We start from the raw sequence: 55,936 nt of genomic DNA, 5'->3' as shown, positions 1-55,936 counted from the left end.
CGACACCGGCGCGATCGAAGCCGTGATCGACAAGGTGCTGGCTGACAACGCCGCCAAGGTCGAAGAATACAAGGGCGGCAAGGAAGCGCTGTTCGGGTTCTTCGTGGGCCAGACGATGAAGGCGATGCAGGGCAAATCGAACCCGCAGGTGGTGAACGAGTTGCTGCGCAAGAAATTGGGCTGAACGATTACAGCATGTCTTGCGGGTTACGGTGTTTCCTGCAAATCATGGCCCCGTACAGGGGAGAATGAATCATTATGTCGCGCAATTCGGTAACGGGGCTGGTCGCCTCGCTTGCTTTGGTGGCCTCTGCCGCCGGGGCGCAAACGGCGAAGCCCGCCGTCGATCCCATGACTGTCGTTCCCGATCCGGCGAGCGTGCCGATGCCGAAGCTGGACTTCGTATCGACCCCGCTGATCGAGGCGGATTTCGACAAGTATTATTTCTTCAACCGCGCGGGTACCTCGTTTGAGGAAGCGCTGGCTGACTTGCGCGATTGCGACGGGTTGGCGCGCGGGCTGTCGAGCGGCTATCAGTATCAGGCTGCACCGTATCCCTATACCTATACGATGGCCGGGGCCGCCGGGGGCGTGATTGCCAACGTGATGATCGCGGCGATCTTTGGCTCGGTCGAAAAGCGCCGCCTGCGCCGCGTCAACATGCGCCGCTGCATGGGTTATCGGGGTTATGACCGGTTCGGGCTGGAGAAAGACCTGTGGCAGGAATTCAATTTCGAGGAAGGCTTCTCCGGCGAGGGCGAGGACAAGCGGCAGGCGATGCTGGCCCAGCAGGCCAAGGTCGCCTCTGGTCCGCGCCCGGCGGGCAAGGAGCTGGGGCTGTGAGCGCGCGGATGTTCGCGCTCGCCAGCGCCGCCGCCATCCTGACCTTGCAGGCCGGGGCCGTTTCGGCGGCCGACAAGAAGGACAAGGAAAAGTGGGAAACCACGATTGTCCGCGACAAGCCCGGCCCGGTCGCGCTGAAGCCGGACAAGGCCTATATCCTGGTCTCTTCGCCGTTCTTTGTCATGCCGGTGCTGATGAAGCTGCCCAATGCCGAACAGGCGGCGGCGCACGCGGCAGAGCGGGCCGAGGAACTGGCCAAGGAACGCGCCAAGTGGGAAAAGAAGCACGCGGCGTGGGTCAAGGAAATGGGCTATCTGAAGAACGCCGCGTCGAGCGTGAAGCGCCCCAAGGAGCCGCAGGAGCCGACCGAGGAAAACTTCGGCTTCCCGCTTTATGAACAGACCCGCGCGGTCACGCTGGGGCCGCAGAACCGGTTCAACAAGGAAAACGGTTCGGCCTTCCTGCAGGAAGTGCCGCCGGGTGAATACCTTCTCTATGGCAACGGGATGGGCTGTGCGTGCCTTGGCACGGTGTCGTTCGACGCCCCGGCGGGCAAGGTGGTGAGCTTCGAATTCTCGATCCCCTTCGCCGAAGCGCACCGTGACCTGCCCAAGGAAGAGCGCCCCAAGTCCGCGTTCGATCTGCCGCCGGGGACCACCAACTATCGCCTGAAACCGCTGGTGTTCAGCGATCCGCGCCTGCCCGCCGGGTCGGTCATTCCCGCCGCGTTCAAGCCCGCCGGAACCCGCCCCAACTGGTACGGCCAGGAAGTGGACCGGGTGATGGAGATCGAAGGCGTGTTCATGTACGAGCGCGGCATGCAGGTGGACCTGCGCCCCAAGCCCGCGCCCGCCGCGCCGCCCGAAGCGGCCGTTGCGATGGAAGCCAAGCCTGCCAGTTGAGCCAAGGTCCCTGCGGCGCTGCGCGGAACCTCTGCTGTTGCGCTAGCGTGTTGAAAGTTACGCCTTGCTAGAGCAGCGTCGTTGGTTGACACACATGCCAATTGGGACAAGCGGAGATAGTGATGAAGATTGGTCGCGCAACAATTGCATTGGCTTTGGCGTTGTCCGCAGCGCCCGCACTTGGTGAGGTTCTGGATAATTCCAGGATTGTTTCGCTAGTGGAAGTTGGGTTGGATGAACAGGCGATTATCGCAAAGATCAAGGCATCCGGCGGCCAGTACGACACGTCAACCGATGCGATGATAGCGCTGAAGAAGGCCGGGGTGCCGGGATCGGTGATCGCGGCGATGATTGAGGCGTCTAACGGCCAAACGGTGTCGGCCAATGCGGCCGGGTCTGCGGATTCGCCAGATCCGCTCGCGCCGCACCCATCGGGCATCTATGTTCTGGCCAATTGGCAGGCCGAGCCGAAAATGGTCGTGATTGATCCAACCACCAGCAACCAGACCAAGACCGGGGGGTTTCTGGGCTATGCGTTAACGGGCGGCATCGCATCAATGAGTTTCAAGACCGTGGTGCCGAATGCCAAGGCCCGCGTCGTGACCGAGGCAGCGCGGCCGAAGTTCTATTTTTACTTTGATCAGGCTGGGCGTTCGCTGTCCGGCGGCGCGACTTCTGCGGTGTGGATGGCGGGGGCAGTAACCTCGCCCTCCGAGTTCAGCTTAGTTCGATTTGATGTAAAGGACGACCGCCGTGAGGCCAAGGTCGGCAAGTTCAATATCGGCGGCGCGAAGGCTGGGGTCATGGACAAGGCGCGCATTGCGTTTTCATACAATCAGATTGCTCCCGGCGTTTATGAAGTGTCGCCGGACACCGACCTTCCGTCGGGTGAATACGGCTTCATCTATTCGGCCACGACGGGCGGGGGCGGCATGGGGCTGGGCGGCATGGGAGCGATGACGTCGAAGATTTTCGACTTCTCGGTGCCAGCGCGGCCGGGGGACAAGCCCGCGAAGAAATGACGCAGGCTTCAACAAAAAGGGCGCCGGAGTATCCCTCCGGCGCCCTTTCGCTGTCTGCAAACCGCGCTGGCTCAGGCCTTGCGGGTGCCGGTCATCGGGAAGGTGCCGAACGCGCCGGCTTTCACGCCGCCGGTGATGGTGTCGCCATCAACCGTGGCTTCGCCTTCCAGCGTCATCGGCATCGGCACGGTCATCTTCATCGACCAGGTCAGCTGGTTGCCGTTAACCTTGCCGTTTTCAAGGTCCATCGAACCCATCGCGCCAACGTTCTTGCCGGTGAAGGTGTCGCCCGACACGTCAATCGTGAATTCGCTCTTCTGATCACCCATCGGGGTCTTGGTGACGCATTCGTAAGTGCCTGCAACAGTCATGATTCTCTCCTCACTGACATTGGGGTAAGTAGCATTATCACTCGCCCGCCGCCGCGCCGCTGTCAACCGGGGCTGCGATTTCCAGTTTCAGGGGCAGGGCTTTGAGCTGCGGTTCGACCAGCTTGCGATCTCCCACGACGATGAACACCAGGCCATCGCCCTGCAGGAACTGCTGCGCCGCGCGGTCGATGGCCGCGGCATCGACCGCGCGGTAGCGGGTCGGCAGGGTGGCGTAATAATCGTCCGGGCGGCCCAGCCGGTCGTTCCCGACAATCGCGCCCAGCACTTGGGCATTGGTCTGGAACCGGTTGGGCAGACCGCGAATGTTGCCATCGGTGACGCGGGTCAGCTCTTGCGGGTTGACCGGTTTGCTCGCCGGGAATGCGGCCATGTGTTCCAGCAGCAGGCGGATTGAATCGCCCGTCCGGTCAGCCTGAACCGGCGCGACCACGCTGAAGCTGCGCGGGCCGACCGGGCTGCTGACGGCGCTGCGCACGCCATAGGACCAGCCCTTGTCCTCGCGCAGGTCAAGGTTGAGGCGGCTGAGGAAGCCATCGCCCAGCACTTCACTGGCCAGATCCAGCGCCTCGCGGCCCTGGTCCCGCCCGGTCAGCGGCAGCACGCGCCCGCCGACGATCACCGATTGCGGCGAACCCGGCCGGTCAATCAGCACGATCCGGGGGGCAGGGGCTGGCACGGCGGCATCCAGTTGCTTGACGGCGCGCGCCTGCGCAGGGGCCTGCCAGTTGCCGAACGCGGCCTCCAGCAGGGGCTTGAGCTGTTCCAGCGTCACATCGCCAACCACGGTGATCCGCGCCGCATCGGGGCGCAGCCACTTGTCATGCGCGGTGCGCAAGGCGGCGGGGGTGAGCGCGGCGACCGACCGGGCATCGCCCAGCCCGTCACCCGGCAGGCCATAGGGATGCGCGGGGCCGAACAGCAGCGGCGGCAGGCTGCGCGCGGCCAGTGCGCGCGGGTTGGACTGCGCCTGCGCGATGTTGCTGAGCTGCTGGTCGCGCACGCGGGCGACGTCTGCGGCGCGGAACGCGGGGTTGCGGACAAGATCGGCCAGCAGGCTGAGCGACGGGGCAAGATTGGCGGTCAGCGCGTTCAGCGTCACCGTGCTGGCATCCAGCCCGGCCCCGGCGGACACGGTCGCGCCCAGCCGTTCCTGTTCCTCGGCAATGGCCACTGCATCGCGCGTGGCGGTGCCTTCATCGAGCAGGCCCAGCATCAGCGACTGGGTGCCGGGGGTGTCGAGCCGGTCGGCGGCGGTCCCGGCATCGAAGCTGATGCTGACGATCACCTTGGGCACGGCGGTGCGGCGGGCGAGCGCGATCGGCATCCCGTTGGACAGGGCCGCGCGCTCCACCGCCGGGAAGGCCAGATCGCCGACCGGCGCGACCGGCGGGAAGGCGCGGTTCGGCCCGGTTTTGAGCGTGGCTGCGGGCTGCACGGCATCGGCCATGGCCTTGGCCTTGGGGGCAGGGCTGGCGGGTTCATCGCCCCAGCCGCCCATCGCCTCGCCCTGTTCGGTGCGGGTGCCGGGGACAGTGTTGACCGCCAGCGCCGGATGCGCGAGCCACTTCGCCACGGCTGCGCGGACCTTGTCCGGGGTGAGCGCGGCGATCCGGGCGAGGCTTTCCTTGTAGTTCGCCGGATTGCCCAGATAGAGCTGCCCTTCGGCCAGCGTCATGCCCTTGCCGCCGAAATCGCCGACCCTTTCCAGCTGGCCGATTTCCTGTGAAACCAGCCGGGTGGCAGAGCGGCGCAGTTCATCCTCGGTCGGCCCTTCGGCGAGGAACTTGGCGATCACCGCGTCGAGCGCGGCTTCGGCATCGGTGCGGGCGACGCCGGCCTTCACGTCCATCGCGATCTGGATCATGGAAAGCTGTTCGTGCTGCTGTACACCGGCGGACACGCTGGTCGCCTGCTGGCTGCCGCGCACCAGCGCGTTATCCAGCCGCGAGCTGGCGAGGCCCCCCAGCACATCCAGCCCCACGGCCAGCGCCTCGGCGTCGCCGTCGGCCAGGCCCGGCCCGCTCCAGTTGCGGGTCAGGCGCAGGGTCGGCACCTGATCGGCGATGTCGCGCACGACCGGGGCGGGCAGGGTCACCGGGGCCGCTGCGACCGAGGGGACGGCAGGACCGGCGGGAATGTGGCCGAACCACTTTTCCACCATCGGGTGGGCAGTGGCGGCGTCGATATCGCCGGTCAGCACCAGCACGGCGTTGTTGGGGCCATAGTTGTCCGTGAACCACTTGCGCACATCGGCCAGACTGGCGGCGCTGAGGTCGGCCATCGAACCGATGGTGGAGTGGCGATAGGGGTGGCCGACCGGGAACAGCCCGTCGCCCAGCGCGTAATCCTCCAGCCCGTAAGGCTGGTTGTCGCGCTGGCGCTTTTCGTTCTGGACGACGCCGCGCTGCTTATCCAGCTTGTCCTGCGTGACCGCGCCCAGCAGGTGGCCCATCCGGTCGCTTTCCATGAACAGCGCCAGATCGAGCGCGCCGGTCGGCACGGTTTCGACATAGTTGGTGCGGTCATACCAGGTCGACCCGTTGGTCGAGGTGGACCCGGCGCTTTCCAGCGGCACGTCGAAATTGGGGACGTTTTCCGATCCGCCGAACATCAGGTGTTCGAACAGGTGGGCAAACCCGGTGCGGCCCCGGGGCTCATGCTTGGACCCGACGCGGTAATAGGTGGTGACGCCGACAATCGGGGCCTTGCGGTCGGTGTGGACGATCACCGTCAACCCGTTGGCCAGCTGGAACCGCTCAAACGGGATGTCCACCGCCTTGACCAGCTGCGCCAGCGGCGCAGGCGCGACCGCCGCGGCGGCAACGGGCGGCGGGGGGGCAGCCACTTCGGCGCGGGGACCGGCAGAGCAAGCCGCCAGGGACAGGGCAAGCAGCGAAACGGGCAGCAATCGGCGCATCAGGATTCCCAGCCAAACAAGACTTATCGCTGGTGTTCTAGCCGAAACGGCGCTTTGGGCCAGACCTGCTTTGCGTCTGCCAAGCGCGCTTTTCGACGAACGCGTGATGGCGCGCGTTGAGCGGCACAGCCGCCCGTTTGTGCGGGGCGGGCGCATCTGGCATCCGGCAGGGCAGACTGGTCCATTCTTGCCGAGGTATCCGATGCGCCGACTTCACGCTGCCACCCTGCTTGCCGCCTCCTTGCTGGCGCTGTCGCTGACCGCCGCGGCGCGGGCCGAGGCGCCGGTGTTCGATCCCGAAGCAGTGCGCGCGCACGTGACGTTCCTGGCCGATGACCTGATGGAAGGGCGCGAGGGCGGATCGCGCGGGTATGACATTGCGGCGAACTATGTCGCCTCGCAGTATCTCGGCATGGGCCTGCAACCGGTGAACGGCAGCTATTATCAGAACCTGATGCTGCGCATGGCCAAGCTGGACGGCACGCCCGCGCTGACGCTGCGGTTCGGCGGACAGGAACTGCGGATCGACGATTCCGCGCAAGTGCTGATCCGCCCCAGCCTGACCGAACAGCAGGTCATGCTCGATGCGCCGCTGGTGTTTGCCGGATATGGTCTGGATCACGCCGAACTGGGCCTGAAGGATTACGCGGGGCTGGACGTGAAGGGCAAGATCGTGGTCGTCCTGTCGGGCTATCCCAGGGGCATGAACAGCGAACAGGGCGCGCACCTCAACGCGGAAAAGGCGCTGATGGCGATGAAGCGCGGGGCGGTGGGGATCATCACCGTGCCGACCTTGCAGGAAACCAGGCGGCTGGCCTGGGACCGGCGCAAACAGCAGGCCGGTTCCTCGGCGAAAGGCTGGGTTGGCACCGACGGCAAGGCGTTCGTGCGCGCCAGCGGCATCCGTGCGGGCGCGACGCTGAACCCGGAAACGGCGGCCAAGCTGTTTGCCGCTGCCGGCAAGCCGCTCGATGCGATCCTGGCTGAGGCGGACGTTGCGGGCAAGCGGCCCAAGGGCTTTGCCCTGCGCGCCAGTGCCAAAATCGAAGTCGCCAGCGCCTGGACCGACAAGCCCAGTTCGAACGTGGTCGCGATGCTGCCGGGGTCCGATCCCGCGCTGGCCGACGAAGTGGTGGTCATGTCCGCGCACCTCGATCACATCGGCGATCACGGCACGGCGGAAGACAAGATTGCCAACGGCGCGCTCGACAACGCCAGCGGCGTTGCGACGATGCTGGAAGTGGCCAAGGCACTGGTCAAGGATAAGGCTAACGGCAAGGACGGCCCGCGCCGCCCGATCCTGTTCGCCGCCGTCACGGCCGAGGAAGGCGGGCTGATCGGCTCGGACTATCTCGCTCGCAATCCGGTGACGGGTACGGGCAACCCGATTGCCGTGGTCAATTTCGACATGCCGGTGCTGCTTTATCGCTTCACCGACGTGATCGCATTCGGAGCAGAGGCGTCGACGCTGGGGCCGATCGTGGCCGAAGGCGCGGCCAAGGCGGGGATCAGGCTGTCGCCCGATCCGATGCCCGAAGAAGGGCTGTTCACCCGGTCGGACCACTATCGCTTCGTCCAGCAGGGCATCCCTTCGGTGTTCCTGATGACCGGCTTTGAAGGGCCGGGCGAAAAGGCGTTCAAGGAATTTCTTGCAACCCATTACCACAAGCCCAGCGATGATCTGAAGCTGCCGATCGACTGGCAGGCCGGGGCGAAGTTCGCCGAGGTAAACTATCACATCATTCGCGGCATTGCCGACGCGACCGAACAGCCGCGCTGGTATGCCGGGAACCTGTTCGGCAAGGAATTCGCCCCCACCGCGCCGAAAGCGCCGCGTCTGCAAGCCTTGCCCAAGCCCTGATTTGCAAAAGCAGTCCGGCGCGGTAGTGTCCGCGCCTGCGCTGCCATGGGGGCGGGGGATCAAGGGGTCGTAAAACTGGTGCCCAAGGGCCTGTTCAACCGCATTGTGCTGGCTGCGGCGCTGGTGCTGGGCCTGTTTGGCCCGGCGTCGGCGCAAGCGCCGATTCCCTCGGTCATCGAAGACCTCAAGCTGGTGAGCGAGGATGCGGAGCAAGCTGCGTTCATGCTGCGCTTTTCGCCTGAAGTGCCCCGGATGGAGCCGCAGAACGCCATTCCCGGTGCGCCCGCGCTGGTGCTGCGCACCACGCTGAAAGTGCAGAAAATCCCCTCACGCGCGGCTTACAAGGGGCTGGTGCGCGCGACCTTGTTCGAAACGCGCGGGGCCGATCTGGTGATGCGGTTCGAAACCGCCGGTCCGGCGAAAGTCACGGTCGAACCGGCAGCGGGCGGCGTGATCCAGGTGCGGGTCCGCAAGGTCAGCGACGAGGAGGCAACCGGCAGCCGCCCGCTCGGCTCCAGCGGCGAAGCAGTGGTCCCGGCATCGGCCCTTGCGCCCGCCCCGGCAGCGCCCCGGTTTGGCGAGAAGTCGGAGATGATCCCGCTGAAATACGCCGACGTCAGCGAAGTGATCGGGTTGCTGGTCGAAGGCGCGGTGGTGGAGCCCAACAACACCTTTATCCGGCGCGAACCGGGGTTCGGATCGCTCGGCAGCAGCAACCAGCAAAACTATATGCAGTCCTCCAATCCCAACCAGCGCGCCGACAAGCCGCTGGGGCAATCGTTCGGCAATGGCCTGGCGATCGACCGCCGCCTCAACGCCATCTGGGTTACCGGCACGGCTGAACGGATCGAGCAGGTGCGCGAACAGATCGCGCTGATCGACGTCCCGGTGGACAGCGTGATCCTGGAAACGCAGTTCGTGGAACTGACCGAAAGCGGCGCAAAGAACCTGGGGATCGATCTGAACAACAGTTCCGGCCAGCTGGCCGTGGGCCGGATCCAGACGGGTGAATTCCTGCCGTTCAACGTCGATCCCAACGATGTCCTGCCTTCGGGGATGATGCAGGCGGCAATCTATGCCCAGATCGAAAAGGGCGAGGGCCGCATCCTGTCGCGCCCGCGCATCGCTGCGCAAAGCGGATCGACCGCCAAGATCATCACCGGCGATGCCCTGCCGATCCTGACCTCGATCACGCTGTCGGGGGTCAACGGGGTGTCGCAGCAGGTGCAGTATGTGAACGTCGGCGTGACGCTCCAGATCGCGCCGCGCGTCAGTTCGGACGGGTTCGTGACCTCGCAGATCTATGGGGTGGTATCCTCGGTTACCGGCTATTCGCAGGGCTATCCCACGATCAGCCAGCGCGAGGCGGAAACCTCGGCCTCGGTCCGCGATGGGGAAACCTTCGTGATCGGCGGGCTGACGCAGGAAAACATCCTGAAGCGCAAGTCCAAGGTGCCGCTGCTGGGCGACATCCCGCTGGCCGGGCAGCTGTTCCGGCTGGAACGGTCGACCAGCAGCAAGACCGAGCTTTATATCGTGATCACCCCGCACATCGTCCGTCACCGCCGGTTCGAGGACGGGACCGGCGCCCCGGCCCCAGCCAGCGGCAGCGGCGCGGCCCCAGCGCCCTGATCGGCCTGCAATAATATTGCGACAAACTGCGGAAATATATGGAAAAGTTTCGACATTCGCCGCTTCCTCAAGGTTAATATTCTCCTAACCGTAATAATCCACAGCGGATGAATCTTTCCTCTTCACGGCGGTGGTTTGCGCGTTAGTCTTCCCGTCATACCGGTCGCTGGGATGGCACTTGCCGGTGTGTTCTCTGGAGGGTGTTTCGCATGAAAATGATGTTTCGACTGGTCCTTGCCGCGCTTCCGATGGTTGCCCTTGCTGCACCCGCCGCTCAGGCGCAGGTCGCCGGTGACAAGATTGCAGGCAGCTATATCTGCGTGTTCAACAAGGCTGCCGTTTCGCGCGGCAATGCTCAGGCAGAAGCCAACCGTTCGGTTCAGGCGGCCGGCGGGCAACTGGGTCATGTCTACAGCGTCGCGATCCGCGGCTTCCAGACCAACGCATCGGCTCAGGGGATTGAGCGGATGAAGGCTGGCAACCCCAACATCGCCTTCTGTGAACAGGATCAGGTGGTCACCACCGGTCCGGTCCGCGCCGAAGCCAAGCCCGGCGGCGGTGGCACCACCCAGCCTGCGCAGCAGACCCCGTGGGGTATCACTCGCGTCAACGGCGGCGGCGCTGGCACTTTCGCGACCGCGTGGGTGATCGACAGCGGGATCGACCTGACGCACCCCGACCTCAACGTCGATGTCACGCGCAGCCGCTCGTTCCTGGGTGGCACGACCACGGCGGCGGACCAGAACGGCCACGGCACCCACGTCGCGGGGACCATTGCCGCGCGGGATAACACCATTGGCGTGATCGGCGTCGCCCCCGGTGCACCGGTCGTGGCGGTGCGCGTGCTGGATCGGCGCGGCAGCGGTTCGACCTCGGGCGTGATCGCCGGGATCGACTATGTCGCGGCCAACGGGCGTCCGGGCGATGTCGCCAACATGAGCCTGGGCGGCGGCGTCAGCACCGCGCTCGATACGGCCGTGATCAACGCAGCAGCAGGCGGCGTGCGGTTCGCGCTGGCGGCAGGCAATGAAAGCGACAACGCGGTCAACCATTCGCCCGCGCGCGCCAACGGCCCGAACGTCTTCACCATTTCGGCCTTCGCCGCAGGTGACACGTTCGCCAGCTTCTCCAACTATGGCAACCCGCCGATCGACTATGCCGAGCCGGGCGTCAGCATCAAGTCAACCTGGCTCAGCGGTGGCTACAACACCATCAGCGGCACTTCGATGGCGACCCCGCACTTCGCGGGCCTGCTGCTGCAAGGCGCGATCCGCAGCGGCGGGTTCGTCGCGGGCGATCCCGATGGCAATCCGGACGTGATCGGCGTCAAGTAAGTCAGCGCGCGACAAGCGCATGAACAAGGGGGCGGCCTGCCATGTGCGGGCCGCCCCTTTTGTTTGCATATTCCGGTTGCCGGTGGGGTGGCCGTGTGAAATCATGAACTTAGTTCTGATGGAGGGCCGCATGTCGCAGAACGGATTTCCGCTTGATCGTCGCAATGTGCTGGTGGGGCTGGCCCTGTTGCCACTCGCTGACGCCGCCGGGGCGCAGGGGCTTGGCTCCGGCCTGACCGGCGTGCTGGGCATGGCATCGGATTCTGCGCTGGACAAGCTGGCGGTGCCCGGCGCGTTCTATGCCGATCCGGCGGTGCGGATCATGCTGCCGCTGCTGGGCGGCGGCGGGGGGCTGTTGGGGCAGGTGCTGAGCAAGGGCAGCAAGCTGGGGCTGACCGATGGGCTGACCCGCAAGCTCAACGATGCTGCCGGACTCGCCGCGAAAGAGGCCAAGCCGGTATTCCGCACCGCGATTGACCGGCTGACGCTGTCCGATGTGCCGGGGATCGCGACGCAGAACGACGGCGCTTCGCAATACCTGCGCAGCAGCGCGGGCGATGAACTGACCGCCAGACTGCGCCCGCTGATCGACAGCGCACTTGGCAGGACCGGGGCGTTCACATCGCTGAACAAGCTGTCCGGCAGGTCCGGTATTTCCGCGCTGTCCGGCATGACCCGCGACAAGCTGGGCGCTTCGGTGACCGATCAGGCGCTGAACGGGATATTCCGCTACATCGGCGCAGAGGAGGGCAAGCTGCGCGCCAATCCGCTGAAACCGGCGGAATCACTGCTCAAGGGTATTCTGGGGAACTGAGCGCTTCCTGGTTGCACACCCAGCTCTCACACACACTCAGCCGTCACTCCCGATCAAGTCCGGGGTGACGAGGTGGGTGAGGGTGAGGGTGAGGGTTGGCGGTCAGCCGTAGCGCTGCTGCAACAGCCCCCACGCGGCGCGCAGGCCCAGCGCGTCGCCGCCTTTGGGCCGTCCGGGCTTGGCCACCGGACGCCAGGCGAACGTGTCGAAGTGCGCCCAGTCGGTTCCTTCGGGCACGAACCGGTCCAGGAACAGCCCTGCCACGACCGCCCCGGCAAAGCCGTTTCCGCCCGCGTTGTTGAGGTCGGCGATGTCGGATTTGAGGTATTCGCGGTAACCTTCGTGCAGCGGCAGCGGCCAGCAGGGATCGTCGGCGGCCTTGCCCGCAGCTTGCAGCGCGGCGGCGGTTTCGGGGCGGCGGGCCATCAGTGCGGGCAGGTCAGGCCCCAGCGCGACGCGCGCCGCGCCGGTCAGCGTGGCGAAGTCGATCATCAGTTCGGGCGTTTCCTCGCCCGCGCGGGCCAGCGCGTCACCCAGCACCAACCGCCCTTCGGCATCGGTATTGCCGATCTCGACGCTGAGGCCAGCACGGCTGCGCAGCACATCGCCGGGGCGGAAGGCATTGCCGGAAATCGCGTTTTCGGCCGCCGGGATCAGCAGGTGCAGCCGCACTTTCAGCCCGGCCTGCATCACCAGCTGCGCCAGCGCCAGCGCATGGGCCGCGCCGCCCATGTCCTTTTTCATCAGCAGCATTCCGGCCGACGGCTTGATATCCAGCCCGCCGGAATCAAAGCACACGCCCTTGCCGATCAGCGCGATTTTCGGGTGCGCCGGATCGCCCCAGTGCAGTTCGATCATGCGCGGGGCATGGCTGCGCGCGGCGGCGCGGCCCACGCCGTGGACCATCGGAAAACCGCGTTCCAGCGCGTCCCCGGAGGTAACCTTGAATTCGGCCTTGTGCGCTTTGGCGATCAGCTGGGCTTCGTGTTCCAGCTGGGCCGGCCCCATGTCCTCTGCCGGGGTGTTGACCAGATCGCGGACGAGCGCGACGGCGGCGGCTTCGGCCAGCGCGGGGGCAATGCCTTTCACGTCTGTGGTCAGCAGGATGCGCGGGCCATCCGGAACGGGATCGCTGCGGTAACGGTCAAACCGGTATTGCCCGCTGACCCAGCCGAACAGCGCCGGGCCGGTTTCTCCGCCCGCACGGCGATAGGTGCCGGGCGGCAGGACTTCGGCCAGCTTGGCCAGACACCAGCTCGACAGGCTGTTCACATTGGCCACGCCCGATACCACGAACCACCCGTCACCATCGGGCAGGATCGCATAGGAATAGCCATCGGCCACGAATTTCTGCGCCGCGAGGGCTGCGCGCTGCGGCGCGGAGAGGCCCTTTACGAAGTCATCCAGCCCCGCCTTGTCGATCAGGTGGATGGGGGTGGCGGCTTGGCCGCGGTCGGGCTGGATCAGGGCGTGTTTGTTGGTCATGTCTGGCAGGCAATAGCCAAACGGCGCCCTTGCCGCTATAGGCTGATACCATGAATCAATATCAGGTTGTTGCCGATAACGAGACCGTCCTGCGCGACGGCACCATCAAGCTGCACGGGCCGGGCGCGTTCGAAGGGATGCGCAAGGCCGGTCGGCTGGCCGCCGAAATCCTCGATGCGCTGGTCGATCATGTCCGCCCCGGCGTGACCACGGGTGAACTGGATGACATCGTCCGCGACATGACGCTGGCGGGCGGGGCGATCCCGGCAACGCTGGGCTATCGCGGCTATGCCCACAGCTGCTGCACCTCGATCAACGCCGTGATTTGCCACGGCATTCCGGGCGACAAGGTGCTGCGCGATGGCGACATCGTGAACATCGACGTGACGCCGCTGCTGGACGGCTGGCATGGCGATTCCAGCAGGATGTATCTGGTCGGCGATGTGCCGCTGAAGGCGCGGCGGCTGGTCGATGTGACGTATGAATGCCTGATGCTGGGCATCGAGCACGCCCGCCCCGGCGCGCGGCTGGGCGATATCGGCGCGGCAATCCAGGCCCATGCCGAAAAGAACCGCTACGGCGTGGTGCGCGAATTTTGCGGCCACGGGCTGGGCCGCCTGTTCCACGATTCGCCCGAAGTGGTCCACGCCGCGCGGGCCGGGACCGGGCCGGAACTGAAGCCGGGGATGTTCTTCACGATCGAGCCGATGATCAACCTGGGCAAGCCGGGGGTGAAGATGCTGGACGATGGCTGGACCGCGGTTACCCGCGACCGGTCACTGTCGGCGCAGTTCGAACACTCGCTGGGGATTACCGAGGACGGGTGCGAGATTTTCACGCTCAGCCCCAAGGGCCTGCATAAACCGCCGTATTGAGTTAGCTGCGCGCGCTGCGGATCGCCGCGCCCGCCGCGAACGGCGTAATCGCCAGCAGGACCAGACTGAACGCGGCGGTGAGGGCAAGCCCGCTTTCCCCGCCGATGGCCAGACTGCCCGCACCGAATACCAGCAGCGGGATCGCCAGCGGGATCACCAGCAGGCCCCCCAGCGCCGCGCCGCCGCGCAGGCCAGCGGTCAGCGCGGCGACCATCACGCTCAGCGCGGCAAGGCCGGGGGTTCCGGCCAGCAGGCCCAGCTCCACGATCCGCAGCGTCGCCCCGTCAATCCCGACCAGCGCGGACGCGGGCACGGCGGCCAGCATCAGCGGCGGGCCGAAGCTGAGCCAGTGGGCCAGCATCCGCACCGCCACGATCAGTTCCTCAGCTATGCCGCGCAGGGCCCATTGATCGAACATTCCCTGTTCCAGATCAGGCTCGATCAGCCGGTCGAGCGGCAGGATCGCCGCCAGCAGCGCCGCGACCCAGATCACCCCGCCGCCGGTCCGCGCCAGCAGCGGCGCATCGGGACCGACCGCAAACGGATAGAGCATCGCCACGGCCAGAAAGAACAGCACCGGCAGGGTCGCTCCGCCGCGCCGTCCGCCCAGCAAGAGCAGCCCCAGATCGCGCCGGAGCAGGGTGAACAGCGGCCCGCTCATGCGATGTGCCCCGCCAGATCGAGCCGGTTGAGGCCGGTCAGATTGAACGGCTGGTGTGATGCGATCACGCAGATGCCCCCAACGCGGCAATGCTCCGCCGCCAGTTGCTCGACCAGCGCCACGCCTTTGGTATCCAGCCCGTTGAGCGGCTCGTCGAGCAGCCACACCGCCGCCTTCTGGCCGAGCAGCCGGGCGAGCGCGGCGCGCTTTTTCTGACCGGTGGAAAGATAGCGCACCGGCACATCGAGCAGCGCCGACAGGCCCAGCTGTGCCAGCTCATTGTCCGCCGGGCCATCGATCCGCTGCCAGAACCGCAGTGCTTCGCCCAGCGGCTGGTGCGGATCGAGCGCGGGGCGTTCATCGACCAGCCCCACGGTTCCGGCGCGTTCGACCGTCCCGGCATAGGCCGGAGCCAGTCCCGCCAGGATGCGGATCAGGCTGGATTTGCCGATCCCGTTCGCGCCGACCAGTTGCAGTGCCTGCCCGCTGGACAGCGCAAACGACAGCCCCCGAAACAGCAGGCGATCGCCGCGGCGGCAGGTCAGATTGTTCGCGGCGATGCGGCAGTCTTGCATGGCGGCACGCGATAGGGGAAAGCCATGTCCCTGCCAAGGAGAGCCTGATGTCGATTCCCCGCCTGACCGATGCCGAAGTGTCCGCGCTGCTGGCCGCGCACCCGCAGTGGACGCTGCGCGCCGATGGCAAGGCGCTGGAGCGGGAGCTGCGCTTTGGCGATTTCAACGAGGCGTTCGGGTTCATGACCCGCGTCGCGCTCTATGCCGACAAGGCCGATCACCATCCCGAATGGTTCAACGTCTATAACCGCGTCCAGATCACGCTGACCACCCACGACGCCGATGGCCTGTCGGCCCGCGACGCCGCGATGGTGGAGGCGATTGCCGGAATGGTCTAGTCGGCGTGACCTAACCGCCCAGCGGCTTCAGCGCTGTGCGGGTCTGCTTGCGCAGCTGCCCCGGCATCCAGCGCGCGGCGAAGGCGAGGCGGTGGGCGGTCTTGCCGACGCGGGTGTGCAGCGCCTTGCCGTGGACGGCGCTCCATGCGGCATCGGCGACCTCGCTGACGGGCGTGATTTCCAGCCCGGCGTCCTGCACGCGTCCGCGAATGTCGGCATTGTCGCCCTGGTTGGAAGCGTGATCGAGCAAGGGCGTGTCGATGAAGGCGGGCATCAGGCTGGCCACCTTGATCCCGTCCCCGGCCCATTCGGCATCGAGGCACTCGGTGATCGCGCGCACTCCGAACTTGGTCGCGGAATAGACCGAAGCGCCCGGCGTGCCATAGATGCCCGCCGCGCTGGCGGTGTTGAGCAGGCACGAACCGGGTGCGCTGGCCTTCAGCCACTTGTGCGCGGCCTGCGCACCGAACAACACGCCTTTCAGGTTGATGTCGAGGCAGCGTTCGATTTCGGCCACGTTGTTGTCGATCAGCTGGCCGCCCAGCGGCACTCCGGCGTTGTTGAACACCGCGTCGATCCGCCCCCCGGCCGCCGCGGCGAACGCTTCCAGCGCCTCGTCCCAGGCGGCGCGGTCACGCACGTCCAGTTTGTGAACCGAACTGGCCCCGGCTGGAATGCCTGCAGCGGTTTCGCGCATCCCGGCTTCGTTCACATCGGCCAGCCCCACGAACCAGCCGCGCGCACCGAACAATTGCGCCACCGCCCGGCCGATGCCCGATGCAGCGCCGGTGATGAAAATGGTTTTCCTGTCAGTCATCCTGGTTTTCCCCCTCATCCCAACCATGCTTTTAATTCGCTCCCCACCCTGCCGTTCGTGTCTCGACTTCGCTCGACACGAACGGCAGGGTGGTTGTTTCAATCCTGATTTAAAGCGCCGGGTTGTTATAGCAATGCCAGGTGAAAATCGCCGTCGCCCCCCGGTGCGGGCGCCAGGCCTCCGCCAGCTCGCGGGTGCGTTTTTCGCTGGGGCGTTCGGGCAGGTCCAGCAGCTTGTGCAGCCCGGCTTGCACTGCCAGATCGCCGGCCGGCCAGATGTCGCCGCGCCCTTCGGCGAACAGCAGGTAGATTTCGGCCGACCAGCGCCCCACGCCCTTGATCCGGACCAGCTGGGCAATTGCGGCCTCGTCATCTTCGGGCAGATGTTCAAAATCGACCGCGCCGGTTACGACCAGTTCGCACAAGGAGCGGATATAGCCCTGTTTTTGCCGGGAAAGTCCGCAGCCGCGCAAGGTGTCGAAATCGGATTCGAGCACGCGTTCAAGGCTGAGCTCCGGCCCGATATGCGCTTCCAGCTTGCGCCACATCGATGCCGCCGCCGCGACGCTGACCTGCTGGCCGACAATCGTGCGCAGCATGGTGCCATAGCCGCGTTCCCGGATCCGCGGATCGGGATAACCCGCTACGGTCAGCGCGCGGGCAAACCCGGGTTCGATCCGGGCGACCGCGTCCAGCCCCTGCTGAATCGCTGCTGCACTAAGCCCCATGTCACTACCCTGCTTGCCAAACTCCGGCGGACTTAGTAGCAGCCGCGACAAAGCGCGAATAGGGCGCGCGGGTAAGGGATTTCGAACATGCCGAAGCTGGTAGTTGTCAATCGCGCGGGTGAAGAAAAGACGGTCGAGGCCAGCGCGGGCCTTTCGATCATGGAAGTGATCCGTGACAACGGGTTTGATGAACTGCTGGCGCTGTGCGGCGGCTGCTGCAGCTGCGCCACTTGCCACGTCTATGTCGATCCGGCGTTTGCCGGTGCGGTCGAACCGATGAGCGAGGACGAGAACGACCTGCTCGACAGCTCTGACCACCGCAACGAAACCTCGCGCCTGTCGTGCCAGATCCACCTGACCGACGCACTGGACGGCCTGAAGGTCACCATCGCGCAGGAAGATTGATCGAACGGAAAGGCAGGGTCATGCGCCCCTGCCTTTTTCCTGCTCGGCCAAAGCGCCTTTCTTTACCCGGCTAAAGCGCAAATCCGTTGCGCCGGGGCAGTGCCGCCCTTACCTTTGGCGGCTATGACTGCATTCAACGTTCAATCCAATACGCTCGATCTGATCGGCAACACCCCGCTGGTCCTGTTGCAGGGGCCAAGCGAAGCGGCTGGCTGTGAAATCTGGGGCAAGTGCGAATTCGCCAATCCCGGTGCGTCGGTAAAGGACCGCGCGGCGCTGTGGATCGTGCGCGATGCCGAAGCGACCGGCACGCTGCAACCGGGCGGAACCATCGTTGAAGGCACGGCGGGCAATACCGGCATCGGGCTGGCGCTGGTCGCCAATGCGCTGGGTTACAAGACGGTGATCGTCATGCCCGAAACCCAGTCGCGCGAAAAAATGGACACGCTGCGGGCGCTCGGCGCGGAACTGGTGCTGGTGCCGGCCGCGCCGTTTTCCAATCCGGGGCACTTCGTCCACACCTCGCGCCGCTTGGCCGAGGAGACGGAAGGGGCGATCTGGGCCAACCAGTTTGACAACATCGCCAACCGCAAGGCCCACATCGAATCCACCGCGCCGGAAATCTGGGCGCAGATGGAGGGCCGGGTGGATGGCTTCACTTGCGCGGCGGGCACCGGCGGAACGATTGCCGGGGTCGGCATGGGGCTGAAAGCCTGTGACGAGACCATCCGCATCGCGCTGACCGATCCGCACGGCGCGGCGCTGTATAACTATTACGCGCATGGAGAACTGAAGGCCGAAGGGTCATCCGTGGCCGAAGGGATCGGGCAGGGGCGGATCACCGCCAATCTCGATGGTGCGCCAATCGACACCCAGTTCCGGATTTCGGACGAGGAAGGACTGGACTGGGTCGCGCGGCTCTTGCGCGAGGAAGGGCTGTGTCTGGGGCTGTCATCGGGCATCAACGTGGCCGGTGCGGTCGCGCTCGGCCGCCAGCTGGTCGCCGAAGGGCGTGAGGACGCGCGCGTGGCAACGATTTTGTGCGACACCGGCTTTCGCTATCTGTCGAGCCTCTACAACGCCGACTGGCTGCGGGCGAAGGGCTTGCCGGTATTCCCCTGGCTGGCCTGATCGGCTAGACTACGGCGCATGGCATCGCAACCGCCCTTCAACGGCAATGGCCGCGTGCTGGAGCCTCTGTCCGGGCCGCAGCATTTTGTTCCGCCGACAGCACGCGAAATGCGGGCGCAGGCGGTGCGCCGGTTGCAGACCGGGTTGTTCGGTCTGGCCGCGATCGTGCTGATTGTCGGGCTGGCCAGCATCATCAACGATCGCGCCCGGCTGGCCGACGCGGCCAATCCTGCGCCGCGATCTGAAGTGACCGCAAAGCAGGGCGCCGCCACCAAGGCCGATCCGCTGGCCGACGCCGGGGTTGTACCGGCCGCCACGCCGGATCAGTCACCCACGGCCACGCCGCCGGGCGAGGCTGCCAATTAACCGATTGCCCGGCCGGATGCGGCGGCTGTTCTGGCCAGTCGCGGCCCTGATCGGGCTGGGCGCGGTGATCTGGGCCGCGCAGCCGGGCCAGAAGCCGGGCCAGAATCCGGGGCCGCAGGTGGCAACCGGTTTGTTCACCAGTTTGCCGATCCTGTGGAACGAAGCCCCCGATGTTGCGGGACAGCTGAACGATGCCGCACCGCCGCACTGGGCGCGGGCCGAACTGGCGGCGCGCGGGCCAATCACGGCGCTCGACACTCTGGCCAGCGGCGGCAGCGCGGCGGGGCCGCTGGCGGGATTGACCCGGCTGGTCCTGGCCCAGCCGCGGCCGCTCAGTCCGGATGAAAACGTGGCGCTGGACAATTGGGTGAAAGGTGGAGGACGGCTCCTGCTGCTGGCCGATCCGGCGCTGACGCAGCATTCCGATTTCCCCATCACCGATCCGCGCCGCCCGCAAGCGGTCGTGCTGCTATCGCCGATCCTGTCGCGCTGGGGGCTGGATCTGACGTTCGACGAAGCGCAGCCGTATGGCGAGCGGGTGCAGCCGGTCATGGACGTGCCGGTGCCTTATAATCTGGCCGGGCGCTGGCGGGTTTCGGGGCAGGCATCCGGCGGCGTGAACTGCCGGGCCTGGGGCGATGGGCTGGCGGTGACCTGTGCGGTGGGCAAGGGCCGGGTTGTGGCTCTGGCCGACGCCGCCGTGCTGGAGCCGGACGATCCCGACGGGGCGCGGAGCAAGGCCCTGCGCTGGTTGCTGGACGCGGCCTTCATCGGCAACTGAGCGCGCCGCTGAAACGGCCGGATAAGCGGACAGGATTCGGGGAAATCACGGGACGGATCACACCAAGTCCCGGAAAGGTGCCGTAAGCCGCTGATTTTTTAGGAGAACAAAGCGCAAACGCCGATGTTTTCGATACCTGTTGCCATTATTGATTGATATGTAAATCAAAGATTTACCATCTTATCCCGTGATTTCCCGCAAAAATCCCTTCCATCCCCGCCAGTGCAGCGGTAATGCTCTCTTTCATCGACATGGATGTTCAACGCCGCACCTTCCGGGGTGATCTGGCCGCGAGGGCGCGCGGGCAGGCGGGGAAGTCATTTTTTTGGGATCCGGGGCCATCCCCGGACGGAGGCGGGGCAAAGTGGAGGCGGCACGGCCGATCAGCTACAGTGGTCAGGGTTTTTCGCTGATTGGCGAAAAGGGCCGCTTTGTGCTGTCGCCGGACTTCCGCAAGGCCGTCCGCGATTCCGGTCAAGGCGAACGCATCCTGTGCCTGGCCAAGCATCCCCGCTGGAAATGCCTGACCGGGTTCGGTCTGTCGCGCGTCGCCGAATTTGAAGGCGAACTGGACCGTGAAGAGCGCATCGCGCTGGAACGCGGGGTTGATTTCGACCGCGATCTGCGCGCCCAGCAGCTCTATGGCTTTGCCCGCGTGCCGTTCGATGACAGCGGCCGGTTCGTATTGCCCGAACGCTATTTCCGGCTGGGCGGCCTGACCGACCGGGTGTTCTTCCAGGGCGGGGGCAAGTCGTTCACCATCTGGAACCCCGAAGAACTCGCCAAGCTGGGCGCGGACTGGATCGACGCGCAGGAAGCCTGCGCTGATCTGGAAGCGCAGGCGCTGGCCGGAAAGGGGCGCAAATGACCGCGCCGCACATTCCCGTCCTGCTCGATGAAGTGATCGCTGCACTTGCCCCCGCACCCGGCGCGGTGATCGTCGATGCCACGTTCGGCGCGGGCGGTTATACCCGCCGCCTGCTCGATTCCGGAGCGGTGGTCCACGCATTTGACCGCGATCCCGATGCGATTGCCGCCGGACGGCTGTGGCCCGAAACGCAGGGGGATGCGCCCCGCCTGATCCTGCACCCGCGCCGCTTTTCCGAAATGGTCGCCGCGCTGGCCGAAGCCGGTGTGGGGCAAGTGGACGGCGTGGTGATGGACATCGGGGTCTCCTCGATGCAGCTCGACCAGCCGGAGCGCGGCTTTGCCTTTGCCAGCGATGGCCCGCTCGACATGCGCATGGCGCAGGATGGGCCGAGCGCCGCCGATTTCGTCAACACCGCCGATGAAGCCGTGATTGCCGACGTCCTGTTCCAGTATGGCGAGGAGCGCCAGTCGCGCCGGGTCGCCCGCGCCATCGTGGCGGCGCGTCCGCTGGAAACGACCGGGCAACTGGCATCCGTGATCCGCAAGGCGCTGGGGTATCGGCCCCATTCCAACAAGGGGCCTGCGCCCAAAGACCCCGCGACGCGCAGCTTTCAGGCGATCCGCATCCATGTGAACGCCGAACTGGATGAGCTGAACGCAGCGCTGCTGGGGGCCGAGGCGCTGCTCGAACCCGGTGGCAGGCTGGCCGTGGTCAGCTTTCACAGCCTGGAAGACCGGATCGTGAAGCAGTTCCTGCGCGATGCCAGCGGGGCGGTGGCCAATGCCTCGCGCCATCTGCCCGCCAGCGCCCCCGCGTTCGCGCCGACGTTTGCGCACCTGTCGAAAGCGATCCGCCCGGCAGAGGCGGAACTGGCCCGCAATCCCCGCGCCCGCTCTGCCACCTTGCGCGCAGCCACGCGCACGGCTGCACCCACGCACGAACGGCCGACGCATGAACGGAGGGCGGCATGAACCTGACCCGTGATCGCCTGCGGTCCATCGGCTGGGCAGCGTTGCTGATTATCTGCGTCACCCTGCTGGTCGCGCTGACGTTCCGCGTCAACGCGGTGAAAAGCCAGGTTCGCCTGACCGAACGCCAGATCGTGACAGTCAAACACGAAAAGATGTTTCTGGAAACCGAGTTTCAGACCCGCGCCAACCAGCAGCAGCTCAAATCGCTCAACGATGTCGAGTTTGGCTATCAGGCCCCGACGGCGGGCCAATACCTGGAAGGCGAGCGCCAGCTGGCCGACCTTGGCAAACCGCGCGCAGCCGGTGCGCCCAGCCCGATCCGGGTGGCCCGGCTGGCGCTGGAAGGGGACGCGGGCGATGGCTTTCCGGCGATGGTTTCGCCGCTGACCGGACGCGCCATGGCCGCCGAAGTTTCCGCCGAGGCACCGCGCAAGCCGGTGACCGCCGCCACCCTGGGGGAGCGGCTGGGCACGGTTGAGCGCAAGGAGGCCGCCAAACCATGACCGCCCTGGCAGTATCTACCGCAGTATCGACCGCAGTATCGACGGTGGTGGCGTCGGGCCGGTTTGAACTGGTCAACGTTCGGCAGCAATCGCTGCGGATGGCCAAAAGCCGGGTGCTGTGGGTGGTGTTCGGGTTTACCACCGTGGCGGCCGCGGCGCTCGCGCGGATCGCGGTTCTGGGCCTGTTTGCCGATGCGCCCCGCAACACCGATGTGTTTGCCTCGCTGCTGCCGCAGCGTGCGGATATTGTCGATCGCAACGGCGTGCCGCTGGCGCGGGCGTTTCCGGCCTATTCGCTGTGGTATAACCCGGCCGCGCTGGATGGTGATGGCCCGCCGCTGGTCCGCAGCCCGCGCGCCGTGGCCGAGGCATTGGCGCGAATATTCCCCGATTTGAACGTCGCCGAAACCGAAACCCGGCTGGCCGCGGGCAAGCCGGGTTACCTGCGGCGGCGGATCCTGCCGGAAGACGCCAACAAGGTCCACGAACTGGGCGAACCGGCGCTGGAGTTTCCGCGCGAAACCGAACGGTTTTACCCGCAAGGGTCGATGGGCGCGCACGTGCTGGGGTTTGTCGGTGCTGACGGGCACGGCCATGTCGGCATGGAGGAAGTGTTCGACAAGCGGCTGACCGATCCCGCGCAGCGCGGCATTCCGGCGGCCTTGTCGATCGACACCCGCGTGCAGGGCGCGCTGGAAGATGAACTGCTGAAAGGCATGACCGACAGCGCCGCCAAGGGGGCAGCCGGGATCGTGCTGGATGTCGACACCGGCGAAGTGCTGGCGCTGGCCTCGCTCCCCTCGTTCAACCCCAACCTGATCGACCGCGCGGGCGAGGCGAACATCTTCAACCGCGTGACCAACCAGGTCTATGAACTGGGATCGACGTTCAAGCCGATCACGGTTGCCGCCGCGATCGATGCCGGCACGGTGACCGATCTGGCGCGGCGCTATCCGGCCAACCGCCCGATCGAGATCGGTGGCTTCCGGATCCGTGACAGTCACGATCTGGGCGCTTCGCTGAATGTGCCGCAATCGCTGGTCCAGTCTTCCAACATCGTCACCGCGCTGATCGCCGATGAACTGGGCGGGGCGCAGCTCAACGCCACGATGCGGGCGCTGGGGATGAACGAGCGGCCCTATATCGAACTGCCCGCGCGCGGCTTCCCGCTGTGGCCCAAGGGCGACTGGTCGCGGATCACGACGATGACGGTGTCCTATGGCCACGGCATCGCGGTCACCCCGCTGCACCTTGCCAGCGCCTATGCCGCGCTGGTCAACGGCGGGGTCTGGCGTCCGGCCACCCTGCAAAAGGTCCAGCCCGGCGTCGAAGTGCCGGGGCGGCGCGTGTTCAAGGCCAGCACCAGCGCGCGGATGCGCCAGTTGCTGCGGATGATCGTGGACGTCGGCACCGGCAAAAAGGCCAACGCCGCCGGTTACCGGGTTGGCGGCAAGACCGGATCGGCCGAAAAGCCGGGGGTGGGCGGCTATCAGCGCAGCAATCTGGTGGCGACCTTTGCCGCCGCGTTCCCGATGGATCACCCGCGTTATGTCGTGATTGCGATGCTGGATGAACCGCGCGGAACGGCGGCCACATCGGGCCAGCGCACCGCCGCCTGGAATGCCGCGCCGGTCATCGGCCGGGTCATCCCCCGGATTGGGCCGCTGCTGGGGGTCATGCCCGATGACAGCCGCGATGTGGACATCACCGATATTGCCCCGCTGGTGGGCTACGGAGACGGTGAATGAAGCTGACGGTTCTGGCGACGCGCGCCGGTGTGACGCTGCCCGCCGGAGCCGAATCCCCCGCCTCGGAAATCCAGGTCACCGGATTTGCCATCGACAATCGCAAGGTTGCCCCCGGCACGGTGTTCGGGGCGTTCCAGGGCGCGCGGGTAAATGGTGAGGATTTTATCTCTGCCGCCATCACCGCCGGGGCGGTTGCCATCGTCGCCCGGCCTGAAGCGCGCGTCAGCGGCGCGGTCCACATCGCCGCAGCCAACCCGCGCCAGGCCTTTGCGCGCCTTGCCGCACAGTTCTTTACGCCCGTGCCCGGCACCATCGTCGCGGTGACCGGGACCAACGGCAAGACATCCGTTGCAGAGATGACGCGCCAGATCTGGCGTATGGCCGGGCACCGCGCTGCCTCGATCGGCACACTGGGCGTCACCACATCAGACGAGAGCATTTCGACTGGCCTCACCACGCCTGACATCGTCACCTTTCTGGCCAACATGAGCGGGCTGGCGCGTGAGGGTGTGACCCACGTCGCCTATGAAGCCTCCAGCCACGGGCTGTCGCAATATCGCAACGAAGGCCTGCGAGTGATGGCGGGGGCGTTTACCAACCTCAGCCGCGACCACCTCGATTACCATGCCGACATGGACGATTACTTTGCCGCCAAGCTGCGGCTGTTCGATGAAGTCGTCGCTGCCGATGGCACGGCGGTGATCTGGGCGGACGACGAATGGTCGGACCGCGCGATCGCTCGCGCCCGCCAGCGCGGACTGGCGCTGCTGACCGCGGGCACGCGGGCCGATGCGGATGGACTGCGGCTGGTATCGCGCGCGCCGGGGCAACTGGGGCAAGTGCTGGAAATCGAATGGGCCGGGGCGGCCTACAAGGTCAACCTGCCGCTGATCGGGGCCTATCAATCGGCCAACGCGCTGGTCGCGGCGGGATTGGTGCTGGCCAGCGGGGGCGATCCGGCGCAGGTGTTCGATGCGCTGGGCCGGTTGCAGCCGGTGCGCGGGCGGCTGGAACGCGCGGCGATCTCGCGCAGTGGCACGCCGGTCTATGTCGATTACGCCCATACCCCCGATGCGCTGGAAGCCGCGATTGCCGCGCTGCGCCCGCATTGTGCCGGGCGGCTGATCGTGGTGTTCGGCGCGGGCGGCGACCGCGATTCCGGCAAGCGTCCGGAAATGGGCCGGGTGGCCGCGACGCAGGCCGATTTGGGCATCGTGACTGATGATAACCCCCGCAGCGAAGATTCCGCCGCGATCCGCGCCATGATACTGGCAGGCGGCGACGGGGTGTTGCGTGAAGTGGGCGACCGGCGCGCAGCTATTGCCGCAGCCATCGCCGAGGCGGGACGGGACGATATCGTGCTGATTGCGGGCAAGGGACATGAACAGGGCCAGATCGTGGGCGCGGGCGCGGATATGCGCGTGCTGCCGTTTGACGATGTGACCGTGGCAAGGGAGTGCGCAGCATGAATGCAGCCGTCCGGATTCTCGACTGGCCTGCCGAGCTGGACGACAACCTGCCGCTGGCGCTGTGGGATTCCGGTTCCATCGCCCGCGCAGTCGGCGGCGTTCCGAGCGGTTACTTCCAGGTATCCGGTGTGGAAATCGACAGCCGCGACGTGGTGGAGGGCGACCTGTTCTTCGCGCTGAAGGGCGAAAGCATGGACGGCCGCCGGTTCATCGATGCAGCCTTTGCCAAGGGCGCGGCGGCGGTCGTGGTGGACCGCCCGGTTGCAGGCCCGCACATTCTGGTGGCCGATACCACTGCCGCGCTGGGTCTGCTGGCCAAGGCCGCGCGCGCACGCGCCGACGCCTGCGTGATCGGGGTCACCGGATCGGTCGGCAAGACCGGGGTGAAAGAGGCGATCTACGCCGCGCTTGACCGGTCGAGCCGGGGCAAGGCGCACCGCAGCGTCAAGAGCTATAACAACCATGTCGGCGTGCCGCTCAGCCTGGCGCGGATGGCCGCGCGGGCGAAGTTCGGCGTGTTCGAAATGGGCATGAACCATGCCGGCGAAATCGCTGATTTGACAGCGCAAGTTCGCCCGCACGTGGCCGTCATCACCACGATTGCCCCGGCCCATATCGAGATGCTGGGCAGTATGGAGGCGATTGCCGCCGCCAAGGCGGAAATCTTTGGCGGGCTGGAACCGGGCGGGGTGGCGGTGATCCCGGCGGACAGCCCGCATTATCCGCAGCTGCGCGTCGCCGCGCTGCGGCTGGGCGTGCAGGTCGTGTCGTTCGGCAAGGCCGTGGGCGCCAGCGTGCGCTTGCTGGATGCGGTTGCGGCGCCGGGCGGGGGATCGCTGGTCACGGCGGACCTGGGCGAGCGGCGGCTGTGCTATACCGTGTCCGCACCGGGCGAGCACTGGGTGGCCAATTCGCTGGCGGTGATGGCGGCGGTGCGTGCGGCGGGCGGCGATCTGGGTGCGGCGGGGCTGGCGCTGGCCGAACTGGAAGGCCTGAAAGGGCGCGGCGCGCGCTCCACGCTGAAAACCGCCGATGGTGGCAGCGCGCTGCTGATCGATGAAAGCTATAACGCCAATCCGGCCTCGATGCGGGCGACGCTGGCGCAGCTGGGCGCAACGCCCGCGACCCGCCGTCTGGCCGTGCTGGGGGCGATGAAGGAACTGGGCGACCATGGCCCCGGCTTCCACGCCGCGCTGGCCGGACCGATCATGGCGGCAGGTGTTGATTATCTGGTCCTGGTAGGGGATGAGATGGCACCGCTGGCGGACGAACTGGGGAAAGGCGCGCACGGCGCGCTTGGCAAGGTGATCGCCTTCGCGCATTGCCAGAATGCAACCGAGGCGCTGGCCGCGCTGCGGGAACATGGGGTGGAGCGCGGCGACGCGATCCTCGTCAAAGGGTCGAACTCGGTCGGGTTGGGGAAACTGGTTTCCGCGCTCGAACAGAACAAGGAATAAGGTCAGGATGCTGTACCTGATCGCGCAATATTTTGAATTCGAAGGTCTGGCGAACCTCATTCGCTATCAGACGTTTCGCGCGGGCGCGACGCTGATGACCGCGCTGATGATCGGGCTGATCATCGGCCCGCGCTTCATCAACATGCTGCGCGTCCGGCAGGGCAAGGGCCAGCCGATCCGCGAGGACGGGCCGCAAACCCACCTGGCCAAGCGCGGCACGCCGACGATGGGCGGGCTGATGATCCTCACCTCGCTGCTCATCGCGATGCTGTTGTGGATGGATCTGACCAACCCGTTCGTCTGGGCCTGCATGGCGGTGACCGGCGGGTTCGGGCTGATCGGGTTCATGGACGATTACGACAAGGTGAAAAAGCGCAGCACCGCCGGGGTATCGGGCCGGGTCCGGCTGCTGGCGGAATTCGCGGTCGCGGGCGTTGCCTCATGGATCATCGTCAGTCAGGTGAATACAAACCTTTACGTCCCGTTCTTCAGCAATGTCTCGATCCCGCTGGGGCCGTTTTATTACGTGTTCGCGGCGACTGTGATCGTCGGGTTCGGCAATGCCGTGAACCTGACCGACGGGCTGGACGGACTGGCCACGATGCCGGTCGTGATCGCGGCGGGGACGTTTGCGATCATCGCCTATCTGGCGGGCCGGGCGGATTTTTCGGCCTATCTGGGCATTCCGCACGTGCCGCGCGCGGGCGAACTGGCGATCCTGTGCGCCGGGATCATGGGTGCGTGTCTGGCGTTCCTGTGGTTCAACGCGCCGCCTGCGGCCGTGTTCATGGGTGACACCGGCAGCCTTGCGCTGGGCGGGGCGCTGGGCGCAATTGCGGTGGCGGCGCACCATGAAATCGTGCTGCTGATCGTCGGCGGGCTGTTCGTGGCGGAAACCGCGTCGGTCATCATCCAGGTCGCGGTCTATAAACGGACCGGCAAGCGCGTGTTCAAGATGGCGCCGATCCATCATCATTTCGAACAGCTCGGCTGGAAGGAATCGACCGTGGTGATCCGGTTCTGGATCGTCTCGATCGTACTGGCGCTGATCGGGCTGTCGACGCTGAAGCTGCGGTGATTGCCTCGCCCGCCTTCGCCGGAAAACGCTATGCCGTGCTTGGCCTGGCCCGGTCGGGGCTGACTGCGGTCGAATCCCTGCTGGCCAGCGGGGCGCAAGTCACCGCGTGGGACAACCGCGAAGAACCCCGCCGCAAGCTGGAAGGTCGGGTCGACCTGGCCGATCCGATGGCCATCGACCTCAGTGGCTTTGCCGGGGTCGTGGTCTCGCCCGGTGTGCCGCTCAATTCCCACCCGATTGCCGCTCACGCCGCGCAGGCGGGTGTGCCGGTGATCGGCGATATCGAACTGTTCGCGCAGGCCCGCGCGGCCCTGCCTGCACACCGCGTCGTCGGCATTACCGGGACCAACGGGAAATCCACCACCACCGCGCTGCTGCACCATATCCTGCAAAGCGCCGCGCTGCCGGTGCGGATGGGCGGCAACATCGGATTGCCGATCCTGTCACAGAACCCGCTTTCGCCGGGCGGGGTCTATGTGCTGGAACTGTCGAGCTATCAGATCGACCTGACCCACAGCCTTGAATGCGATGTCGCGGCGCTGCTCAATATCACGCCCGATCACCTGGACCGGTATGACGGGTTTGCAGACTATGCCGCGTCGAAGGCCCGCCTGTTTGCGATGCAGCGGGCGGACCAGTGCGCCGTGTTCGGCGTGGGCGACGGTGAAACGCGCGCGGTCGCCGAACGTGAAGCGCAGCGCCGCGAACCGCGCTGCGTGCGCCGCGTCGATGGCGCAGACCTGATCGCGCTGCAACCCGGCTGGCCGACCCTGCAAGGGCCGCACAATTTGCAGAACGCCGCCGTTGCCGTGGCCATGGCCGAAGCGCTGGGGCTGACCGCGCAGCAATGGCGCCCCGCGCTCGCCACGTTCCGGGGCCTGCCGCACCGGATGGAGCGGGTGGCCGAAGCGAACGGGGTGATGTTCATCAACGACAGCAAGGCGACAAATCCGGCCTCGACCGCACCCGCGCTGGCCGCGTTTCCGCCCAACCCCAATCGCCGCGTCCACTGGATCCTGGGCGGCCTGCCCAAGGGGGACCGGCTGGACGAATGCGCGCCGTATTTCGGCAATATCGCAGCGGCCTATACCATCGGCGATGCCGGCCCGCGCTTTGCCGAGTTGCTGGCCCCGTATATGCCGGTGACCCGCAGCGAGATGATGTGCGAGGCGATCCAGCAGGCGATGGCGGCGGCGCAGCCCGGCGATGTCGTGCTGCTCAGCCCGGCCTGTGCCAGCTTTGACCAGTTCCGCGATTACGAGGCGCGCGGTGACAGTTTCCGCCAGATCGTGCAGGCGCTGACCGCGCCCGATGCCAGCGGAAGCCCGTGCTGATGGCGTCGACCCCCCCCTATATCCCGCGCGCGGGACAAGGTCCGGCGGGGCTGTCCGGGCAACGCTATCGCCGCAACCGGCGGAGCGAACTGGCGATCTGGTGGCGCGAGATCGACCGCTGGTTGCTGGGCATGGTCCTGGTGCTGATGGCGATTGGCGCGGCGGCGGTGGCGGCTTCATCCCCGGCGAGCGCACGGCGGCTGTCCTCTGCGGCGGTGCGGCTGGATGACCTGCATTTCTTTTACATCCATTTGCGCTGGCAGGTGCTGGGGCTGATCGCGTTGTTCGGGGCTTCGCTGCTATCGCGCGAGATGGCGCGGCGGGCCGGGATCGTGCTGGGGTTTGCGATGCTGGTGGGGCTGATGCTGGTCCCGCTGATCGGGTTCGATGTGAACGGGGCGCGGCGCTGGCTGAACCTGGGCGTATCGCTGCAACCGTCAGAGTTCCTGAAACCGGCATTCGCCATCGGTCTGGCGTGGATCCTGTCCTGGCGGGTGCGCGATCCGGGCTTGCCGGTGATCGCGATGAGCGGGGCGATCATGGTGCTGGTGCTGGTGCTGCTGATGCTCCAGCCGGATTTTGGATCGGCGGTGCTGTTCGCAGGCGTGTGGTGCGTGCTGGTGCTGATGTCGGGGATCGACGTAAAGCGGATTGCCGCATTGGGCGCGGCGGTCGTGGCCGCAGTAGTCGCGGCCTATGTCCTTTATGACAACGCCCGCCACCGGATCGATGCCTTTATTGGCGGCGGATCACAGTATGATCAGGTCGATCTGGCACAGCGCACGCTGCTGGCGGGCGGCTGGACCGGCAGCGGACTGTGGCTGGGCACGCGCAAGCTCGGCCTGCCAGAGGCGCATACCGATTACATCTTCTCGGTCATCGGGGAGGAGTTCGGGCTGCTGATGTGTGCGGCCATCGTAATGCTCTATCTGGCCATCGTCCTGCGCGTGCTGATGCGTCTGCTGGATGAGGAAGACCTGTTTACCGCGCTGGCAGCGGCGGGGCTGACCGCGCAGCTGGGCGGACAGGCGTTCATCAACATTCTGGTCAATCTGCAACTGTTCCCGTCCAAGGGCATGACTTTGCCGCTGATTTCCTATGGCGGTTCGTCCACTATCGCGCTGTGCCTGGGGGTGGGGTTCCTGCTGGCGATCACTCGCCGCAACCCGTTCCTGAAGCGTGAGGGGTTCAATTTGCGAGACACTGGCTGGACCATACCGGGGATATCGAAATGAGCAGCGCACCCCCAGCCGTAAACCGTCACTATGTGCTGGCCGCAGGCGGCACCGGTGGCCACCTGATCCCGGCGTTCGCGCTGGCGGTGGAACTGGAACGGCGCGGCCATCACGTGGCGCTGATCACCGATCAGCGCGGCGCGAAACTGCCGGGCAAGCCGGATTCGCTGGTCACCCACGTCCTGCCGGCCGGGCGGCTCGGCAAGAACCCGCTGCACTGGCCAAAGGGGATTGGCGCGATCCTGGAAGGTCGGCGCATGGCGCTGCGGCTGTTTGAAAGCTTCCAGCCGTCCGCTGTGGTCGGGTTTGGCGGCTATCCCGCATTTCCGGCGCTGTGGGCGGCGACCAGCGCCAAAGTCCCCAGCGTGATCCACGAACAGAACGCCGTGCTCGGCCGTGTGAACCGCTTTCTGGCGAGCCGGGTGGACGCCATCGCGACGTCCTATTCGCAGGTTGACCGGCTGGCCGACAAGCTGGCGGACAAGGTTCATCTGGTTGGCAATCCGGTTCGCGCCGAAGTGCTCAGCCTGCGCGATCAGCCGTTCCCGCCGTTTGCCGAGGACGGGCTGCTGCGTGTGCTGGTGACCGGCGGCAGCCAGGGGGCCAGCATCCTGTCCGAAGTGGTGCCCGATGGGCTGGCGATGCTGCCGCCCGCGCTGCGCGGTCGTCTGCAAGTGACGCAGCAGTGCCGCCCGGAAGATATCGAGGCGGTGCGCGCGCGCTATGCCGGGCATGACATTCCGGCCGAACTGGGCACTTACTTCGAAAACATGGCCGAACGGCTGGCCGACGCGCACTTGTTCATCGGCCGCGCGGGCGCATCGACCATCGCGGAACTGACTGCGGTGGGCCGCCCCGCGATCCTGATCCCGCTGCCCATTGCCACCGACGATCACCAGGCCGCCAACACCCGCGACGTGGCCAAGGCGGGCGGGGCGCGGATGATCCGGCAGGACAAGTTCACCGCCGCCGAACTGGCCAAGCAGATCCAGGCCATCGCGATGAACCCCGATACCCTGGCCACCGCTGCCCATGCGGCGTGGAACTGCGGCTATCCGAATGCCGTGCGCGATCTGGCCGATCTGGTCGAAGGGTTTGGCGGTGCGCCGCTGATGGACGTGATCCGGATCGCGAACAGCGTGACCGCCCAGTCGGGCGAGACTGCGCGCGGGGAAGCCATTGCAAAGGACATGAACGCGTGAAGCGCGCCCTGACTTCCGCCCCCGGCGGGCGCATGCCGACCGATATCGGCACGATCCACTTCGTCGGGATTGGCGGCATCGGCATGTCGGGCATTGCCGAAGTGATGCACAACCTGGGTTACAGCGTGCAAGGCTCCGACATTGCCGAGGGCTATGTCGTTGAAGGGCTGCGCGCGCGCGGGATTACGGTGATGATCGGCCATACGGCTGAGAACCTGGGCGATGCCGCCGTGGTGGTGACGTCCACCGCGGTCAAGCGCGACAACCCGGAAGTCGCCGCCGCGCTGGAAAACCGCGTGCCGGTGGTGCGCCGCGCCGAAATGCTGGCCGAACTGATGCGGCTGAAGCGCACGGTCGCAGTGGCGGGCACGCATGGCAAGACCACCACGACCTCGCTGGTGGCCGCGCTGCTCGATGCGGGCGGGGTGGACCCGACGGTCATCAACGGCGGGATCATCAACTCCTACGGCTCCAACGCGCGGCTCGGCGAAAGCGAATGGATGGTGGTCGAGGCGGACGAGAGCGACGGCTCGTTCCTGCGGCTCGACGGGACGATCGCGATCGTCACCAATATCGATCCCGAACACCTCGATCATTACGGCAGCTTCGATGCGATCAAGGACGCCTTTGTCGAATTTATCGAGAACGTGCCGTTCTATGGCTGCGCGGTGCTGTGCATCGATCACCCGGAAGTGCAGGCGGTGATCCCCAAGGTCCGCGACCGGCGCGTGGTGACTTATGGCTTTTCGGCGCAGGCCGATGTGCGGGGCGAGAACGTCACCCCGTTCCCCGGCGGCAACCGGTTCGACACTGTGCTGCGTCAGCGCGACGGCAGCTTCCGCCGGATCGAGGGGATAGAACTGCCGATGCCGGGCCGCCACAATGTCCAGAACTCGCTTGCGGCAGTGGCCGTGGCGGTGGAGATGGGCGTGCCCGAAGACGTCATCCGCACCGGCTTTGCCAAGTTCGGCGGGGTCAAGCGGCGCTTCACCAAAGTGGGCGAAGTTGATGGCGCCTCCATCATCGACGATTATGGCCACCACCCGGTCGAAATCCGCGCCGTGCTGGCCGCTGCGCGCGAAGGGGTGAAGGGCCGGGTGATCGCCGTGGTCCAGCCGCACCGTTTCACCCGCCTGCGCGATCACATGGATGACTTTTCCGCTGCCTTCAACGACGCCGACGTGGTCTATGCCGCGCCGGTCTATGCCGCTGGCGAACAGCCGATCGAGGGGATCGATTCCGCCGCGATGGTGGCGGGCATGAAGGCACGCGGCCACCGCAACGCGCAAGTGATCGACAACGCCGACGCGCTGGCGCGCGCGCTGGCCGATACCGTGCAGCCGGGTGACATGATCGTCTGCCTGGGCGCGGGCGACATTACCAAGTGGGCGGGCGGTCTGGCCGCTGCGATCATCGTCCAGCGGAGGGGCGGGTGAACCGCACCAACCCCCACCACCCCCCGACCCCCTCCTCTGAAGAGGAGGGGGGGAAGTCGGCCGCAACACTGCCCCCCTCCTCTTCAGAGGAGGGGCTGGGGGTGGTGCATCCGCGCGGCAAGTTGACGCCCAACGCTCCCCTTGCCCCGCTGGTGTGGTTCAAATCCGGCGGCAGCGCGGAATGGCTGTTCGAGCCGAAGGACGTGGCCGACTTGCAGGCGTTCCTGCGCGCACTTGATCCTGCCGTGCCGGTGTTGCCGCTCGGGCTGGGGTCCAACCTGATCGTGCGCGATGGCGGCGTTCCGGGCGTGGTGGTGCGGCTCGGCAAGGCGTTTGCGCAAGTGCGCCAGAGCGCGGATCTGACGCTGGATTGCGGCGCGGGGGCATCGGGTATTCTGGTTTCGTCCACCGCGCGCGACAACGCGATTGCGGGCCTTGAATTCCTGCGCTCGATCCCCGGCACGGTCGGCGGGTTCGTGCGGATGAACGGCGGCGCCTATGGCGGTGTGGTGAAGGACATCCTGATCGACTGTGATGTGGTGCTGCGCGATGGCAGCTTGCGCACGCTGGCGGCGGCGGACCTGCGCTATACCTATCGGCACAGCGAACTGCCGGACGGAGCCATCGTGGTGGCAGCGCGGTTCAAGGGCCGACCCGGCGCGGCGAAGGACATCAAGGCCGAGATGGACCGCATTTCCGCCAGCCGCGAGGCGAGCCAGCCGCTGCGCAGCAAGACCGGTGGCTCGACGTTCAAGAACCCGCCCGGTCACAGGGCGTGGGAACTGGTCGATGCGGCAGGCTGCCGGGGGCTGACCATGGGCGGGGCACAGGTGAGCGAAAAGCACTGCAACTTCCTGCTCAACCTTGGCGATGCGACCAGCGCCGAGATCGAAGCGCTGGGCGATGAAGTGCGGCGGCGGGTCAAGGCGCATTCGGGCATCGATCTCGAATGGGAAATTCAAAGGGTGGGGCGGCCATGAACCTTGTCATTGCCCTCTTTTCCGCTCGTCCTGAGCTTGTCGAAGGACTGCTTTTCACTTCGGGCGTCGCGCCCGACCTCAAGAACAAGAACGGCCCTTCGACAGGCTCAGGGCGAACGGTGATTTTTGGATATGCTTGAGAAGAAACTCCATGTCGCGGTGCTGATGGGCGGCTGGTCGAACGAGCGACCGGTGAGCCTGATGAGCGGCGCGGGCGTTGCCGCCGCGCTGGAAGAGCGCGGCCACCGCGTGACCCGGATCGACATGGGCCGCGATGTGGCGCAAAAACTGGCCGACGCCGCGCCGGACGTGGTGTTCAACGCGCTGCACGGATCGCCGGGGGAAGACGGCACGGTGCAGGGGCTGATGGACCTGATGGGGCTGACATATACCCATTCGGGCATGGTCACTTCGGTGATCGCAATCGACAAGGAACTGACCAAGCAGGCGCTGGTGCCCCACGGCATTCCGATGCCGGGCGGGCGGATTGTCGACACGGCCGAGATTTACGAGCGCGATCCGCTGGAACGGCCTTACGTGCTCAAGCCCGTCAACGAAGGTTCCTCGGTGGGCGTGGCGATTGTCACCGCTGAGGGCAATTACGGCAACCCGATCAGTCCCGACGCCAAGGGGCCGTGGCAGGAATTTGACCGGCTGCTGGCCGAACCGTTCATTCGCGGGCGCGAACTGACCACGGCGGTGCTTGCCGGAGTTGATGGCCCTCGGGCGCTGATGGTGACTGAACTGAAGCCCAAATCCGGCTTCTATGACTTCGATGCCAAGTATACCGAGGGCATGACCGAGCACGTCTGTCCGGCTGAAATTCCGGACGAGATCACGCAGGCGTGCCTCGACATGGCGCTGCGCGCGCATCAGCTGCTTGGTTGCAAGGGGTGCAGCCGCACTGATTTCCGCTGGGATGACGAACGCGGGCTGGCGGGGCTGTTCGTGCTGGAAACGAACACCCAGCCGGGGATGACCCCGCTTAGCCTGGTCCCGGAACAGGCTAAGCATCTGGGCATGAGTTATGGCGAACTGGTCGAGGCGATAATCGCCGATGCGCTGGATAGCAGGCAGGGGGCAGCATGAGCGCGCAGACGATCAAACGCGGCGGCAAGGGCGTGCGGCGCGCGGCCGCTGCGCAAAGCAAGGCGCGGCAGGTTCGTGCGGCCAAAGCGAAAACCGGATCGGCGTTCGATGCGGTGATGGGCTGGCTGCCGTTCAGCGAAACGCAGCTCCACCGGTTTTTCCTGGCGGTGATCCTGGGCGGGGCGGTAGTGCTGGCATGGACGGTGGCGAGCTTTGCCGGGGTTCCGGCGATGGCCGAGCAGCAGCTGGCCGCCGTGGCGCGCGATGCCGGGTTCGAAGTGCGCCGCGTGGAAGTGCGCGGGGTGAAGAACCTCAACGAGCTGAAAGTCTATGAACGCGCACTGGCGGAACGCGAACGGGCGATGCCGCTGGTCGATATCGGGGCCTTGCGCGATGAACTGATGCAGCTGGCCTGGGTGCAGGATGCGCGGGTTTCGCGTCAGCTGCCCGATACGCTGGTGATCGACATCGTTGAACGCAAGCCCGCCGCCGTGCTGAAAAAGGCCGACAAGCTGGTGCTGATCGACGCCGCAGGGACCGAACTGGAAACCGTTTCCGCCGCGCGGGCCAAGGGCAAACTGGTGGTCGGCGGCCCCGGCGCGGGCAAGCAGGTCGTCGCGCTGGGCGCGCTGCTGGACGCGGCGCCCGCAATCAAGGGCCAGGTGCGCGAGGCCGAATGGGTCGGCAATCGCCGCTGGAACCTGACCTTCCGCACCGGCCAGGTGCTGGCGCTGCCCGAAGGCGGGCGGGAATCGGCCGGGGCGCTGATGAAGTTCGCGCAGATCGACGGGCGCAACCGTCTGCTGGGCGGCAAGGTCGCCGCGTTCGACATGCGCGCGCCCGATCGGATCTATCTGCGGGTGCCGGGCCGGACCGACGCAGTGGAACAGGCCGCAGTGGTCGCCACCTCGACCAAGGCCAAGGTGGGGGCGGACAAGGCGGATACCGCCAAACCCGCCGCCAAGCCTGCTGCCAAGACTGGAGAGAGCAACTGATGGCCGCACCCCGCATCGCCAAAGTGTTCGGCGCGGTCAACATCGGTTCGTTCCGGATATCCGCGATGGTCGCAGGGCTGTCGGAAACGGGCGAGATGATCGTCCTGGGGTCTGGCCACCGCGCCGCGCAGGGGATCAAGCGCGGCTATGTCACCGACATGCAGGCCGCGACTTATGCCGTGCGCGACGCGGTCGAGCGGGCCGAGAAGATGGCCAACATTTCGGTGTCGAAAGTCTGGATCGGATCATCCGGGGCAGGGCTGGCCAGCCAGATCGCACAAGTAGAAGTCGATATCGGCGGGCGCCGGATCGAGCAGGATGACATCGATCACCTGCTGGTCGCCGCGCGCGACGTGATCCAGCCGGACGGGCGGATGGTGCTGCACGCCCAGCCCGCGCACTATACGCTGGACGGGGCGGACGGGGTGTCCGATCCCAGGGGTCTGCACGCCGAACGGCTGGGCGTCGATGTCCACGTGATGCTGGCCGATGGCGCGCCGATCCGCAATATTACCGAAGCGGTGCAGAACGCCCATCTCGACGTCGAAGGGGTGATCGGATCGCCGATTGCGGCGGGCTTTGCCTGCCTGTCTGCCGAGGAGCGCGAACTGGGCGTGGCGCTGGTCGAGTTTGGCGGGGAAGTGACCAACGTGTCGGTCTATGCCGCGGGCATGCTGCTGGGGCTGGTGACGATCCCGATGGGGTCAGGCGACGTGACAGATGCCATCGCCAGCGCGTTCGGCATCCGCCGGTTTCAGGCCGAGCGGCTGAAATGCGTCCACGGTTCGGCCATTGCCAGTCCGGCCGACCACCGCGAGATGATCCCGGTCAACGCGCCGGGCGAAGAAGCGTCCGGCCCGGCCGCGCGCCACGCCGATGACAAGAACCGCATCCCCCGCGCCGAACTTGTTTCGGTCATCACCGGCCAGCTCGGACGGCTGATGGAAGATGTGTCCAAGGCGCTGAAAGGTCTGGGCTTTACCGGTCAGCGCGGGCAGCTGGTCGTGCTGACCGGCGGCGGGGCGGAACTGGCGGGGCTGGCTGATTATGCGCAGTCGGCGCTGGGCAAGCCAGTGCGGATCGGCAAGCCATTGAACATGAAGGGCCTGGCCGAGGCGCATGCCACGCCGGGGTTTACCACGCTGGCCGGGCTGGTGCTCTATGCTGCGGCTGATCCGATTGACATCCGTGCCATTGGATCTGGCTATCAGAAGACGCTGCGCTATTCGGGCCTCGGACTGGTCAACCGGATGTTCCGCGCCGTGAAAGAGTATTTCTGAAGTGCGACCAATTCGGGTCAAAACCGCTGCGGACTGTGGACAACGCGCCGCTGTGGCTTGGCTTGGCCGAATCTTGCAGTGCAGTAACCATCACTATACGTCTAATTGCATCCGCGCGACGGACAGGAGAGCGCCATGAGCATCAATATCGGACCGCCAGCTGTTGAGGAGCTGCGTCCCCGGATCACCGTGATCGGGGTGGGCGGCGCCGGTGGCAACGCGATTGCCAACATGATTCACGCCGGGATCGAAGGCGTTGAGTTCGTTGTCGCCAACACCGATGCGCAGGCGCTCAACAATTCGATCGCGGAACACCGGATTCAGCTGGGGCCGGACATTACGCAGGGGCTGGGCGCGGGTTCGCGGCCCGAAGTCGGCCGCGCTGCCGCCGAAGAAACCATGGCCGAGATCGAGCGCGCGCTTGAAGGCGTGCACATGTGCTTCATCGCGGCTGGCATGGGCGGCGGCACCGGCACCGGTGCGGCCCCGGTTGTGGCCAAGCTGGCGCGTGAAAAGGGCGTGCTGACGGTGGGCGTGGTAACCAAGCCGTTTCTGTTCGAAGGCACCCGCCGGATGCGCTCCGCCGATGCCGGGATCGAGGAACTGCAACGTCACGTCGACACCCTGATCGTCATTCCTAACCAGAACCTGTTCCTGGTCGCCAAGGCCGAAACCACGTTCAAGGAAGCGTTCGAGCTGGCCGACGAAGTGCTCCAGCAGGGCGTGCGTTCGATCACCGACCTGATGGTCATGCCGGGCCTGATCAACCTCGATTTCGCCGACGTCCGCTCGGTCATGGCCGAAATGGGCAAGGCGATGATGGGCACCGGCGAAGGCAGCGGCGAAAACCGCGCGCTGGAAGCGGCCGAAAAGGCGATTGCCAACCCGCTGCTCGACGGCGTGTCGATGCAGGGCGCGAAGGGCGTGATCATCTCGATCATCGGCGGCGACGACATGAAGCTGCTCGAAGTGGACGAAGCCGCGAACCACATCCGCGAACTGGTCGATCCCAATGCCAACATCATCTGGGGCAGCGCCTTCAACCCGGACCTGCAAGGCAAGATCCGCGTGTCGGTGGTCGCGACCGGGATCGAACAGACGTCGCAGCAGGCCGAAGACGCCAACGCGCGCCCGTTCAACATGGGGCAAAATCGCGGTCCCGCCCGTCCGGCGATGGCCGTTCCGGCGGCGGAGCCGCTGTTCGAGCGCACGCCTGAGCCTGCCGCCGAACCACCCGCGCCAGTGGTGGCCGCGGCGGAGCCGGAACCTGCGCCGCCAGCGGCTGAACCGGTTGCCAGTTTTGCGGACGATGACTGGGATACGGCATCGGACGACGCGCTGGAACTGAACCTCGAAGCCGATGAGGCGGCATCTGCGGGCGACGAATTGCTGCTGGGCGCATCGCAACTGGCGGCGGACGATGACGAATCTGCCTCTCCGCTGGCCATGCCGGGCCGTCGGCGCGGCCTGGTGTCGAGCGAAAGCGGCGAACGCGCGAGCGGGACGATCAACCCCGGCGGCGCAGGCGATGCGGGTGATGATCCCGCACCGCTGGCCGACCCGGTCCGGCGCAGCGGGGGTGATGCCGGCGGCCCGCGCGCTGGCGGCGCAACCTTGTTTGAACGCATGGCCAACCTGTCGCGCGGTGGCCGTTCGAACAGCGACGATGACGATGATGACGACAACAATGATGGTGGCCCGTCGATCAGCATTCCCCGCTTCCTTGGGCGGCAGAACAACCAGTAAGCCCATGCGGCGGTGACCGCCCGGTTGCCGCAATGCGTTTGGCTACAGTTCAGGGACGGGGGTCTAGCCACAGGCCCTCGTCCCGTGTGTTTTGGAATAAGGCCCCTGCAATGTCCGATTTTGTCGCCCGCAGTTTAGCCGTTGGTTCCGGACTGGCCGCACTGGGTGCAAGCCTGCTGGCCGGTTCAGCGGCGGCATGGGCACAAAGCGGCGGCGCGGCGATACCGTCGATCAGTCAGCCGGTGGTGCAAGCGGTGCCGGGATCGACCGGCATGAAGCTGAACGAGGTGCTTTACCGCCTGTCGCGCAATCCCACCGATGTTCCGACCCTGATCGAAGCGGGCAAGATTTCGATGCAGCTGGGCGATCCGGCAGCGGCGGTGGGGTTTTACCAGCGCGCGGCCCGGCTTGCGCCCGCCAACCCCAATGTGCAGGCGGGGCTGGCCGGTGCGGTGGCGCTGAATGATGATCCGGTCACGGCCATTGACCTGTTCAACCGGGCCGAACAGGCCGGGCCGATTGACCCTGCGCTGCTCGCCCCGCGCGGGCTGGCTTATGATCTGGTGGGTGATAACCAGACCGCGCAGAGATATTACCAGCAGGCGCTGTCGGTTGGCGACGATGATGAAACCGTGCGGCGGCTGGCGATCAGTCAGGCGATCGGCGGGGATCGCCGCGCGATGGAACTGACGCTGACCCCGCTGCTGCAGAAGCAGGACAAGGGGGCCTGGCGCTCCCGCGCGTTCGCGCTGGCCATTCTGGGGCAGGGGGCAGAGGCCGAATCAATCGTGCGGTCGACCATGCCGGCCCAGCTGGCGGAGCCAATGTCGGCCTATTTGCGGTACATGCCGCGCCTGACTGCGGCTCAGCAAGCCGCGGCCGCCAACCTTGGCCACTTTCCGCGGGCCGCCGATATCGGCCGCGAAGACCCGCGCTTTGCCCAGTTCCAGCGGCCACGGGTTGCCCCGCCTGCTGCGGCAGCCCCGGTGCTGGCCGCCGCCGCCCGGCCGGGTGACAGAACATCCACGCGGGCCAGTCGGCGCAGCCGCGATGCCGAAGCCAGGGCAGCCGCTGCGGCGGCGGTACCAAAGCCTGCTCCGGCGGTCCGGGTTGCGGCAGCGGCCCCGCGTTCGACCATAGCATCGACGGCGGCAGCCGCGCCGCCGGTCGCCCCGCAGGCCAGCCGCCAGACCACCGCCACCCCGACCGTAACGACCGCCCCGCCGCCGCCCGTGGCCGTGAAGCCCCCGGTCATGGCGGCTGCGCCAAGGCCGGTCACGCCTGCAGCGGCACCAGTCACACCGGCACCAGTCGCAGCGGCACCGGTCACCCCGGCACCGGTCACCCCGGCACCGGCCGTCGCTGCCAGCACGTCCGCTGCCACCCCTGCGCCGGGGTTCGCGTCGCTCGATTCAGGCGGGCCTGCCGTGCGGGGGTTTGAGCTGAAGCCGTCAACGCCAGCCGCTCCGGCTGCTGCACCCACACCTGCTCCCGCTCCAGCTCCCGCTCCCGCCGCGCGGCCGCGTAGTCTGGCGGACGTGTTTGCCGATCTTGGCCCGCCCAGCCGCGAGGCAGAGCCGGTGGCCGGGGCCGTCGATGTGCGCCGGATCGCTCCGGCGGTTGACCCCAAGGTCAAAGCCGCGGCCGACGCCAAGGCCAGGGCCGAGCGTGAAGCCAAGGCGGCGAAGCTGGCGGAGGACCGCGAAAAGGCAATCAAGGCTTCGGCGGCAGCCAGGCATCCCAGCCGGATCTGGGTGCAAGTGGCGACCGGCCGCGACAAGTCCGCGCTGGGGTTCGACTGGCGCCGGTTCAACCGTGAAAATTCGGAAGTTTTCGGCAAGCGCAGTCCGTTCGTGACCGGCTGGGGCCAGACCAACCGGCTGCTGACCGGACCGTTCCCGTCGGACAAGGCGGCCACGACCTTCATCGCCCAGTTGAAGAAGGCCGGGATCGACGGGGCCTTCACCTGGACCAGCCCGGCGGGCCAGATTGTTGATGCGCTCGGGTCTGGCCGGTAAGCAGGATTTGCGATGCGGAATGACTTGCGCACCGCTTTTCCACACTTTGTGAACAGCCTTATCGAGTTATGCGCAACCGCGCGTTAACCGGACATTGTCCGAACGCCGGTTGCACCGCATCCAGCATTCGAACCGCGCTATGGTGCGCGGCCCGCCGCCAGGATACCGATGATGCAGGGCAACCGCGAATTCGCACGGGAGGACGACGCCGCACCCGTGGACATGCTTGCCTCGCTGTTCGAGGCGCGCGGCTGGCCGTGCGAGTTCGTCGCCGAGGACGAGATTTCGGGCGAAATCAAGGGTAGCTGGGCCAGCTACACCCTGCGCGGGATCTGGCGGCGCGAGGATCACGTGCTGCAATTGCTGTGCCTGCCCGATATCCGCATCCCCGATGACAAGCTGGGCAGCATCTATGAGCTGCTGGCGATGGTGAACGAGCAGTTGTGGGTTGGCCATTTCGATATGTGGTCGAGCGGCAATGTCCTGCTCTATCGCCACGGATTGCTGCTGGGCGACGACGGCCTGCTCAGCCTGGCCCAGGCGCAAGTTGCGGTCGAAGCGGCGGTGGAGGAATGCGACCGGTTCTATCCGGCGTTCCAGTTCGTGCTGTGGGGCGACAAGACCCCGACCGAAGCGCTCGCCAGTGCGATGGTCGATGCGGCGGGCGAGGCCTGACGGCCAAAATCGACGAAGCCCCTTGAATTCCCCGTCCGCTTGCGGGAGGGGAATAAGCGTGCGCCCCCTGCTGCAAGCGGGCGGGCGGAATGGAGGCGCGACGTGAATTCAATCCTGCTGCTGGGCTGCGGCAACATGGGCGGGGCGATGCTGGCCGGGTGGCTGGCAGGCGGCTTCGCGCCAACCCGCTTCACCGTGGTCGATCCCTATCTGGCTGAAACACCCGCCGGGGTGGAATTGCTGCGCGAATTGCCGCAGCGCCGGTTTGACGCGATCCTGCTGGGGGTAAAGCCGCAGCTGCTGGACGATGTCGCACCCGTGCTGACCGCGCTTGCGGGCAAGGACACCGTGGTGCTCTCGGTCCTGGCAGGGGTGGAACTCGCCAGCCTGTCCGCGCGGTTCCCGGCGGCCAAGGCGATCGTGCGGATCATGCCCAACCTGGCCGCCGCGATTGGCAAATCACCCGTCGCGCTGTTCGATACCGGACTGGACGATGCCGGGCGCGCCGTCGTGACCGCGCTGATGGACCCGCTGGGTACGCCCGAATGGCTGGCGGCGGAAAGCGATTTCGATCTGGTGACGGCGCTGGCCGGGTCCGGGCCGGGGTTCGTCTATCGCTTTATCGATGCACTGGCCGCCGGGGCGGGCGCACTGGGGCTTGATCCCGCGCAGGCGCAGCGGCTGGCCGTGGCAACGGTCGAAGGGGCGGCGTTGCTGGCCGCCGCATCGCCGCATTCACCCGCTGAACTCGCGCGCCGCGTGGCCAGTCCGGGGGGCAGCACGCAAAAGGGGCTGGACGTGCTGGACGAAGGCGGGGCGCTGTTGGCGCTGGTGCAGGACACCCTGCGCGCGGCGCAGGATCGCAATGCCGAAATGGCTGAAGCCGCGCGGGCGACGCCCTGAATAGCGCGGCTGATACAATTTGCGACAGGTGCCAGTCCGGTTTCGCTTGAAAGCAACCCGCATCACCCCGATATTGCTGGCATAGCCCGTGCCATCAAGCAGGGGCGAGAATGGAGTTTAGGACACATGGCAAACTGGAACGATCCCCAGCCCCCACGGACGGGCTTCGGCGCGTCCCCCAGCCTCAACGGTGATGCGCTTGGCACGGCCGCAACGTTCGACGCTGGTCTGCGCCGCCATATGCTGTCGATTTACAATTACATGGCGTCCGGCGTGCTGCTGTCGGGCATCGTCGCGATGCTGTTTGCGCAATCGGGCATGGCCGCGTCGGTCATGGCCACGCCGCTGCGCTGGGTCATCATGCTGGCCCCGCTGGGGTTTGTCTTCGCGATGAGCTTTGGCGCAAACCGGATGCAGACCGGCACGATCCAGCTGCTGTTCTGGTCGTTCTGTGTCGCGATGGGTCTGTCGATGTCGACGATCTTCCTGGTGTTCACCGGGGCGTCGATCGCGACCACGTTCTTCGCCACGGCGGGTGCGTTCGCAGGGCTTAGCCTGGTGGGTTACACCACCAAGAAGAACCTGACGGGCATGGGTCAGTTCATGACCATGGGCCTGATCGGCATCATCATCGCGATGGTGATCAACATGTTCCTCCAGTCGAGCGGGCTGCAACTGGCCATCTCGATCCTGGGCGTGCTGATCTTTGCAGGGTTGACCGCGTATGACACCCAGCGCCTGAAGCAGGAATACGCCTATGTCGCCGGCACCGAATTTGCCGGCAAGGCCGTTATCCTGGGCGCGCTGTCGCTGTATCTGGACTTCATCAACATGTTCCAGTTCCTGCTCAGCTTCCTGGGCAACCGCGAATAAGCCAGCCGGTCCGGCGGCGAGCCAGCGGCTCGTCGCAGGCAGAAATGCGATGCCCGGTGCGTATTGGCGCGCACCGGGCATTTTCTTTGCGCGCGAACGGGGCTAGAGCTTTTTGCTTCATCGCCGGTCAAGCTGGCCGCTGCCAGAACCGGCAGGCAGAAAATTGAGGGACGGGACGAACATGAGCGCAACTTTCCGGCGCAAGGTGATCATCGGCGCAGCAACGCTGGCCGCTGGTCTGGTCGCAGCCTGCGGGCCAAAGTCGGTCCCGCCGCCACCGCCTCCGCCGCCGCCCGCGCCGACCCCGGTGGTCTATATCCCGCCGCGCCCGCTGCCGCCGCTGGGCGCGGCGGCCGGCTTGTTCGTGCCGCCGGTCGGTCCGGACGGCACCCGCCAGACCATCAACACCCGGCTGACCCCGGCGCAGACCATCTGGAACGTCCGCTCAGCCTATAACGTGGCCGCGCTCAACTGCCTGAAGGCGGAGCACGCCGACGTGCTGATCAACTATAAGGTGTTCCTGAAGGCCCAGGCCAAGGGGCTGAAAGCGGCCAACACCGCAGTCGATGCCGATTTCCGCAAGCGCTATGGCGCGGCCTTTATCCGCCCGCGTGAAGCCTATATGACGCAGGTCTATAACTATTACGCCTACCCCGCGACGCTGGAAAGCTTCTGCGATGCCGCAACCGTGATCGCGCGCGAATCGAAGATGGTGAAGCCCGCGGAACTGGCTGATTTCAGCCAGCGCAGCATGGCCACGCTCGAAACGGTGTTTGAAACGTTCTACCGGACGTTCGAACAGTACCGCGCCGATGTCGCGGCGTGGGATGCCAAGTATGCGCCGGTGGCACCGGTTGCGCCTGCGGCACCGCTTGCTCCTGCGCCAGCCACTGCAACCGTGACGCGCTGAGCGCGGCCTGCGCAACTTTACGCTTTCAAGGGCGCGCCCCTTTCGCTAAGGGGTCCGCTCCCGTGGGCAGACAAGGCCCGCGCGATTGCACTGGAACGGGGCCGTAGCTCAGATGGGAGAGCGCGTCGTTCGCAATGACGAGGTCAGGGGTTCGATCCCCCTCGGCTCCACCAGTGACGACTCTTTCCCCCTTACGTGGTAGGCTGATTGTCGCAGACCACTTTCGCGACAGCCAGAACCCATGCATTTTCTTGATCAAGCCAAAATCTTCATCCGCGCTGGCTCCGGCGGGCCGGGTGCCGTCTCGTTCCGGCGTGAAAAGTACGTCGAATATGGCGGCCCCGATGGCGGCAATGGCGGCAAGGGTGGCGACATCATTTTCGAAGCGGTCGCGGGCCTCAATACCCTGATCGACTTTCGCTATACCCAGCACTTCAAGGCCCCGCGCGGCGTGCAGGGCATGGGCAAGAACCGCCACGGCGCGGCGGGCAAGGATATCGTGATCCGGGTTCCGCTCGGCACGCAGGTGCTGGACGATGACCGCGAGACCGTGCTGCTTGACCTGACCGAGGCTGGCCAGCGCGTTACGCTGCTGCACGGCGGCCTGGGCGGACGCGGCAACGCGAGTTACAAGACCTCTACCAACCGCGCCCCGCGCCAGCACCAGCCGGGGATCACGGGTGAGGAAATGTATGTCTGGCTGCGGCTGAAGCTGCTGGCCGACGTCGGCCTGCTGGGCCTGCCGAACGCGGGCAAATCAACCTTCATCAACCAGATCACCAACACCAAGGCCAAAGTCGGCGATTACGCGTTCACCACGCTGCGTCCGCAGCTGGGCGTGGTCCATCACCGCAACCGCGAATTCGTGCTGGCCGACATTCCCGGCCTGATCGCGGGCGCTGCCGAAGGTGCGGGCGTGGGTGACCGGTTCCTGGGCCACATCGAACGCTGCCGGGTGCTGATCCACCTGATCGACGTGCAGGGCACCGACCCGGCCGAGGCGCTGGACATCATCGAGGAAGAACTGGCGGCCTATGGCTGCGGGCTGGACGCAAAGCCGCGCCTGATCGTGCTGAACAAGATCGATCTGGTCGATGCCGAACTGGTTGAGGCGTTCTCGCGCGAGTTGCGCGAAGCTGGTGCTGGCAAGGTGTTTCCGATTTCCGGCGCATCGGGCCGGGGGATGGACGCGCTGCTTGACGCCGCGCTGGAATACCTCCCTGCCGCGACTGTCACCGAGCGCCCGGCCGGTGAACGTGAGGACACCGACGATACGCCGTGGTCCCCGGTTTGATCTGACGGGGTTCGCGCGAACCAAAAAACTTGCGGGCGCGCGCCCAATCGCTAATCCCGCGCTGATGAAGATCGCCCGCCTTGCCGACCTTGCCGATGCCGCGACCTGCCCCCGACTGGTGGTGAAGGTCGGCTCGTCGTTGCTGGTCGCGAAGGACGGTGTGCGGCGGGCGTGGCTGGAAGGGCTGGTGAGCGAGATTGCTGCCGCGAAAGCGCGCGGGCAGGATGTGATCGTCGTGTCGTCGGGCGCGATTGCGCTGGGGGCCAAGACGCTGGGGCTGGACAAGGGCGGGCGCGGCAGTCTCGCCGATGCACAGGCCGCCGCCGCCGTCGGCCAGATCGCGCTGTCGGGACTGTGGGCCGAATTGCTGGGCCAGCATGGGCTGACCGCCGCGCAATTGCTGCTGACGCTGGAAGACCTTGAGGATCGCCGCCGCTACCTCAACGCCACCGCCACGCTGACCCGGCTGCTCGATGCGGGCGCGGTGCCGGTGATCAACGAGAACGACAGCGTCGCCACACAGGAAATCCGCTTTGGCGACAATGACCGGCTGGCCGCGCGGGTGGCGCAGGCGGCGCGGGCGAGTGCGGTGCTGTTGCTGTCCGACGTTGACGGGCTGTTCGATCGCAATCCGGCGCTACCCGGCGCGAAACTGCTGCCCGAAGTGCGCGGGGTGACGGCGGAAATTCATGCGATGGCCACGGGCGGATCGTCATCCGGCATGGGGTCGGGCGGGATGACCTCGAAATTGCAGGCGGCGGAAATCGCGGAGCTGGCGGGCATCGCGCTCGCCATCGCCAGCGGGCTGCACGATGCGCCGATGGCGCGGGCGACCGCGCAGGGGATCGGCACGTTGTTCCTGCCCAAGTTGAACGGACGCCGCAAGGCCGGTGCGCGCAAGGCGTGGCTGGGCGGGCGGCTGCGACTGAAAGGCGCGGTCGTGGTCGATGCCGGGGCGGCGCGGGCGCTGGGCCGGGGCAGCAGCCTGCTCGCCGCCGGGATCGTGCGGACCGAGGGTGAGTTCGCGCGCGGCGATGCCATTGCCATCCGCGATGATGCCGGGGCAACGCTGGCCCACGGCCTCAGCGAATATGACGCCGCCGAATGCGCGCGGCTGATGGGCACGCAATCGGGCGAGCACGCCGATCTGCTGGGCTATGCCCCGCGCTCGGCGGTGGTCCACCGGGACCAGTTGGTCCTGCTGTGACGATCGCGGTTACCGGCGCGACCGGATTTGTCGGACAGGCGCTGCTGGACCGCGCCGCGCAGGCCGGGATCGGCGTTCGTGCGCTGACCCGCCGACCGCAGGAGCCGCGCCCCGGCGTCGAATGGGTCACGGGCGATCTGGATGCCGAGGCCGCACTCAGTCAACTTGTGACCGGGGCGGAAGCGGTGATTCACGTGGCCGGTGTGGTCAATGCGCCCGATCCGGCGGGGTTTGAGCATGGCAACGTCACCGGCACGCTGAACGTGATCGAGGCGGCGCTGGCGGCGGGTGTGCCGCGCCTTGTCTGCGTGTCCTCGCTCTCCGCGCGCGAGCCGGACCTGTCGGCCTATGGCGCGTCAAAGGCGCGGGCGGAACGGCTGGTCATGGCCAGCGGCCTCGATTGGACGGTGGTCCGCCCGCCCGCCATCTATGGCCCGCGCGATACGGAGATGTTCGAGTTGTTCAAGCTGGCCCGCTGGGGCGTGCTGCCGATGCCGCCGCGCGAAGGGCGGTCATCCTTGCTCCATGTCGATGATCTGGCGCGGCTGCTGCTGGCGCTGGTGCCGGGGGAAGAAGGTGTGTCGCAGCGGGTGTTCGAACCCGATGACGGCAAGCGCGGCGGCTGGAGCCACTATGAGCTGGCCCGCGCAGTCGGCTGGGCGATGGGGCGCAGGCCGTGGGTGCTGCACCTGTCGCGCCGCTCACTGGAACGGGCCGCGCGGGCCGACCGCGCGGTGCGCGGGAACAAGGCCAAGCTGACGCCCGACCGGGTCGGCTATATGGCGCATCCGGACTGGGTGGTGAGCCATGCGGCCAGCCCCCCCCGCAGCCTGTGGGAGCCGGAGATTCCGACGCGCGAAGGGTTGAAAGCAACGGCCTGCTGGTATCGCGATCACCATTGGATATGATCTTGTCGGCGCGGTTTTTCGCGCTAGACTACGGCCATGATTTTGCCCGACAAGTCCGATCGCTACAGCGCGATTTCGATCACCCTGCACTGGCTGATGTTTCTGGTCATGGCCGCTGCATTTGCCACCATCGAATTGCGCGTCAATTTTGAACGCGGCAGCGACATACGGGAAGGGTTGAAGCACTGGCACTTCATGCTGGGCCTGTCGGTGCTGCTGCTGGTGATCGTCCGGATCATCGCGCGGCTGGCTACGGCTGGACCGCGGACGGTCGCAGAACCGCTGCCGAGCAAGCTGCTGGCCAAGGGCACGCACCTGGCGCTCTATGCGCTGATGATCGGGTTGCCGCTGGCGGGCTGGACGATCCTGAGCGCGAGCGACGCCCCGGTGCCGTTCTTCGGGCTGGAACTGCCGCCGCTGGTCTCCCCGGACAAGGCGCTGGCCAAGCAAGTGAAAGAACTGCACGAACTGGGCGGGACAATCGCCTATTGGCTGATCGGGTTCCACGCGCTGGCCGCGCTGATCCATCACTATGTGCTGAAAGACGGCGTGCTGCTGCGGATGCGTCCCGGCCGGGGCTGATCAGAACGCCGGGTCGTAGCCGGGCGGCAACTCGGTCGCCGCGCCTTCGACGTGGATGCCGCATTCGGTCTTGTCCCAGCCCTTCCAGCGGCCTGAGCGCGGGTCTTCGCCCGGCGCGACGCGGGTGGTGCAGGGGGAGCAGCCAATCGAGGGGTAACCCTGTTCCACCAGCGGATGCGCGGGCAGGCCGGTGGCGGTGAAATAGGCTTCGATCTGGTCGGCGCTCCAGTCCGCCAGCGGGTTCACTTTCAGGCGTCCGGCGGCATCGGTGGTGTCGATTTCGAACCGGGCAAGGCCAGCGCGGGTCTTGCTTTGAAAGCCCTTGCGCCCGGTAAAGCTGGAGTCGAACCCGACCAGCGCCGCCGCCAGCGGTGCCACCTTGCGGATTTCGCAGCAGCCATCGGGGTCATAGGACCAGCGCAGCCCGGTTTCATCGCGCTTCGCCAGCAGGTCCGCGTCAGGCGTCAGGTTGATCAGGTTGGTAAGGCCGATCCGCGCCGCCAGTTCATCGCGATAGGCCAGCGTTTCGGGAAAATGCTTGCCCGTATCCAGGAACAGCACCGGCACGGCCCGGTCCACGCTGGCCAGCAGGTGGAGCAGGACCGCGCTTTCCGCGCCAAAGCTGGATACCGCGGCGATCCGCCCGGCCAGCCCTTCGCGCAGCAGTTCCGCCAGCATCTCGTGCGTCGACACCCCGGCGAAGCGCGCGTTGAGCGCGTCCGCCTGCGCTGCGGTAAAGCGCGGTGCGGTGTCCAGCAGGTCGATGCGGCGGGCTGGTTCAGCCATTGGCAGTTCCGGCATGCCGCTTGGCCCAGATCGGTGCGCGGCCATCGGTCGTGGGCTGGTATACTTCGCCGTAGCGGTCAAACGCGGCCTTGGCGTCTGCCGGATCGAGCGCGCTGTCCGGTGCGAAGGCATCAAACCCGCAGCGGCGCATATAGGCCAGCTGATCGACCAGCAGCTCGCCCACCGCGCGCAGTTCGCCGGTATAACCAGCCTCGCGCAGGATCCGGGCGGAGGAATAGCCGCGCCCGTCGCCGAACACCGGGAAGTTCACTTCGACCAGCTTGATCCGCGCCAGATGCGGCAACAGGTCGCGTGCGTCGTCGCCCGGTTCCAGCCGGACGGCGGCGGCATTGGTCTGATCGCCAAAGGCATCGACGGTCACGCCGGGATCGGCCACGGGTTCGTCGTCACGAAAGCGGAACTGGACTTCAGCCATTATGCCCCCTCCTCTTCAGAGGAGGGGGTTGGGGGTGGTGGCGCAAAGCACCACCCTGCTGCGACTAGACCCGGCTTCGCCGCGCCAAGTCTCGCTGCCCCTCCTCTGAAGAGGAGGGGGAAAAGTGAGGAATTATCCATAGATCGCCTCCTTGAACGGGGCCATGCCAAGCCTGCGGTAGGTATCGAGGAAGCGTTCGCTGTCCTGCTTGTTCGCAAGGTAGAAATCGGTCGCGCGCTGGACCGCATCGACGATGCCTTCCTCGTCGAAGCCGGGGCCGGTGATCTGGCCCAGCGAAGTGTCCGCGCCTTCGCAGCCGCCAAGCGACAGCTGGTAGTTCTCGGTGCCTTTGCGGTCGACCCCCAGGATGCCGATGTGCCCGGCGTGGTGGTGCCCGCAGGCGTTGATGCAGCCGGAGATCTTCAGCTTCAGCTCACCGATTTCCTGTTCGCGGCCCGCAAACCGCTGCGAGATTTTCTGCGCGATCGGGATCGAGCGGGCGTTGGCCAGGCTGCAATAATCCAGCCCCGGGCAGGCGATGATATCGCCGATCTGATCGAGGTTGGGGGTCGACAGGCCATTGGCATCCAGCACCTGCCACAGCGCATAGAGGTCGGCCTTCTTGACGTGTGCCAGCACGATGTTCTGGGTGTGGGTGACGCGCAGTTCATCAAAGCTGTAGCGCGCGGCGAGATCGGCCATCACGCGGATCTGTTCGCCCGTGGCATCGCCCGGAATGCCGCCAACCGGCTTCAGGCTGATGGTGACGGCGATATAGCCGGGCTGCTTGTGGGGCACACAGTTGTTGTCCACCCACAGGGCGAAGTCGGGGTCCGAACGGTCCACTTCGTCCGGAACCCCAACCTCGAACGCCGGATCGGCAAAGAAGCCCTTGATCCGCTCCAGCTCGGCCAGCGGCGGCTCGATGTTCTGGGTCAGCAGGTGGGCAAATTCGGCTTCGACCTGGCGGGTGTATTCATCCTTGCCCAGCTCGTGGACCAGAATCTTGATCCGCGCCTTGTACTTGTTGTCGCGGCGGCCGTGGCGGTTGTAGACGCGCAAGGCTGCCTCGGAATAGGTGATCATCTGGTCGATCGGCACGAATTCGTTGATGCACGGCGCGATCATCGGCGTGCGGCCCATGCCGCCGCCGACATAGAACGCCGCGCCGATTTCACCGGCGGCGCTCTTCACGATCTGGATGCCGATGTCGTGCAGGCGCATTGCCGCGCGGTCGGTATCGGATGCGATCACCGCCATCTTGAACTTGCGCGGCAGGAAGCTGAATTCCGGGTGGAACGTGCTCCACTGGCGGATCAGTTCGGCATAAGGGCGCGGATCGACGATCTCGTCCGCCGCTGCCCCGGCATACTGGTCCGACGTGGTGTTGCGGATGCAGTTGCCGCTGGTCTGGATCGCGTGCATTTCCACGGTGGCCAGATCGGCCAGGATGTCCGCCGCTTCTTCCAGCTTGATCCAATTGTACTGGATGTTCTGGCGGGTGGTGAAGTGGCCGTAACCGCGATCATACTTGTCGGCGATATCGCCCAGCATCCGCATCTGCGCGCCCGACAGCGTGCCATAGGGCACCGCGACGCGCAGCATATAGGCGTGGAGTTGCAGATACAGCCCGTTCATCAGCCGCAGCGGCTTGAACTGGTCTTCGGTGATGTGGCCTTCAAGGCGGCGGCGCACCTGATCGCGGAATTCTTCCACGCGGGTATCGACCATCGCCTGGTCGTAAGTGTCGTACTGGTACATCAGATCACCCAGTTGCCGGCTTCGGGGTCGGCCGGTTTCAGCGTCAGGTCAGGGCGCACGGTCGGGCCGAGCGCGCGGATGCGTTCCTTGATGTGGCCGGGGCGGACACCGTGTTCATCGCGGACCGCTTCGATGGCATAGGCGGCATTGACCCGGCGCGCGGCGCTTTCGCGGGCCAGGATCGTATCGGCGTGGTCACCCACATCGACCGCGTCCTCGACATGCAGCGACCATTGCACGCCGTCCCACCACACGACGGCGCCGCTTTTCAGATCGTTGCCGGTCAGGATTTTCACTGCATCACCTCCAGCGCAAGCGCGCGCAACTGGTCTGTTTGCGGAAGAGCGGCGACTTCGCCGATCACGATCACCGCAGGGCTTTTGACTTTGTTGGCGGCCACCAGATCGGGCAGCCCCGCAATCGGCGCGCGCAGCACGCGCATGGTGGGCCGGGTGGCGTTCTCGATCACGGCCACCGGCATGGCGGGGGACAGGCCGTCCGCCATCAGCTTTTCGGCAATCGCCTCGGCCGTCGCGACGCCCATGTAGATCACCAGCGTGCGGCCTTGCCCCGCCAGACCAACCCAGTTCTGGTCCGATAGCCCCTTGCACTGGCCCGCGACAAAGCTGACGACCGACGCGCTGTCGCGGTGGGTCAGCGGCAGGCACGCTGACGCCGCAGCGCCCATCGCCGCGCTGATGCCGGGGACAACCTCCACCGCCACGCCAGCCGCGTCGCAGGCTTCGGCCTCTTCGCCGCCGCGCGCGAAAATGAACGGATCGCCGCCCTTCAGCCGGACGACATCGGTGCCCGCCAGTGCCTCGCGCACCAGCAGGGCGTTGATGTCTTCCTGCGGCATCGTGTGGCGCGAGCGCCGCTTGGCGACCGAGATCAGCCGCGCGGCCGGGCGCGCCAGCGCCATGATCGCGGGATCAACCAGTCCATCATGGACGATCAGCCGGGCCTGCATGATCAGGCGCGCGGCGCGCAGCGTCAGCAGATCGGGATCGCCGGGACCGGCACCGACCAGCCAGACTTTACCGGCGGCAATGGGGGCAGAATTGCTCATCCCCCGACAATGGATTGATGCGCGCTGCGGTGCCAGCCAGTTTGCCTATGCAGGGGCTAAGCCGAACTATCAGACCCGCACAGCAAAGCTGTTCAACTCGCGCGCCACGCCTGCAATGCCTGCGCCAGATCGGCTTGCAGGTCGTCGACGGCTTCCAGACCAATCGACAGGCGCACGCCGAACCGGTCTGCATCGTCCATTCCGGGCAGCGGCCATGAACTGGCCGTGCGGACCCCCGCGGGATCAAGCGGCGTGACCAGACTTTCGAACCCGCCCCAGCTGAACCCGATCCCGAACAGGTTCAGCGCATCGATGAACCGGTCCCGCGCCGCACCGTCACCGCCCCTGAACACAAAGCTGAACAAGCCGCAGCCGCCCGCAAAATCGCGCGCCCACAGCTCATGCCCCGGCGATCCGGGCAGCATCGGGCAGAGCACGCGGGCAACCTCAGGCTGTGCTTCAAACCATTCGGCCAGTTCCAGCGCGCTGGCGGTTTCCTGCGCCAGCCGCAGCCCCATCGTGCGCAGGCCCCGCAGCGCCAGCGCGGCATCATCGGGCGAGACGACCTGGCCCAGCAGCTGTGCGGTGCGGCGCAGCTTGGCATAGTAACGCTCCCCCGCCGCCGCGCTGCCCAGCATCAGGTCGCTGTGGCCGCCGACGTGCTTGGTCAGGCTCATCACGGTGATGTCCGCGCCGCGCTCCAGCGCGGGGAAGCCGAGCGGCCCGGCCCAGGTGTTGTCCAGGATCACCGCAAGGCCGCGTTCGCGGGCGATTGCGGCAAGGGCGGGGACGTCCTGCACTTCCATCGTCAGGCTGCCGGGGCTTTCCAGCAGCACCGTCCTGGTCCGATCACAGATCGCGGCCCGGAATGCGCCCGTGTCCTGCGGATCGAACCAGCGCGTTTCGATCCCGAAATCCTTGAGCAGCGCGCGCCCGATGTTGCGGGTCGGCTCATAGGCGTTGTCGGTCATCAGCAGCACGTCGCCGGGGCGTAATACCGCCAGCAGTGCGCCCGCCAGCGCAGCCACGCCCGACGGATAAAGCATCGTGCCGGCCGCACCCGGTTCCAGCGCGGTCAGCGCATCGGCCAGCGCCCACTGCGTCGGCGCGCCGCGCCGGCCGTAATAGAAGTGGCCGTCCTCGTTCGGCTTGCCCGCGTTCAGCGCGGCAACATCGGGATACAGGTGCGTGCTGGCGCGCCAGACGGCGGGGCTGACCACCGATCCGGGGTGACCGGGAATACCCGTCCACTCCGCCCGCCGCCCGCTGGTGACCAGCCGGGTTGCGGGCTTCAGATCCTTGTCATCGCCGCCGCCTGCCACCGGTCAGACCGCCAGGCCCTTGGGCGTTTCCGGGTCCGCGCCCCATTCGGTCCAGCTGCCGTCGTACAGCGCGGTGTCTTCCTTGCCCAGCAGGTGCAGCGCGAACAGCAGCACACACGCGGTCACGCCGCTGCCGCAGCTGGTGACGACCGGCTTGGACAAGTCCACCCCGGCGGCTTCAAAGGCGGCCTTGAGCTCGGCCCTGGGCCTGAACGTGCCATCATCATTGTACAGCGCAGTGAAGGGGACGTTGGCCGAACCGGGAATGTGTCCGCAGGCAATCTGCGGCCGCGGATCGGCTTCTGCGCCGGACCAGCGCGCAGCGCCGCGCGCGTCGACCACCTGTTCGGCCTGCGTTTCCAGATTGGCGAGGACGTCGGCCTTGGCGCGGACCTGCTTGTCATCGCGCCAGACGGTGAAGTGGCGGTGGCGCAGCGTTTCCTTGCCAGAGGCGAGCGTGCGCGCTTCGGCCTTCCACTTGGCCAGGCCGCCATCGAGAATCGCCACGTCATGCGCGCCGAACATTTTCAGCATGAACCACGCGCGGGCCGAGGTTTTTACCGCGCTGTCATCATACAGCACGATCCGGCTGCCATCGCCCAGTCCCAGACCCTGCATCCGGCTGGCAAACTTTTCCGCCGGGGGCAGGGTGTTTTCGACCGGTGCATTGGTGTCCACCAGATCGCCGAGATCCATGAACACCGCGCCGGGGATGTGCGCAGCTTCGTATTCGGCCAGCGCGTCGCGATTCGCGCCCGGCAGATGTTTTGAACAATCGACGATCCGCAGATCGCTGGCCCCTATTTCACCGGCCAGCCACTCGGTCGAAACCAGACTTTCCATGTTCCTCGTGTCCTCCTCGGCTGCGACAGATCGCGGCGTTTTGTCGGCGCGTTCTGAGGCTCCAGCGCTCCTCAACGCTGCAACTGCGAAGAAGCGTAGCTGTGCCCGCCCGCCGCGTCGAGGGGGCAATGTGCAGCGGGCGTCCTAATTTACCGGACGTTGGCCAATCCGCGAATAGGTGCGCGGGCCAAGGTCCAGCCGGAACGGGCGCAGCGCCGCACCCGGCTGTTCGGGCAATTCGCCGATCACGAACGTCTGCGCGGTAACCAGCGGAATCTCGCCAGTGGCGGACGCTTCGACCCGGAACCGGGCGAGCGGCACGAAATAGGCTGCCTCACCAGCGCGAATGGGGGTGATCGCGGCCAGCGGCAGGCGGATATCGCCGGAGAACTCCAGGCTTTCGCCGGGTGCGAGCGCGACGTGCGCGTGGCGCAGTTCCAGCCGCTGGGCGGCGCTGGCGATCTGCTGGTCGGGCGGCAGCGAGGCATGGGCCGAGATCATGTCACCCTCAACCGCCAGCGCGGACAGCGGCACGGCGGCGTTGTTGGTGATCCGCAAGGTATAGGCCAGCGTGGTCGCCATCAGCGATGCGTTCAGCCGCCGGGCCTCCAGCGCGATTTCCAGCATCGGCGGGGGTGGGGGCGGCGGGGCAGCGAAAGCCGGTTCTGGCAGGGGAGCGGGTTCCGGGGCAGGCTTGGGTGCTTGGGGTTCCGGCACGGACACAACTGGCGGTTCGAAGTCGATGGTGGCGGCGCTGTCCTTGCGGCGGCCGCGCCATAGCAGCAAGCCGCCCAGTGCGGCGAGCAAGGCCGCCAGACCCGCAGCCCACGGCATCCAGTCCATCGGCTCGCCAGTCGCGGCATCTGCGGCGGCGGGTGCGGCAGGCGGGGCGGGGGCCAGTTCGGTCGGCAACACGGGCAGCGGAGTGCTGGCCGTTTCGCTGACGGTCGGCAGGGTGAGCGGCGTTGCGGTCTGCGCCGGGGCGGCGGCGCTGGGTGTAACGCGCGCGGCTGGCGGCGCGGTGCGCGGCGGGGTGGTTGCGGCGGGGCTGGGGCGGGCGCTGGGTGCGGCTGTCGG

General features: G+C 66.5%; 55 protein-coding genes and 1 tRNA gene (1 of these 56 cut by a window edge). 41 read left to right on the top strand and 15 right to left on the bottom strand.

The window, feature by feature from the left end:
- The 4 genes from gatB to Q8Q53_RS01160 form a co-directional block, all read left to right on the top strand.
- On the top strand, positions 1–184 hold the 3' portion of the coding sequence (gene gatB / locus Q8Q53_RS01175) for an Asp-tRNA(Asn)/Glu-tRNA(Gln) amidotransferase subunit GatB (protein WP_305699913.1). The gene continues 1,313 nt to the left of window position 1, outside the view; 184 of the gene's 1,497 nt are visible here — the last part of the coding sequence; its start codon lies beyond the left edge, outside the window; it ends in the stop codon at positions 182–184.
- A 74-nt stretch (positions 185–258) separates the two neighbouring features.
- Positions 259–843, top strand: coding sequence for a hypothetical protein (locus Q8Q53_RS01170; protein WP_305699912.1), 585 nt, complete (start codon positions 259–261; stop codon positions 841–843).
- The gene (locus Q8Q53_RS01165) at positions 840–1,745 is read left to right on the top strand and encodes a hypothetical protein (RefSeq protein WP_305699911.1); all 906 of its coding nucleotides are present in this window, start codon (positions 840–842) and stop codon (positions 1,743–1,745) included. Before Q8Q53_RS01170 ends, Q8Q53_RS01165 begins: the two co-directional genes overlap by 4 nt.
- Positions 1,746–1,867: 122 nt before the next feature.
- Positions 1,868–2,767, top strand: a complete 900-nt coding sequence (locus Q8Q53_RS01160) for a hypothetical protein (RefSeq protein WP_305699910.1) — start codon at positions 1,868–1,870, stop codon at positions 2,765–2,767.
- Positions 2,768–2,838: 71 nt separating this feature from the next.
- Here Q8Q53_RS01160 and Q8Q53_RS01155 read toward each other — a convergent pair whose 3' ends face one another.
- The gene (locus Q8Q53_RS01155; RefSeq protein WP_305699909.1) at positions 2,839–3,138 is read right to left on the bottom strand and encodes a hypothetical protein; all 300 of its coding nucleotides are present in this window, start codon (positions 3,136–3,138) and stop codon (positions 2,839–2,841) included.
- A gap of 37 nt (positions 3,139–3,175) precedes the next feature.
- Positions 3,176–6,076 carry a pitrilysin family protein gene (locus Q8Q53_RS01150; protein WP_305699908.1) on the bottom strand — a complete coding sequence of 967 codons (2,901 nt, stop codon included), beginning with the start codon at positions 6,074–6,076 and terminating at the stop codon, positions 3,176–3,178.
- Positions 6,077–6,278: 202 nt separating this feature from the next.
- Here Q8Q53_RS01150 and Q8Q53_RS01145 point away from each other — a divergent pair, with 202 nt between their 5' ends.
- The 4 genes from Q8Q53_RS01145 (at position 6,279) to Q8Q53_RS01130 (ending at position 11,717) form a co-directional block, all read left to right on the top strand.
- Positions 6,279–7,937, top strand: a complete 1,659-nt coding sequence (locus Q8Q53_RS01145) for a M28 family metallopeptidase (protein WP_305699907.1) — start codon at positions 6,279–6,281, stop codon at positions 7,935–7,937.
- Between the two features lie 78 nt (positions 7,938–8,015).
- Complete coding sequence (locus tag Q8Q53_RS01140; protein WP_305699906.1) at positions 8,016–9,569, top strand: secretin N-terminal domain-containing protein; 1,554 nt, start codon at positions 8,016–8,018, stop codon at positions 9,567–9,569.
- A gap of 209 nt (positions 9,570–9,778) precedes the next feature.
- Positions 9,779–10,903 (top strand): S8 family serine peptidase, encoded by a 1,125-nt coding sequence (locus Q8Q53_RS01135; protein WP_305699905.1) that lies wholly within the window; start codon positions 9,779–9,781, stop codon positions 10,901–10,903.
- Between the two features lie 130 nt (positions 10,904–11,033).
- Positions 11,034–11,717 carry a DUF4197 domain-containing protein gene (locus Q8Q53_RS01130; protein ID WP_305699904.1) on the top strand — a complete coding sequence of 228 codons (684 nt, stop codon included), beginning with the start codon at positions 11,034–11,036 and terminating at the stop codon, positions 11,715–11,717.
- Between the two features lie 102 nt (positions 11,718–11,819).
- On the opposite strand, the gene Q8Q53_RS01125 is transcribed toward Q8Q53_RS01130, so the two are convergent.
- On the bottom strand, positions 11,820–13,202 hold the full coding sequence (locus Q8Q53_RS01125; protein ID WP_305699903.1) for a M17 family metallopeptidase: 1,383 nt from the start codon (positions 13,200–13,202) through the stop codon (positions 11,820–11,822).
- A 50-nt stretch (positions 13,203–13,252) separates the two neighbouring features.
- On the opposite strand from Q8Q53_RS01125, the gene map reads away from it, so the two are divergent.
- Positions 13,253–14,077 carry a type I methionyl aminopeptidase gene (gene map, locus Q8Q53_RS01120; protein ID WP_305699902.1) on the top strand — a complete coding sequence of 275 codons (825 nt, stop codon included), beginning with the start codon at positions 13,253–13,255 and terminating at the stop codon, positions 14,075–14,077.
- Between the two features lies 1 nt (position 14,078).
- Here map and Q8Q53_RS01115 read toward each other — a convergent pair whose 3' ends face one another.
- Positions 14,079–14,738 (bottom strand): heme exporter protein CcmB, encoded by a 660-nt coding sequence (locus Q8Q53_RS01115; RefSeq protein ID WP_305699901.1) that lies wholly within the window; start codon positions 14,736–14,738, stop codon positions 14,079–14,081.
- A complete protein-coding gene (ccmA, locus tag Q8Q53_RS01110; protein ID WP_305699900.1) occupies positions 14,735–15,313 on the bottom strand; it encodes a heme ABC exporter ATP-binding protein CcmA in 579 nt (192 codons plus the stop codon). The genes Q8Q53_RS01115 and ccmA overlap by 4 nt, the downstream gene beginning before the upstream one ends.
- Positions 15,314–15,360: 47 nt before the next feature.
- On the opposite strand from ccmA, the gene Q8Q53_RS01105 reads away from it, so the two are divergent.
- Positions 15,361–15,651 carry a 4a-hydroxytetrahydrobiopterin dehydratase gene (locus Q8Q53_RS01105; RefSeq protein WP_305699899.1) on the top strand — a complete coding sequence of 97 codons (291 nt, stop codon included), beginning with the start codon at positions 15,361–15,363 and terminating at the stop codon, positions 15,649–15,651.
- Between the two features lie 10 nt (positions 15,652–15,661).
- On the opposite strand, the gene Q8Q53_RS01100 is transcribed toward Q8Q53_RS01105, so the two are convergent.
- Positions 15,662–16,468 carry an SDR family oxidoreductase gene (locus Q8Q53_RS01100; RefSeq protein ID WP_305699898.1) on the bottom strand — a complete coding sequence of 269 codons (807 nt, stop codon included), beginning with the start codon at positions 16,466–16,468 and terminating at the stop codon, positions 15,662–15,664.
- A 109-nt stretch (positions 16,469–16,577) separates the two neighbouring features.
- Entirely contained in the window at positions 16,578–17,195 is a 618-nt protein-coding gene (locus Q8Q53_RS01095; RefSeq protein ID WP_305699897.1) for a DNA-3-methyladenine glycosylase, read from the bottom strand.
- A gap of 87 nt (positions 17,196–17,282) precedes the next feature.
- Here Q8Q53_RS01095 and Q8Q53_RS01090 point away from each other — a divergent pair, with 87 nt between their 5' ends.
- The 31 genes from Q8Q53_RS01090 to Q8Q53_RS00940 all read left to right on the top strand — a co-directional run bounded on the left by Q8Q53_RS01090 (position 17,283) and on the right by Q8Q53_RS00940 (position 48,642).
- Positions 17,283–17,600: a 2Fe-2S iron-sulfur cluster-binding protein gene (locus Q8Q53_RS01090; protein WP_305699896.1), complete on the top strand. Its 318-nt coding sequence runs from the start codon at positions 17,283–17,285 to the stop codon at positions 17,598–17,600.
- Between the two features lie 123 nt (positions 17,601–17,723).
- The gene (locus Q8Q53_RS01085) at positions 17,724–18,731 is read left to right on the top strand and encodes a cysteine synthase A (RefSeq protein WP_305699895.1); all 1,008 of its coding nucleotides are present in this window, start codon (positions 17,724–17,726) and stop codon (positions 18,729–18,731) included.
- 18 nt (positions 18,732–18,749) lie between these two features.
- Complete coding sequence (locus Q8Q53_RS01080; protein WP_305699894.1) at positions 18,750–19,097, top strand: hypothetical protein; 348 nt, start codon at positions 18,750–18,752, stop codon at positions 19,095–19,097.
- A 16-nt stretch (positions 19,098–19,113) separates the two neighbouring features.
- On the top strand, positions 19,114–19,878 hold the full coding sequence (locus Q8Q53_RS01075; RefSeq protein ID WP_305699893.1) for a DUF4350 domain-containing protein: 765 nt from the start codon (positions 19,114–19,116) through the stop codon (positions 19,876–19,878).
- 364 nt (positions 19,879–20,242) lie between these two features.
- Entirely contained in the window at positions 20,243–20,746 is a 504-nt protein-coding gene (locus Q8Q53_RS01070; RefSeq protein WP_305699892.1) for a division/cell wall cluster transcriptional repressor MraZ, read from the top strand.
- Positions 20,743–21,720, top strand: a complete 978-nt coding sequence (rsmH, locus tag Q8Q53_RS01065) for a 16S rRNA (cytosine(1402)-N(4))-methyltransferase RsmH (RefSeq protein ID WP_305699891.1) — start codon at positions 20,743–20,745, stop codon at positions 21,718–21,720. Before Q8Q53_RS01070 ends, rsmH begins: the two co-directional genes overlap by 4 nt.
- Complete coding sequence (locus Q8Q53_RS01060) at positions 21,717–22,223, top strand: hypothetical protein (RefSeq protein ID WP_305699890.1); 507 nt, start codon at positions 21,717–21,719, stop codon at positions 22,221–22,223. The genes rsmH and Q8Q53_RS01060 overlap by 4 nt, the downstream gene beginning before the upstream one ends.
- The gene (locus Q8Q53_RS01055) at positions 22,220–23,971 is read left to right on the top strand and encodes a penicillin-binding protein 2 (protein WP_305699889.1); all 1,752 of its coding nucleotides are present in this window, start codon (positions 22,220–22,222) and stop codon (positions 23,969–23,971) included. The genes Q8Q53_RS01060 and Q8Q53_RS01055 overlap by 4 nt, the downstream gene beginning before the upstream one ends.
- Positions 23,968–25,440: a UDP-N-acetylmuramoyl-L-alanyl-D-glutamate--2,6-diaminopimelate ligase gene (locus Q8Q53_RS01050; RefSeq protein ID WP_305699888.1), complete on the top strand. Its 1,473-nt coding sequence runs from the start codon at positions 23,968–23,970 to the stop codon at positions 25,438–25,440. The genes Q8Q53_RS01055 and Q8Q53_RS01050 overlap by 4 nt, the downstream gene beginning before the upstream one ends.
- A complete protein-coding gene (gene murF / locus Q8Q53_RS01045) occupies positions 25,437–26,897 on the top strand; it encodes a UDP-N-acetylmuramoyl-tripeptide--D-alanyl-D-alanine ligase (protein WP_305699887.1) in 1,461 nt (486 codons plus the stop codon). Before Q8Q53_RS01050 ends, murF begins: the two co-directional genes overlap by 4 nt.
- Positions 26,898–26,904: 7 nt before the next feature.
- The gene (gene mraY, locus Q8Q53_RS01040) at positions 26,905–27,975 is read left to right on the top strand and encodes a phospho-N-acetylmuramoyl-pentapeptide-transferase (RefSeq protein ID WP_305699886.1); all 1,071 of its coding nucleotides are present in this window, start codon (positions 26,905–26,907) and stop codon (positions 27,973–27,975) included.
- A complete protein-coding gene (gene murD, locus Q8Q53_RS01035) occupies positions 27,972–29,309 on the top strand; it encodes a UDP-N-acetylmuramoyl-L-alanine--D-glutamate ligase (RefSeq protein ID WP_305699885.1) in 1,338 nt (445 codons plus the stop codon). The genes mraY and murD overlap by 4 nt, the downstream gene beginning before the upstream one ends.
- Entirely contained in the window at positions 29,309–30,544 is a 1,236-nt protein-coding gene (locus Q8Q53_RS01030) for an FtsW/RodA/SpoVE family cell cycle protein (protein ID WP_305699884.1), read from the top strand. The genes murD and Q8Q53_RS01030 overlap by 1 nt, the downstream gene beginning before the upstream one ends.
- Positions 30,541–31,746, top strand: a complete 1,206-nt coding sequence (gene murG, locus Q8Q53_RS01025; protein WP_305699883.1) for an undecaprenyldiphospho-muramoylpentapeptide beta-N-acetylglucosaminyltransferase — start codon at positions 30,541–30,543, stop codon at positions 31,744–31,746. Before Q8Q53_RS01030 ends, murG begins: the two co-directional genes overlap by 4 nt.
- 32 nt (positions 31,747–31,778) lie before the next feature.
- Positions 31,779–33,182 carry a UDP-N-acetylmuramate--L-alanine ligase gene (gene murC / locus Q8Q53_RS01020; protein ID WP_305700033.1) on the top strand — a complete coding sequence of 468 codons (1,404 nt, stop codon included), beginning with the start codon at positions 31,779–31,781 and terminating at the stop codon, positions 33,180–33,182.
- A 101-nt stretch (positions 33,183–33,283) separates the two neighbouring features.
- Positions 33,284–34,162 carry a UDP-N-acetylmuramate dehydrogenase gene (gene murB, locus Q8Q53_RS01015; RefSeq protein ID WP_371136478.1) on the top strand — a complete coding sequence of 293 codons (879 nt, stop codon included), beginning with the start codon at positions 33,284–33,286 and terminating at the stop codon, positions 34,160–34,162.
- Entirely contained in the window at positions 34,159–34,302 is a 144-nt protein-coding gene (locus Q8Q53_RS01010; RefSeq protein WP_305699882.1) for a hypothetical protein, read from the top strand. Before murB ends, Q8Q53_RS01010 begins: the two co-directional genes overlap by 4 nt.
- Positions 34,295–35,251, top strand: a complete 957-nt coding sequence (locus Q8Q53_RS01005) for a D-alanine--D-alanine ligase (protein WP_305699881.1) — start codon at positions 34,295–34,297, stop codon at positions 35,249–35,251. Before Q8Q53_RS01010 ends, Q8Q53_RS01005 begins: the two co-directional genes overlap by 8 nt.
- A complete protein-coding gene (locus Q8Q53_RS01000) occupies positions 35,248–36,246 on the top strand; it encodes a cell division protein FtsQ/DivIB (protein ID WP_305699880.1) in 999 nt (332 codons plus the stop codon). The genes Q8Q53_RS01005 and Q8Q53_RS01000 overlap by 4 nt, the downstream gene beginning before the upstream one ends.
- A complete protein-coding gene (gene ftsA / locus Q8Q53_RS00995; RefSeq protein ID WP_305699879.1) occupies positions 36,246–37,526 on the top strand; it encodes a cell division protein FtsA in 1,281 nt (426 codons plus the stop codon). Before Q8Q53_RS01000 ends, ftsA begins: the two co-directional genes overlap by 1 nt.
- Before the next feature lie 135 nt (positions 37,527–37,661).
- Positions 37,662–39,272: a cell division protein FtsZ gene (gene ftsZ / locus Q8Q53_RS00990; protein WP_305699878.1), complete on the top strand. Its 1,611-nt coding sequence runs from the start codon at positions 37,662–37,664 to the stop codon at positions 39,270–39,272.
- A gap of 110 nt (positions 39,273–39,382) precedes the next feature.
- Positions 39,383–41,290 carry an SPOR domain-containing protein gene (locus Q8Q53_RS00985; RefSeq protein WP_305699877.1) on the top strand — a complete coding sequence of 636 codons (1,908 nt, stop codon included), beginning with the start codon at positions 39,383–39,385 and terminating at the stop codon, positions 41,288–41,290.
- Between the two features lie 171 nt (positions 41,291–41,461).
- A complete protein-coding gene (locus Q8Q53_RS00980) occupies positions 41,462–41,965 on the top strand; it encodes a YbjN domain-containing protein (RefSeq protein WP_305699876.1) in 504 nt (167 codons plus the stop codon).
- Positions 41,966–42,100: 135 nt separating this feature from the next.
- Positions 42,101–42,868, top strand: coding sequence for a pyrroline-5-carboxylate reductase family protein (locus Q8Q53_RS00975; RefSeq protein WP_371136483.1), 768 nt, complete (start codon positions 42,101–42,103; stop codon positions 42,866–42,868).
- Between the two features lie 126 nt (positions 42,869–42,994).
- Complete coding sequence (locus Q8Q53_RS00970; protein ID WP_305699874.1) at positions 42,995–43,741, top strand: Bax inhibitor-1/YccA family protein; 747 nt, start codon at positions 42,995–42,997, stop codon at positions 43,739–43,741.
- Positions 43,742–43,922: 181 nt separating this feature from the next.
- A complete protein-coding gene (locus Q8Q53_RS00965; protein ID WP_305699873.1) occupies positions 43,923–44,651 on the top strand; it encodes a hypothetical protein in 729 nt (242 codons plus the stop codon).
- A gap of 97 nt (positions 44,652–44,748) precedes the next feature.
- Positions 44,749–44,824 (top strand) — tRNA-Ala (locus tag Q8Q53_RS00960).
- A 68-nt stretch (positions 44,825–44,892) separates the two neighbouring features.
- Positions 44,893–45,945 (top strand): GTPase ObgE, encoded by a 1,053-nt coding sequence (gene obgE / locus Q8Q53_RS00955; protein WP_305699872.1) that lies wholly within the window; start codon positions 44,893–44,895, stop codon positions 45,943–45,945.
- Between the two features lie 64 nt (positions 45,946–46,009).
- Positions 46,010–47,152, top strand: coding sequence for a glutamate 5-kinase (gene proB / locus Q8Q53_RS00950; protein ID WP_305699871.1), 1,143 nt, complete (start codon positions 46,010–46,012; stop codon positions 47,150–47,152).
- Entirely contained in the window at positions 47,149–48,060 is a 912-nt protein-coding gene (locus Q8Q53_RS00945; RefSeq protein ID WP_305699870.1) for an SDR family oxidoreductase, read from the top strand. Before proB ends, Q8Q53_RS00945 begins: the two co-directional genes overlap by 4 nt.
- A 36-nt stretch (positions 48,061–48,096) precedes the next feature.
- Positions 48,097–48,642, top strand: coding sequence for a cytochrome b (locus tag Q8Q53_RS00940; protein ID WP_305699869.1), 546 nt, complete (start codon positions 48,097–48,099; stop codon positions 48,640–48,642).
- Here the strand turns inward: Q8Q53_RS00940 and Q8Q53_RS00935 are convergent, their stop codons facing one another.
- The 8 genes from Q8Q53_RS00935 to Q8Q53_RS00900 form a co-directional block, all read right to left on the bottom strand.
- Positions 48,643–49,428, bottom strand: coding sequence for a phosphoadenylyl-sulfate reductase (locus Q8Q53_RS00935; protein WP_305699868.1), 786 nt, complete (start codon positions 49,426–49,428; stop codon positions 48,643–48,645).
- Positions 49,421–49,864, bottom strand: a complete 444-nt coding sequence (locus Q8Q53_RS00930; protein WP_305699867.1) for a DUF934 domain-containing protein — start codon at positions 49,862–49,864, stop codon at positions 49,421–49,423. Before Q8Q53_RS00930 ends, Q8Q53_RS00935 begins: the two co-directional genes overlap by 8 nt.
- 132 nt (positions 49,865–49,996) lie before the next feature.
- Entirely contained in the window at positions 49,997–51,625 is a 1,629-nt protein-coding gene (locus Q8Q53_RS00925) for a nitrite/sulfite reductase (protein WP_305699866.1), read from the bottom strand.
- The gene (locus tag Q8Q53_RS00920; RefSeq protein WP_305699865.1) at positions 51,625–51,921 is read right to left on the bottom strand and encodes a DUF2849 domain-containing protein; all 297 of its coding nucleotides are present in this window, start codon (positions 51,919–51,921) and stop codon (positions 51,625–51,627) included. Before Q8Q53_RS00920 ends, Q8Q53_RS00925 begins: the two co-directional genes overlap by 1 nt.
- Positions 51,918–52,694, bottom strand: a complete 777-nt coding sequence (gene cobA / locus Q8Q53_RS00915) for a uroporphyrinogen-III C-methyltransferase (protein WP_305699864.1) — start codon at positions 52,692–52,694, stop codon at positions 51,918–51,920. Before cobA ends, Q8Q53_RS00920 begins: the two co-directional genes overlap by 4 nt.
- A 92-nt stretch (positions 52,695–52,786) precedes the next feature.
- The gene (gene metC, locus Q8Q53_RS00910; RefSeq protein WP_305699863.1) at positions 52,787–54,016 is read right to left on the bottom strand and encodes a cystathionine beta-lyase; all 1,230 of its coding nucleotides are present in this window, start codon (positions 54,014–54,016) and stop codon (positions 52,787–52,789) included.
- Positions 54,017–54,019: 3 nt separating this feature from the next.
- On the bottom strand, positions 54,020–54,859 hold the full coding sequence (gene sseA / locus Q8Q53_RS00905; protein ID WP_305699862.1) for a 3-mercaptopyruvate sulfurtransferase: 840 nt from the start codon (positions 54,857–54,859) through the stop codon (positions 54,020–54,022).
- 144 nt (positions 54,860–55,003) lie between these two features.
- On the bottom strand, positions 55,004–55,936 hold a 933-nt coding region (locus tag Q8Q53_RS00900; protein ID WP_305699861.1), incomplete at its 5' end, for a hypothetical protein.

The organism is Novosphingobium sp., assembly GCF_030699305.1.
Classification (GTDB): domain Bacteria; phylum Pseudomonadota; class Alphaproteobacteria; order Sphingomonadales; family Sphingomonadaceae; genus Novosphingobium.
Note: the sequence above shows the minus strand (reverse complement) of the source record. Positions and strands in the feature narration are given on the sequence as shown.

What these genes read in the sequence shown, in the direction of transcription:
- Q8Q53_RS01170 (WP_305699912.1), top strand. Translation starts at nt 259, where the DNA reads ATGTCGCGCAATTCGGTAACGGGGCTGGTCGCCTCGCTTGCTTTGGTG.
- Q8Q53_RS01160 (WP_305699910.1), top strand. Translation starts at nt 1,868, where the DNA reads ATGAAGATTGGTCGCGCAACAATTGCATTGGCTTTGGCGTTGTCCGCA.
- Q8Q53_RS01155 (WP_305699909.1), bottom strand. Translation starts at nt 3,138, where the DNA reads ATGACTGTTGCAGGCACTTACGAATGCGTCACCAAGACCCCGATGGGT.
- Q8Q53_RS01150 (WP_305699908.1), bottom strand. Translation starts at nt 6,076, where the DNA reads ATGCGCCGATTGCTGCCCGTTTCGCTGCTTGCCCTGTCCCTGGCGGCT.
- Q8Q53_RS01145 (WP_305699907.1), top strand. Translation starts at nt 6,279, where the DNA reads ATGCGCCGACTTCACGCTGCCACCCTGCTTGCCGCCTCCTTGCTGGCG.
- Q8Q53_RS01135 (WP_305699905.1), top strand. Translation starts at nt 9,779, where the DNA reads ATGAAAATGATGTTTCGACTGGTCCTTGCCGCGCTTCCGATGGTTGCC.
- Q8Q53_RS01130 (WP_305699904.1), top strand. Translation starts at nt 11,034, where the DNA reads ATGTCGCAGAACGGATTTCCGCTTGATCGTCGCAATGTGCTGGTGGGG.
- Q8Q53_RS01125 (WP_305699903.1), bottom strand. Translation starts at nt 13,202, where the DNA reads ATGACCAACAAACACGCCCTGATCCAGCCCGACCGCGGCCAAGCCGCC.
- map (WP_305699902.1), top strand. Translation starts at nt 13,253, where the DNA reads ATGAATCAATATCAGGTTGTTGCCGATAACGAGACCGTCCTGCGCGAC.
- Q8Q53_RS01115 (WP_305699901.1), bottom strand. Translation starts at nt 14,738, where the DNA reads ATGAGCGGGCCGCTGTTCACCCTGCTCCGGCGCGATCTGGGGCTGCTC.
- ccmA (WP_305699900.1), bottom strand. Translation starts at nt 15,313, where the DNA reads ATGCAAGACTGCCGCATCGCCGCGAACAATCTGACCTGCCGCCGCGGC.
- Q8Q53_RS01105 (WP_305699899.1), top strand. Translation starts at nt 15,361, where the DNA reads ATGTCGATTCCCCGCCTGACCGATGCCGAAGTGTCCGCGCTGCTGGCC.
- Q8Q53_RS01100 (WP_305699898.1), bottom strand. Translation starts at nt 16,468, where the DNA reads ATGACTGACAGGAAAACCATTTTCATCACCGGCGCTGCATCGGGCATC.
- Q8Q53_RS01095 (WP_305699897.1), bottom strand. Translation starts at nt 17,195, where the DNA reads ATGGGGCTTAGTGCAGCAGCGATTCAGCAGGGGCTGGACGCGGTCGCC.
- Q8Q53_RS01090 (WP_305699896.1), top strand. Translation starts at nt 17,283, where the DNA reads ATGCCGAAGCTGGTAGTTGTCAATCGCGCGGGTGAAGAAAAGACGGTC.
- Q8Q53_RS01085 (WP_305699895.1), top strand. Translation starts at nt 17,724, where the DNA reads ATGACTGCATTCAACGTTCAATCCAATACGCTCGATCTGATCGGCAAC.
- Q8Q53_RS01080 (WP_305699894.1), top strand. Translation starts at nt 18,750, where the DNA reads ATGGCATCGCAACCGCCCTTCAACGGCAATGGCCGCGTGCTGGAGCCT.
- Q8Q53_RS01075 (WP_305699893.1), top strand. Translation starts at nt 19,114, where the DNA reads ATGCGGCGGCTGTTCTGGCCAGTCGCGGCCCTGATCGGGCTGGGCGCG.
- rsmH (WP_305699891.1), top strand. Translation starts at nt 20,743, where the DNA reads ATGACCGCGCCGCACATTCCCGTCCTGCTCGATGAAGTGATCGCTGCA.
- Q8Q53_RS01060 (WP_305699890.1), top strand. Translation starts at nt 21,717, where the DNA reads ATGAACCTGACCCGTGATCGCCTGCGGTCCATCGGCTGGGCAGCGTTG.
- Q8Q53_RS01055 (WP_305699889.1), top strand. Translation starts at nt 22,220, where the DNA reads ATGACCGCCCTGGCAGTATCTACCGCAGTATCGACCGCAGTATCGACG.
- Q8Q53_RS01050 (WP_305699888.1), top strand. Translation starts at nt 23,968, where the DNA reads ATGAAGCTGACGGTTCTGGCGACGCGCGCCGGTGTGACGCTGCCCGCC.
- murF (WP_305699887.1), top strand. Translation starts at nt 25,437, where the DNA reads ATGAATGCAGCCGTCCGGATTCTCGACTGGCCTGCCGAGCTGGACGAC.
- mraY (WP_305699886.1), top strand. Translation starts at nt 26,905, where the DNA reads ATGCTGTACCTGATCGCGCAATATTTTGAATTCGAAGGTCTGGCGAAC.
- Q8Q53_RS01030 (WP_305699884.1), top strand. Translation starts at nt 29,309, where the DNA reads ATGGCGTCGACCCCCCCCTATATCCCGCGCGCGGGACAAGGTCCGGCG.
- murG (WP_305699883.1), top strand. Translation starts at nt 30,541, where the DNA reads ATGAGCAGCGCACCCCCAGCCGTAAACCGTCACTATGTGCTGGCCGCA.
- murC (WP_305700033.1), top strand. Translation starts at nt 31,779, where the DNA reads ATGCCGACCGATATCGGCACGATCCACTTCGTCGGGATTGGCGGCATC.
- Q8Q53_RS01010 (WP_305699882.1), top strand. Translation starts at nt 34,159, where the DNA reads ATGAACCTTGTCATTGCCCTCTTTTCCGCTCGTCCTGAGCTTGTCGAA.
- Q8Q53_RS01005 (WP_305699881.1), top strand. Translation starts at nt 34,295, where the DNA reads ATGCTTGAGAAGAAACTCCATGTCGCGGTGCTGATGGGCGGCTGGTCG.
- Q8Q53_RS01000 (WP_305699880.1), top strand. Translation starts at nt 35,248, where the DNA reads ATGAGCGCGCAGACGATCAAACGCGGCGGCAAGGGCGTGCGGCGCGCG.
- ftsA (WP_305699879.1), top strand. Translation starts at nt 36,246, where the DNA reads ATGGCCGCACCCCGCATCGCCAAAGTGTTCGGCGCGGTCAACATCGGT.
- ftsZ (WP_305699878.1), top strand. Translation starts at nt 37,662, where the DNA reads ATGAGCATCAATATCGGACCGCCAGCTGTTGAGGAGCTGCGTCCCCGG.
- Q8Q53_RS00985 (WP_305699877.1), top strand. Translation starts at nt 39,383, where the DNA reads ATGTCCGATTTTGTCGCCCGCAGTTTAGCCGTTGGTTCCGGACTGGCC.
- Q8Q53_RS00980 (WP_305699876.1), top strand. Translation starts at nt 41,462, where the DNA reads ATGCAGGGCAACCGCGAATTCGCACGGGAGGACGACGCCGCACCCGTG.
- Q8Q53_RS00975 (WP_371136483.1), top strand. Translation starts at nt 42,101, where the DNA reads ATGGGCGGGGCGATGCTGGCCGGGTGGCTGGCAGGCGGCTTCGCGCCA.
- Q8Q53_RS00970 (WP_305699874.1), top strand. Translation starts at nt 42,995, where the DNA reads ATGGCAAACTGGAACGATCCCCAGCCCCCACGGACGGGCTTCGGCGCG.
- Q8Q53_RS00965 (WP_305699873.1), top strand. Translation starts at nt 43,923, where the DNA reads ATGAGCGCAACTTTCCGGCGCAAGGTGATCATCGGCGCAGCAACGCTG.
- obgE (WP_305699872.1), top strand. Translation starts at nt 44,893, where the DNA reads ATGCATTTTCTTGATCAAGCCAAAATCTTCATCCGCGCTGGCTCCGGC.
- proB (WP_305699871.1), top strand. Translation starts at nt 46,010, where the DNA reads ATGAAGATCGCCCGCCTTGCCGACCTTGCCGATGCCGCGACCTGCCCC.
- Q8Q53_RS00940 (WP_305699869.1), top strand. Translation starts at nt 48,097, where the DNA reads ATGATTTTGCCCGACAAGTCCGATCGCTACAGCGCGATTTCGATCACC.
- Q8Q53_RS00935 (WP_305699868.1), bottom strand. Translation starts at nt 49,428, where the DNA reads ATGGCTGAACCAGCCCGCCGCATCGACCTGCTGGACACCGCACCGCGC.
- Q8Q53_RS00930 (WP_305699867.1), bottom strand. Translation starts at nt 49,864, where the DNA reads ATGGCTGAAGTCCAGTTCCGCTTTCGTGACGACGAACCCGTGGCCGAT.
- Q8Q53_RS00925 (WP_305699866.1), bottom strand. Translation starts at nt 51,625, where the DNA reads ATGTACCAGTACGACACTTACGACCAGGCGATGGTCGATACCCGCGTG.
- cobA (WP_305699864.1), bottom strand. Translation starts at nt 52,694, where the DNA reads ATGAGCAATTCTGCCCCCATTGCCGCCGGTAAAGTCTGGCTGGTCGGT.
- sseA (WP_305699862.1), bottom strand. Translation starts at nt 54,859, where the DNA reads ATGGAAAGTCTGGTTTCGACCGAGTGGCTGGCCGGTGAAATAGGGGCC.